Origin of the sequence: Phocaeicola sp. HCN-6420 (genome assembly GCF_037890145.1) — a bacterium.
Taxonomy (GTDB): domain Bacteria; phylum Bacteroidota; class Bacteroidia; order Bacteroidales; family Bacteroidaceae; genus Phocaeicola.
Genome location: NZ_JBBKBJ010000021.1, coordinates 1 through 57,671, shown reverse-complemented (window position 1 = coordinate 57,671; position 57,671 = coordinate 1). Strand labels below are relative to the sequence as shown.

Here is a 57,671-nt window from a genome sequence, read left to right as displayed (position 1 = left end):
GGTAGTTGCAGTGCCTAATCCTTGTTCGTTCGATGCCCAACATTACAAAGAGGTATGGGCAGCATATGATGTACCACGTCATTTGTGGCATTTTACACCATCGGCTATGCAACAATTCGGGGCAAAGTTCGGATTTATCTTAACCGAACGGCATCCGATGCCATTTGATGCGTTTTATGTTTCAATGCTTTCGGAAAAATATCGGGGAAGCCGTATGTCTTTCTTGAAAGGGATGGTTACGGGAACAGAAGCGTGGTTTGCTTCGCTGGTAAAAAAGGAACGAAGCAGTTCCATGATTTATGTATTCAGAAAAAAATAAGGTTATGAGCAGAAAATCAGGGTCTTTCTTTGATATGCAGTTTATAACGTCGAGCATCAGTACGATGCTGGTGCTGCTCCTGCTGGGGATAGTGGTCTTCTTTGTAATGGCTGCCAACAATCTTTCTGTATATGTCCGCGAAAATATTGCATTCTCGGTATTGGTGAGTGACGATATGAAGGAGCCGGATATCTTGCATTTCCAAAAGCAACTGAACAAGGAACCTTATGTGAAACAGACTACTTATATTTCGAAAGCTCAGGCTTTGAAAGAGCAGACGGAGGCTATGGGGACGGATCCCGCGGAGTTCTTAGGACATAATCCGTTTACGGCTTCTATCGAAATCAAATTGAATGCTGATTATGCTAATTCGGACAGTATCGCATGGATAAAGGATGAGATTCAATCGAATAAGCAGGTTATAGAAATCAATTACCCGCAAGACTTGCTGGATGCTGTAAACAGCAATATCCGGAAAATCAGTATCGTACTGCTGGGACTGGCTGCACTGCTGACTTTGATCTCGTTTGCATTGATTAATAATACAATCCGACTGGCAGTTTACTCCAAACGGTTTATCATTCATACCATGAAGCTGGTGGGGGCAAGCTGGTCGTTTATCCGACGGCCGTTCTTAATTCGGAATGTATGGATTGGAATACTGGCTGCAACAATGGCGGATGCAATTCTGATAGGACTGGCTTACATGCTGGTAAAATATGAACCGGATTTACTCGCTGTTGTTACTCCTGAGGTGATGATTACGGTTATGGGATCGGTGTTCGTTTTCGGAGTGATAATTACTTCTGCATGTGCACTTATCTCAATCAACAAGTATCTCCGAATGAAGGTGAGCGAGTTATACTATATATAAAAAGAAATAGATACTAACTAATCAATATTTCATAGTAACATGGACAAAAAGAATTTTGCCTTTGATAAGACGAACTTCATCCTGCTGGCAGCAGGTATGGTGGTGATTATCATCGGTTTCCTGCTGATGTCGGGCCCTGGCTCGACAGAAACAACATTTGAGCCTGATATTTTCAGTGTACGACGTATCAAAGTGGCTCCGGTGGTTTGCTTCCTGGGATTTATTTTTATGATTTATGGTATACTGCGAAAACCAAAGAGTACGCAGGATAATGATAATAATGTAGCGGAATGAGCTGGATAGAAGCATTAATTTTGGGAATTCTGCAGGGACTGACGGAATACTTACCTGTGAGTAGTAGTGGACATCTGGCTATCGGATCGGCACTGTTCGGTATTGAAGGAGAGGAAAATCTGACATTTACAATCGTAGTGCATGTGGCTACGGTGTTGAGTACGTTGGTTATTTTATGGAAAGAAATCGACTGGATATTCCGCGGATTGTTTAAATGGCAGTTGAATGAGGAAACGAAATATGTACTGAACATCATTATTTCAATGATTCCTATAGGTATTGTTGGGGTGTTCTTTAAGGATTATGTAGAGGATATTTTCGGCTCAGGACTGCTGATTGTAGGCTGCATGCTCTTGCTGACAGCTGTACTGCTGGCTTTCTCGTATTACGCAAAACCAAGACAGAAGGAACGCATCAGTATGAAGGATGCGTTTATCATCGGACTGGCTCAGGCTTGTGCTGTAATGCCCGGATTGTCGCGCTCGGGTAGTACGATTGCTACAGGACTGATTTTAGGAAATAAGAAAGAAACGCTGGCACAATTCTCGTTTTTAATGGTGATACCACCTATTTTGGGAGAAGCGTTGCTGGATGGAATGAAGATTATGAAGGATGCTTCGGTCGCTACTGCCAGCATCAGCACAACCTCGCTGGTTGTGGGCTTTCTGGCGGCTTTCATTTCTGGATGCGTCGCTTGTAAATGGATGATTAATATTGTGAAGAAAGGTAAGCTGATCTGGTTTGGCGTATATTGTGCCATCGTGGGTATTATAACCATCATTGCCAGCTTGTAACGATAAAAACAAACGGATGAACTTTAAAGAAGGAGAAGTGTTATACTTTGACAAGCCGCTACGATGGACATCGTTCGCGCTTGTGAATAAGGTGAGATACCATATCAGCCGTAAACTGGGAGTAAAAAAGATTAAGGTGGGACATGCGGGAACCCTTGACCCTTTGGCAACCGGAGTAATGATTGTCTGTACGGGAAAGGCCACCAAACGAATCGAGGAGTTCCAGTATCATACGAAGGAGTATATTGCAACACTGAAGTTAGGGGCGACAACACCGTCGTACGACCTGGAAAAAGAGATTGACGCAACTTATCCTACGGAGCATATCACTCGACAGTTGGTGGAAGACACGCTGAAAAATTTCGTAGGGACAATCGAACAGATACCACCAGCTTTCTCGGCTTGTAAGGTGGACGGAAAAAGAGCTTACGACCTTGCCCGAAAAGGGAATGAGGTGGAACTTAAGCCTAAAACATTAGTGATCGACGAAATTGAGCTGCTGGAATGTGACTTGCCGGTAATAAAAATACGGGTGGTATGCAGCAAGGGAACATATATCCGTGCTCTGGCACGCGACATCGGTGAAGCACTGGGAAGCGGAGCACATCTGATCGGTCTGATACGAACCCGGGTAGGAAAGGTTAAACTGGAAGACTGTATGCAGGTAGAGAACTTTGAAACATGGCTCGACCAACAAGATATAGAAATTACAAACGATTAAGGAAAGGATAATTAAGATGAAACTGTCACAATTTAAATTTAAATTGCCGGAAGAGAAAATTGCATTACATCCTGCAAAGTACAGAGATGAGTCGCGACTGATGGTGGTTCACAAGGCTACCGGACAGATAGAACATGTGATATTCAAGGATATCTTGAATTATTTTGATGACAAGGACGTATTTATCTTTAATGATACAAAGGTATTTCCTGCACGTTTATATGGTAATAAAGAAAAAACCGGAGCACGTATTGAAGTGTTCTTGTTGCGTGAGCTGAACGAGGAACTGCGCCTGTGGGATGTTCTGGTAGATCCGGCTCGTAAAATACGTATCGGAAACAAATTGTACTTCGGAGATGATGATTCGATGGTAGCGGAAGTTATCGATAATACAACTTCACGCGGACGTACACTGCGTTTCTTGTACGACGGACCGCATGACGAATTCAAAAAGGCTCTGTATGCACTCGGTGAACCACCGTTGCCTCCATTTATTCACCGTCCGGCAGAACCGGAAGATGAAGAACGCTTCCAGACAATATTTGCCAAGAATGAAGGAGCAGTAACCGTTCCGGCTGCTGGATTACACTTTAGCCGTGAGCTGATGAAGCGTATGGAAATCAAAGGCATTGAATTCTCTTTCATTACAATGCATTGTGGATTGGGAGGCTTCCGCGATATTGACGTGGAAGATCTGACTAAACATAAAATGGATTCGGAACAGATGTTTGTAGAGTCTGAGGCTTGCCGTATCGTAAACGATGCAAAGGACCGTGGCAACAAGGTATGCGCTGTAGGCACAAGCGTAATGCGTGCCATTGAAACAGCTGTAGGTACCGACGGACGACTGAAAGAGTTTGAGGGATGGACCAATAAGTTTATTTTCCCGCCATATGAATTCTCGCTGGCAGACGCAATGGTCAGCAACTTCCATATGCCATTGTCTACCATGCTGATGCTGGTTTGCTCGTATGGTGGCTACGAGCTGATTATGGATGCATACAACATCGCATTGAAAGAGGGATATCGCTTCGGTACATATGGCGACGCAATGCTGATTTTGGATAAATAAACGTACAATTATGGCTAAGGTTTACTTAGGTCTGGGTACGAATATGGGCGATAAAGAAGCAAATTTACGTATTGCTGTTCAATTGATAAATGAAAGGATAGGGAAGGTGACTTCCCTATCTTCTTTTTATGAAACGGCTCCATGGGGATTTGTTTCGGAAAATAGTTTTCTGAATGCAGCTGCTTGTGTGGAAACACAACGGACGCCTGAGGAGGTACTGCATTTGACTCAGACGATTGAAAAGGAACTGGGCAGAACGCTTAAATCGAAGAATGGTGTATACTGTGATCGTATCATTGATATCGACTTGCTGATGTACGGAGAGGTCACCTTGCAGTCACCGGAACTGACTTTACCGCATCCACTGATGACTGAACGGGAATTTGTTCTGGAACCACTGGCTGAAATTGCTGGAAATGTAGTACATCCGGTATTAAAACAAACCATCGGGGAACTATATACTTTGTATAAAGCTATGTTAAAAGAAGAATAATTTGTAATTATTCCAATTTATATCTGTATTTTTGCACCCGAAAATAAAAGTGGAAAGATTTGAGTAGCTTGCAACCACGGAAAAAAATGCTAAAACACATAGTAAACCCTTCCCTGATACAATTTCTACTCTGTCCGTACACGGATAATATTTAACTAATCCTTTTAATAGTAAAGACATGGGATATTTATTCACATCCGAATCGGTGTCGGAAGGACACCCCGATAAAGTGGCGGATCAGATTTCCGACGCTGTGCTTGACAAACTGTTGGCTTATGACCCCAGTTCAAAAGTAGCTTGCGAAACGCTGGTAACTACCGGACAGGTGGTACTGGCAGGAGAAGTGAAAACGAAAGCATACATCGACCTGCAACGTGTGGCACGTGAGGTTATCAACAAGATTGGCTATACCAAAAGCGAATATATGTTCGAAGGTAATTCGTGTGGCGTATTCTCGGCTATCCACGAACAGAGTCCTGATATCAATCGTGGAGTGGAACGCGAAGACCCGATGAACCAGGGGGCCGGCGACCAGGGTATGATGTTCGGCTATGCTACCAATGAAACTGAAAACTATATGCCGTTGTCACTCGATCTGGCACATAAGTTACTGATGGTACTGGCTGAAATCCGCCGTGAAGGTAAGGTCATGACTTACTTACGTCCGGACTCTAAAAGCCAGGTAACCATAGAATATGATGACAACCGCCGCCCGGTACGTATCGATACGATTGTGGTGTCTACGCAGCATGATGAATTTATCAAACCGACTGACGACTCGAAAGAGGCTCAGTTGAAAGCAGACGAGGAAATGTTGGCAAAAATCCGCAAGGATGTTATCGAAATCTTGATGCCACGCGTTATCTCGGAAATTCATAATCCGGAAGTCCTGAAACTGTTCAACGACCAGATCAAGTATCATGTAAATCCGACCGGCAAATTTGTTATCGGTGGTCCGCACGGTGATACGGGATTGACCGGACGTAAGATTATCGTGGATACATACGGTGGTGCAGGTGCTCATGGTGGTGGTGCGTTCTCTGGCAAAGACCCCAGCAAGGTAGACCGTAGTGCTGCTTATGCGGCCCGTCACATTGCCAAGAACCTGGTAGCTGCCGGTGTTGCCGATGAGGTACTGGTTCAGGTTTCATACGCAATCGGTGTTGCACGACCAATTAACATTTATGTAAATACATACGGACGCAGCAAAGTAGCAATGAGCGACGGAGAAATCGCAAAGAAGGTGGACGAGATTTTCGACATGCGCCCACGTGCTATCGAAGAACGCCTGAAACTGCGTAACCCGATTTATAGTGAAACTGCGGCTTACGGACACATGGGACGTGAACCGAAAGTGGTTACAAAACATTTTGAATCGGCATACGAAGGTAATAAGGATGTAGAGGTAGAACTCTTCACTTGGGAGAAGCTGGATTATGTAGATAAGGTTAAAGCTGCTTTCGGAATAAAATAACAGATTGTTAAGCAGAAACATAAATGGATGAGGAATATTCCGGCAGGTGTATTCCTCATTTTTTTGTCTTTTATTCTTGAATATATACTGATGAACAATATTAAAAATGTATGTGTATATAGTGCCTCGAGCACTAAAATAGACCAGTCGTATTTTGATGCGGCTCATAGACTGGGAGAAATACTCGCCGCACAGCATATTAATCTGATTAACGGAGCAGGATGCCTGGGGCTGATGCGGGCTATCAGTGATGCGGCTTTAGAGGCCGGGGGAACGGTTACTGGAGTTATTCCACATTTCATGGTAGAGCAGGGATGGCATCACAAAGGCTTGACCCGACTGATTGAAACGGAAACCATGCATGAAAGAAAACGTATCATGGCAGATATGTCGGATGGAATCATTGCACTGCCGGGAGGATGCGGCACTCTGGAGGAACTGCTGGAAATTATCACCTGGAAGCAGCTGGGACTGTATCTGAAGCCTATTGTTATCTTAAATATCAACAACTTTTACAACCCATTGTTAGAGATGCTGGAACAGGCTATCGAACAGAATTTCATGCGCCGTGAACATGGAGCAATCTGGCATGTGGCAAATACCCCCGAAGAGGCTGTAAATTTATTATATAATACACCGATATGGAGCAAAGAAATTCGTAAATTTGCCGCGATATGAGCAACGTCTGCCAAATAGGGATAAAGTATATGGCTGAAAAAACGGACGAGCAGCATCAGCAGCTCGACCAGGCCTTGATCGCAAGCATACAGACTGAACAGAAGGCCGGTATGCAGGGACAGCCATTACCCTATCAGTTGCGTTCGGATGCTTCCGTAACGGGAATTATTCTGATTTGTTTTATCCTGTTTTCGTATTCGCTGAAAAACGGAAAGAAGTATGTACTGCAACGGATAAAGGCGCTTTTCCAATATAAAGAACGGTTCAGCTTGTTCGACGAAGCATCTGCTTCGAGCAACCGGTATGCCTTTACACTGACGCTTATTACAACTACCCTTGCAGGACTATATATTTATGAGTATACCTCCGAAACAAATCTGATGCTGATGCGGCTGGTCACGAACGAACTATTGCTGGGAATTTACATCGGAGCGGCTTTGCTTTATATCACTGTCAAGTGGGCAGCATACGAGTTTGTCAATTGGATTTTTTTTGACAAAGAAAGAAATAAATATTGGATTCAGACGTATTTTGACCTTATCAGCGGAGTCAGTTTCCTATTATTTCCGGTCGTTTTACTTATCATCTATTTCAATTTAAGCCTTCAAACGAGTAAGATATTAATCGCGTTTCTACTGCTTTTTGCTAAAATATTGTTATTTTATAAGTCCATTAGAAACTTTTTCAAACATGTTTATGGTTTTATGCATTTTATTCTGTACTTTTGTGCACTCGAAATCATCCCCTTAATACTGTTTTGGAAAGGGATAACCTATATAAACAATATTTTGGTTTTAAAAATTTAAGACATTGAAGATTAAAAAAGTTCTCGTTTCTCAGCCTAAACCTACATCAGAGAAGTCGCCTTATTTCGACATTGCTGAGAAGTACGGCGTGAAAATAGATTTTCGCCCGTTTATAAAAGTTGAGAGTTTATCGGCAAAGGAATTTAGACAACAGAAAGTTTCTATTTTGGATCATACAGCCGTTGTATTTACTTCGCGCCATGCAATTGACCACTTCTTTAGTCTTTGCGCAGAGATGCGAATCACAATACCGGAAACTATGAAATATTTCTGTACGTCGGAAACGATAGCCCTCTATATTCAGAAGTATGTGCAATACCGCAAGCGTAAAGTATTCTTCGGAGCAACCGGTAAATTTGCAGATTTGCTGCCGCTGATTGTAAAACATAACACTGAAAAATACTTTATCCCGATGTCGGATGTACACAACGATGAAATCAAAAACTTACTCGATAAAAACAAGATACAGCATACAGAAGCAATTATGTATCGTACAGTAAGTAATGATTTCACTCCGGAAGAGAAGTTCGACTATGATATGCTGATTTTCTTCAGCCCGGCGGGTATTCAGTCGCTGATAAAGAACTTCCCGAACTTTGAGCAGAAAGATATCGCCATCGGAAGTTTCGGACCGACTACAGCTCAGGCTGTAAAAGATGCTGGTTTGCGTCTGGATTTGGAAGCACCGACAGCAGCAGCTCCTTCAATGACAGCTGCACTGGATATGTTTATCCGTAAGCATAACGCATAAATCTATCATATTCAGGCACGGATTACACGAATGCACGGATATTCTTTTCGCGTATCGGAAGTATTCCGTGCCTAAATTATTTTATTATGGCAGAACAAGAAAAGCATACATTTCATAAAACAGAACGACTGAACAGTGTAATTCTCATTGAAAAGTTGTTTGCGGGCGGAAGTAAATCGCTTCCGGCTTTTCCTCTGCGTATCGTATATATGCCTGTAGAGGGAGATGAGCTTCCTGTACTATCGGTCTTGATCAGTGTTCCTAAGAAACGGTTCAAACGGGCTGTGAAACGCAACCGGGTAAAACGTCAGATACGGGAGGCTTACCGTAAATACAGGGCACTGCTTACAGAACCGCTGAAGGCGGCCAACCGTAAGGCGGCTATAGCTTTTATCTGGCTGGACAATGAACTGCATGAGTCGGCCGAGGTAGAAGAAAAAGTGAAAAAACTGCTTCAGATTACAGCGGAGCGTATGCTATGAAAAAGCTACTGACATATATATTATTGATTCCCATTTATTTTTACCGGAATTGTATTTCTCCTTTTACACCACCTTCCTGCCGATTTACTCCGACATGCTCACAGTATGCCATAGAGGCACTCAAAAAGCATGGACCGTTCAAGGGGCTGTATCTTGCCATACGGCGACTGCTGCGATGTCATCCGTGGGGAGGTTCCGGATATGATCCGGTACCGTAAGACCTAATTTTTTGTCGGAATGTTGCTCGACGTCCATACACATCGATTACCCCAAGACGCAGCTACGGCATTATTGAGCTGTTCGTTAAGGGATGTTCCTGTTCCTCCAAGAGCGAAGTTTTTGTCTGTGGGGATACATCCGTGGTATATCACAAGGGAGGATTACCACCAACAAGTGGAATGGGTACATGAAATGGCAAATGACAAGCGGGTGATTGCATTGGGAGAAGCCGGACTGGACAAACGCTGTACAACACCTTTTGACTTGCAGGTAGAAGCTTTTCGAAATGTTGCCTTACTTGCTGAAGAACGCCAGCTTCCTTTGCTGATACATGCGGTAAAAGCTACCGAAGAACTATTTACTCTCAAGAAACAATTGTGCCCGCACAATGCCTGGATCATTCATGGATTCCGGGGTAAAAAAGAGTTGGCAGAAAGTTTCATCAGGCAAGGATTTTATTTGTCATTCGGTGAAAACTACCAACCGGAAGCACTACGGACAATACCGGAAGACAGGCTGCTGCTGGAAACCGACGAAAGTACTGAACTGATAGAAAACTTGTACAGAAGGGCCGCACAAGAACGTACAGCCGGTCTGGAAGCATTCACTGCAAAGGTACAGGAAACAATTAACTATCTCTTTTTTAAGAAATAAAATTGGTTATTCAGAGAAAGAGTCGTACTTTTGCTTATCAATCAATTTATTATGTTAAACTAAGAATTTCATTCGATGAATTTTGTAGAAGAATTAAGATGGCGCGGAATGGTGCACACCATGATGCCGGGCACAGAAGAATTGCTGGAAAAGGAAATGGTTACAGCCTATCTGGGTATTGACCCGACAGCTGACTCGTTACATATCGGACATCTGTGTGGTGTAATGATGTTGCGACATTTCCAGCGCTGCGGACACAAGCCGCTTGCCCTGGTAGGAGGTGCAACAGGTATGATCGGCGACCCTTCAGGTAAATCACAGGAACGTAACCTGCTGGACGAAGAAACATTGCGCCATAATCAGGAATGTATCAAGAAGCAGTTGGGCAAATTCCTCGACTTCGAATCGGATGCCCCGAACCGTGCAGAACTGGTAAACAACTACGACTGGATGAAAGACTTCTCTTTCCTTGACTTTGCCCGTACGGTAGGTAAACATATTACCGTAAACTATATGATGGCGAAGGAATCGGTTCAGAAACGCTTGAACGGAGAAGCACGCGACGGTCTTTCATTTACAGAATTTACTTATCAGTTGTTGCAAGGATATGACTTCCTGCATCTGTATGAAACAAAGAACTGTAAACTTCAGTTAGGTGGTTCCGACCAGTGGGGAAACATTACAACGGGAGCTGAACTGATTCGCCGTACCAACGGAGGTGAAGTATTTGCTCTGACATGTCCGCTGATTACAAAAGCCGACGGAGGTAAGTTCGGTAAAACAGAATCAGGAAACATCTGGCTCGACCCGCGATATACATCTCCTTATAAGTTCTATCAGTTCTGGCTGAACGTTAGCGATGATGATGCCAAACGTTATATCAAGATTTTCACTTCTTTGCCTAAAGAAGAAATCGAAGCACTGACTGCTGAACATGAACAGGCTCCGCACCTGCGTGTATTGCAGAAACGTCTGGCTAAAGAAGTTACTATCATGGTTCACTCGGAAGCAGACTATGAAGCTGCGGTAGAAGCTTCGGGAATCTTGTTTGGTAACGCTACTTCGGATGCTCTGAAAAAACTGGACGAAGATACATTGTTATCGGTATTCGAAGGTGTACCACAGTTTGAGGTCGCAAAAACTGAAATTGAAGCTGGTATCAAGGCTGTAGACCTGTTTACAGAAAAGGCTGCTGTATTTGCTTCAAAAGGAGAAATGCGTAAACTGGTTCAGGGTGGAGGTGTTTCACTTAATAAGGAAAAACTGACTGCCTTCGACCAGGTAATCACCGCTGCCGACTTACTGGATGAAAAGTATCTGTTGGTTCAGCGTGGCAAAAAGAATTATTATTTGCTGATTGCAAAATAATGATATAAATAAACAGACAAAAGAATATTACGTAATCCCTCGCCCCTATCGGGTGAGGGATTTTTTTGTCCGTACGGATAAAAAAGAAAAGTCTTAACAGAAAAGTAACTTCTTATACATCACTACGTAACAGCAAGCATCTATTTTTAGGTAGTTTTTAAAAAGGGATGCATTATGGATATTATCGCTGGGAAATATGCTATTTCGTATACACCGGAAGGCAATTATTACGCTTACCTGCTGACGCACGAACAGTGCTGTGCTTATGGAGAAAGCGAAGAAGAGGCTCTGGAAAACCTGGAAGTAATGGAAGAAGAGTTTCTGGAAGAGATAAACGAATTGTATCAAGAAGCTATGGCATAAAATCTTTTATCATGAAAAACTTATTATCGGACGACCGGATAAAAGCGTATTTTGTCTTTCTGGTCATGATTTTTATTTCTTCACTGTATCTTTTTTATTTAGGATACAAACTTTATCAATACGGACATTAAACTGACGCATTATGGAATCACGACGTTATTTTCGCACTATCGTACTTTCTGATATTCATTTAGGTACTTCTCACTCAAAGGTGGAACAGGTATGCAACCTGCTGAGTACAACCGACTGCGACCGACTGATACTGAACGGGGATATTATTGACGGATGGAGTTTGCAGAAATTCGGCTCTGGGAAATGGAAGCCTCAGCATACACGCTTTTTCAAAATCATCATGAAGATGATGGAAAATTGTGGTACGGAAGTCATTTATATAAGAGGGAACCACGATGATTTTATTGATAATCTGGCTCCGCTGAAGTTTGCCACACTGAGTATCGTGAAGGAGTATATGCTGGAAAGTAACGGCAAGCATTATTTTGTAACTCACGGAGATGTGTTCGATAAGGTCACTACACAAATGAAATGGCTCGCTAAGTTGGGAGATATCGGATATACACTGTTACTCTGGCTGAACAGTCAGTACAACCGCTGGCGTATCAAGCAGGGAAAGCCCTACTATTCGCTTTCGCAGGAGATTAAGCAGAAAGTTAAATCGGCCGTTTCATACATTTCCGACTTCGAAAAAGTATTGGCCGAATTTGCCCGTAAACGGCAATGTGACGGGGTGATATGTGGGCATATCCATCACCCGGAAAACAAAATGATAGGAGGAATACATTACCTGAATTCAGGAGACTGGGTAGAAACCATGTCGGCACTGACGGAAGATGAGAACGGCAACTGGAATATTCTGTATTATACTCCTGATATGGCAAATGAAAATGAAGATATGGAAGACAACAATATGGTATTAACACTTATCCCTGCTGCATCATGAAAGTTTTATTTATTGTTCAAGGAGAGGGCAGAGGCCATCTGACTCAAGCCATCGCAATGGAAAGACTGCTTACAAATCATGGTTATCATGTAACGGAAGTACTGGTTGGAAAAAACTTGTCGAAGCGACTGCCAGGTTTCTTTACACGCAACATACAGGCACCGATTAAACAATTCTCCAGCCCTAATTTTCTACCTACCCGCTCGAATAAACGTGCCAATATACCTTACAGCCTGTTATATAACTTACTGAAATTACCTGAATACGCTGAAAGCATGCGCTTCATTCATCAACGTATCAAAGAAAGTCAGGCAGATATTGTAATCAACTTCTACGAGCTGCTGACCGGATTTACATATTTTCTGTTCCGCCCGTCTGCACCGCTGGTATGTATCGGACATCAATATCTGTTTCTCCACAAAGATTTCCAGTTGCCGGCTTCCATCAACAAAACGGAACTGTTTCTCCTGAATATGTTCAGCCGACTGACGTCGTTAGGTGCATCGAAACGTCTTGCCCTGTCGTTCCGTTCCATGAATCCGGATAAAAAACAGAATATCTTTGCAGTCCCTCCTTTGTTAAGACAGGATATTTTCTATCAGGAAGTTTCTCAACATAATTACATTCATGGCTATATGGTCAACGCCGGATTTGCAGAAAATGTATATGAATGGCACAAGAAATGTCCGGAAGTACAACTCCGCTTTTTCTGGGACAGATGGGAAGAAGAGCCCGTAAAGAAAATAGACGATACATTATCGTTTTATCAACTGGACGACACACTCTTCTTACGGCAAATGGCTGGATGTAAGGCGTATGCCAGTACAGCAGGATTTGAATCTATTTGTGAAGCAATGTATTTCAGAAAACCAATCTTGATGGTACCGGCACATATCGAACAGGAATGCAACGCATACGATGCCATGCAAAACGGGGCAGGAATAATAGATAACAATTTCAATCTGGAGCGTTTGCTGGAATTCACAAAGACCTATCAGCCGAACGTTAAATTTACCTACTGGGTACAATCGGCCGAAAGTATTATTCTGAATGAACTGGAAAGTCTGGTCCCTACACATTTCGAAGAACAAATGTATATGGTAGAAGAATTTATATAAAATATCAAAAATCTCTTCTTTTGTCATACGCTTGTAACATTTATTTTTTTTCTTTACAAAAAATATGTTTCCTATGGCACAGAAGAAAAAAGAACTTCCTTATTTGGAAAGAGATATCAGTTGGATGTACTTTAACCGCCGTATTTTACAGGAAGCGGCGCGCCCACATGTTCCCTTACTGGAACGTATGACATTCCTGGGAATTTACTCAAACAATCTGGATGAATTTTTCAGAGTCCGTATGGCTACGCAGAACCGTATTGCCGAATGTTCGGACAAATCAACAGTAAAAGAGAGCGAACATGCTAAAAAGCTGATCAAGCAAATCAGCAAACAAAATACGGAATATACCAAGGTGTTTGAACAAGCTATCCATCAAACTACCGAGGATTTGAAAAAAGAAAATATATTTTTGATATCGGACAAGGAAGTTTCTCCCGAACAGCTGGAATTTATCCGCTCATACTACAAAGAGAAACTGAGTGGTTCCATTATCCCTATCTGGTTTTCTGCCATCCGGTATTTCGACTTCGAAAACGATGAGAATATCTATCTGGCTGTAAAAGTCAGCCGGCAGCAGGGTAACAAACAAATTGCCGATTACGCATTCCTTGAATTGCCAGTCAATATTTGCGGACGCTTCATCCGCCTGCCGGACAACGAAGAAAAGAGTTACCTGATTTACCTGGATGACGTCATCCGCTGTTGTCTGCCTTTGGTTTTCGAAGGATTAGGATTTACCGACTTTCAAGCATATGCCTTCAAGTTTACCCGCGACGCTGAAATGGAAATAGACAATGACCTGCGGACAGGTACATTGCAGAAAATATCGAAAGGAGTAAAGAGCCGTCGCCGCGGAGAACCGTTGCGTGTAATTTACGACTCATGTATGCCCAAGGATATGTTAAGACGGGTATTGAAGAAAATGGATCTGGATGCTCTGGATACGGTAATAGCCAGCGGACGCTACCAGAATCACAAGGATTTTATGAAATTTCCCGACTGTGGACGAAGCAACCTGAAGTATCCGCAATGGCCGTCAATCCTGAAGAAAGAACTGGACGGCGAAGACAGTCTGCTGGAAAAAATTCAGAAGAAAGACCGATTTATACACGTACCTTTCCACAATTTTGATTCGTTTATCAGAGTACTTCAAGAAGCTGCTGTAAACAAGCAGGTGCAAAGCATCAAGATCACACTTTACCGACTGGCCAAGGAATCGAAGGTTGTTAAAGCCCTAATGGCCGCAGCACGCAACGGGAAAAAGGTAACTGTGGTGATTGAGCTGCTTGCCCGATTTGATGAGGCTTCCAACATCAACTGGTCCAAAAAGATGCAGGATGCCGGTGTAAACGTAATATTCGGTGTAGAGGGACTGAAGGTACATTCTAAGATTACTCACATCAAAATGAAAAAGGGACCCGACATCGCCTGTATCAGTACCGGCAATTTCCACGAAGGCAATGCACGTATGTATACAGACTGTATGCTGATGACAGCAGCTCCACGTATCGTGAAGGATGTTCATCAGGTATTCGACTTTATCGAACGCCCTTATAGTCCGGTGAAGTTCAAGGAACTGCTTGTTTCGCCCAACGAAATGAGAAACAAGTTTGTAAGCCTGATTAACAACGAAATCAAGAATAAGAAAGCAGGAAAAGAAGCCTATATCAAAATCAAGATTAACCATATAACCGATCCATTGATGGTAAACAAGTTGTATGAGGCATCTCAGGCTGGAGTAGACATCCAACTGGTGGTAAGAGGTAACTGCTCCCTTATAACTGGCATAGAAGGCATAAGCGATAATATTCATATAAATGGTATCATCGACCGGTACCTGGAACATTCACGAATCTTCATATTTGCTTCGGGAGGAGAAGAAAAAGTATTCATCGGATCGGCCGACTGGATGCCACGTAACTTGAATAACCGTATAGAAGTAATCACCCCGGTATACGATCCTGCCATCAAGGAGGAAATGAAACTCATCGTAGAATACGGATTCAAAGATACCTTGCAGGGACGTATTGTTGACGGAAGTGGTAAAAACTTGTTCAGAGAAACGGAAGGAGAAGAACCATTCCGTTCTCAAGAAGCATTATACAATCACTACTTAGCAGAAAACATATAAAATATGAACGAAAGCGAAACTCGAAAAACGAACTATGCTGCTATCGATATAGGATCGAATGCAGTACGTCTACTGATAAAGGAAATTGAGGAAAAGCAAGGCGAAACTCATTTCTCTAAGGTACTGATGCTACGTGTCCCGCTCCGGCTGGGATTCGATGTGTTCAAGATTGGAAAAATCTCGGAAAAGAAAGAAAAGAACATGATTCGCCTGATGAAGTCTTTCCGTTACCTGATGAAAATCTACGATGTAAAGCATTGCCGTGCATGCGCTACATCGGCTATGCGAGATGCAAAGAATGGACTGGAAATCATCAAGCAGATTGAAAAAAAGACAGATGTACATATCGATATAATCGACGGACAGGAAGAAGCAAAAATAATCTACAATAATCACGTAGAACGCATGGAAGATCAAGAGGGAAACTACATGTACGTCGACGTGGGAGGTGGCAGTACGGAAATCAACCTGCTATCACAAGGACAGCTGGTGTGCAGCCGTTCGTATAACATTGGTACAGTACGTATTCTGAACAATGCTGTACAAGACAGTGAATGGGAACGCCTGAAAACAGATTTAGCCGAACTGGCCAAATCGTATCCGGGAACAAATATTATCGGTTCTGGAGGTAATATAAACAAGCTATACCGCCTTGTTGAAAAGAAGAACAAGAAAAAAATGACAATGCAAGTTTCTGTGCTACAGGAATTGCATGCCCGACTGAAAGCACTTTCAGTGGAAGAACGCATGGAACAGTTCGGGTTAAAGCCTGACCGTGCCGACGTAATTGTTCCAGCCGGTGACATTTTTCTCACCATCGCAGAGATTATCGGGGCTACTTACATTCATGTACCGGTAATCGGTTTGTCCGACGGAATCATTGATGAGCTTTATATCCAGAATAAAAATAACTGATCCCAGCAAAGGGCGGTTACAAATAAAAAAGTGGCACCGAAATTGAATCCGGCGCCACTTTTTTATTGCAGAAAAATTAAATTATTTGTTGTCAATCTTTTTCAGCAGTTCGTCCACCGCTGCTTTCAACTGCGTATCTTCACCCTTCACAATGGTTTCGGGAGCATTCAATACATAAACATCTGGATCGAGCTGTGTATTCTCCAGGTAGCTGCCGTCGGGCAGGCGATAACCTACTACAGGAATACCGAATACCAGTGTCGGGTCTTGCATTCTTACCCAGTTCACACTGGTCATGGTTCCCGGTACAGGAGCACCTACCAGCTTGCCCAGGTTACAATGCTTGTATACCCATGGTGTACCGTGTGCATTCGAGTAGTTCGCTTCACACTGCAACATGATGGAAGGCTTGTTCCAACGACGGCTCGGCATGTCGCAAGCCTCACGTCCGCGAACCACCTGCGTAAAGTATTTCTTTCCACTAAACAGTACTTCTATGTCTTCGTGCAAACGGCCACCTCCGTTGAAACGGGTATCGATGACGATACCTTCGCAGTTATTGTATTTACCCAAGATATCAGAATAGATGGTACGGAAACTTTCGTCGTCCATCGATTCGATGTGTACATATCCCAAACGGCCATTCGACCATTTTGCCACATCGGCAGCACGCTGTTTTACCCAGCGCTGGTACAACAAATAACTAAATGTTCCCTGGCTAATCGGACGTACCACTTCATCCCAGCGTTCCTTGGTCTGCGGATCGTACAGCGATACCAGTACTTTCTTGCCTGTCTTGCCGTTCAGCAGCGCAGCATAATCTTCATTGGCCTTGATAGCTTCGCCGTCGATCTTTTCAATAATAGTTCCGACTTTGACACGGGTAGTCTTACGGTCGAACGGACCTTTCTCAACAACTTCGGCAATGCGCAAGCCGTCGCCCGTATAGTCCCAGTCATACAATACTCCTAAATCGGCAGTCGATTCCGTTTTCAAGTCCGGATAAAAGCGTCCACCAGTATGAGATACATTCAGTTCCCCCAGCAGCTCACTCAGCATTTCAGCATAATCGTAGTTATTGTTGATGTGCGGCAAGAACTTACGGTAAGTATCAGTCATAGCATCCCAGTCCACTCCGTGCATGTTCACATTATAGAAACGAGCCTTTTCCTCACGGTACATATTATCGAACATGTATTCACGTTCTTCGGAAGGCAGCAGCTTCATCGTAGCAGTATAGGTAATCGGTTTCAGGCTTTCCGACGAAGCATCCATTTTCTGCATGGTACCTCCGCCCAAAATAAAGAAGTTCTTGCCCTCTTTATCCATTTCCATATTCGCCCATTTTGCATCCATCTTATGCAACAGCTTGGTGTCGTGTTTGCGGAGATCCATCTTCCACAAATCGTATCCACCTTCGAAAGCCGACAGGTAATACAGTTTCTCACCGTCTTTCGAGATAATGGCCGAAGCTAAGTCAGAAGAATTCGGAGTCAGACGGATGATACGGTCTTCGATACCTTCCGTTTCTACCACAATATCCTTCACCTTCTTTTCGTCCTTGGCATCCTTATCGTCCGTTTTTTTGTCTTTCTTAGAAGCCTTATCATCCTCTTGGGCAGCTTTTTCCTGCTCCTTTTCCAGTTCCTTCTGCAATTCGTAATCCTCCTTGCTCAGGCGGAACTTATCGTATGCATCCTGATTGAGGAAAGCAATCATCACATCGTTCAGCGAACCCCATGAAGCATGATTACGCATACCGTAACGCTCGGTAATGAACAAGATGGCATTTCCACCCATCACCCAGCGTGGAGAGCCACTGGTATAACCACTATTCGTCAGGTTAATAATCTGTCCCTTTCCGTCGGCACTGACCAAACCTATATCCGAATACGGATCATGCTTGTTGCCGATAAACTCAAGCGTAAACCATTTGCCGTCGGGCGACCAGGAATAATCGAATCCTCCCGAACGAGTATACCAGGTAGAACCGTCCGTTACCTGACGAATCTTTTTAGTATCCAGATTAACCACCATCAGACGGTTGCGGTCTTCGATGAAAGCCACTTCCTTTCCATCGGGTGAGAACTGCGGATAATCGCGTTCCAACGTTTTAGAGGGTACTAATGGTTCCTCTTCTATCAGAGTAGCATTCGGAAAGTTCAGGTCTTCCTTCCGGCTGATCTTGGCAATATACAAATCACGCTTTCCCCCTCTCTCGCTGGAGTAAACCAACGAACGGTTGTCCGCACCAAATGAAACGCCCCGTTCTGCTTCAGGAGTATGTGTAATCTGCTTGGTTGTTCCATATTCTACAGAAGTCACAAACACTTCTCCACGTACAATAAAGGCCACCTGTTTTCCATCAGGGGAAACAACCGCTTCGGAAGCTCCCCGAGTAAAGGTATAGGAAACTGGTAATTCCTCATCATCGCGTACCAGCGAGATAGCTACTTTCTCCGGCTTACCACCGACCGACTGCGTATAAATCTCGCCATCGTAGGTATAACAGAGCGTACCGTCGGCTCCCATTGAAAGGAATCTCACCGGATTGGTTTTGAACGAAGTAACCGGCTGTATATTCTTCGGATCATCGATCGGGAAAGAATATACATTGAATGAGCCACCGTTACGTTCGCTCAAGAAGTAAACCTGCTTGCCGTCAGGACTCAACACCGGATTACGGTCTTCGCCCGGTCTGGCCGTCAAATTGGTATGTTTACCTGTTTTTACATCGTATCTCCATACATCGCGGGTAATGGACGAGGTATGATGCTTACGCCATTCGCTCTCCACTCCCTTCTGATCCTGATACAAGAAGAAATCACCCGACGGAGCGTAACTGATCATCTCGGCCGGTGTCCCTAATATCTGTTGCGTACGTCCGCCGTCTACCGGTACCTTATAAACCTCGGTCATAGCCGACTTAGGAAAAAGCGCGCTCGAAGCCGGATCCTGAATGGAAGCGGAAAAAACAACATATTTTCCATCGGGAGTAAAGGCTGAAGGAATTTCCGAAGCAGAGTGAGTAGTCAGGCGCTTTGCCGCACCTCCGTCGGCAGGCATTACAAACAAATCGAAATTACCAAAGCGATCGCTGGCAAAAGCAATCTGTTTACCGTCGGGCGACCATACCGGATTCGATTCATACGATTCCTGACTGGTCAAGCGCACAGCTTCTCCCCCCGAAGTTTTCACTTTATAAATATCCCCCTTATAGCAAAAGGCTATTTCCTTGCCATCGGGAGAGATTGTTACATCACGCAACCAAAGCGGAGTCACCGCAAAGGCAGAAAAAGAACTCGCTCCCAAAGCAAGAGTTACTAACAATTTCTTCATGAATTAATATTTTTGGTTTCCGCAAAGATAGCGATTAAAGCATGAAGAGAAAAAAAAGTGAAAAATTATTTGGATTTTTTTGACGAAAACATTTATCTTTGCAACGTTTTCTGAGGAAAACAAATAAAGTTTGGACTATGGTGTAATGGCAGCACAACAGGTTTTGGTTCTGTTTGTCCAAGTTCGAATCTTGGTAGTCCAACGGAAACTCTACAGAAAGGCCCTGAAAGATAATTCTTTCGGGGCTTTTTCTATATAAAAACTCAAAGGGTACACATTCCAATCGGAATATATACCCTTTTCCAAAATGCTTTTACAACTAAATCTCTAAAAATATATTTTCAAACGAGCCTATACTTAATCAAAATAATTCCTGAGGAAGTTTCCCATCCGCGAACTTATATTCCACACCCAACAAATGCATAACATAAGGAGCAATATCTATCTGGCGCATGGTTTGTATCTCTTTTCCTTTATCTGATACACTACATCCATATACCATGAAACAAGTGGGGTCAATCCCTGAGAAATAACCGTGAGAACCACCTTCCTTTACAAGAACATCGGCGCCCGTACGGTTTGTAGAGACACTGATTCCAGCAATCGGCTCTAATGCTAAAGCCACTTTAGGATCTCCCCCCATTGCAGTCAATTCTTTTTGAGATACGACCTTGAACAAGCTGCGCGTTTCAACAGGAAGATTCTGTATGATATTCTCAACCTTTTCAAGAGTCTCTTTATCATTAGAGTCACGAAGGTATAAAAACATCACCGAACCATTTCCATGAAAACAGGCTTTCCAGTCGCCTCCAGGCTTTTCACTCAATAATCCCGCATGAGTAAGCCAGACATTTGGAGCAATTACCCGATTTATATCAGAAAAGCCATGATCGCCACATACGATAATCGTTGTACTATCCATACGATGCGTTTGCTTTAAGTTCTCGACAATTAAACCAATTGCATGGTCCGCACTCGCAACAGCCATTCGAGTACGTTCCGACTGCATACCTGTAGCATGCTGGGCATAGTCTGTCGTTATCAAATGAATCGTCATCAGATTAGGATGATATTTATTCATTATATAATTAGCCATATGTGCTGTACGGGCATCGCGGGTAATGGAACCAGCCCCAAAAGTCAAATGATCTAACCGACCAACAGCATTTTCTTCAAGCTCATCCAATATACCCGACGGAGTACAAACGGGCTTAATAAAATCCAACTGATTGGCTACACGCTTTACAGACCAATATTCCGGAATGTTATAATCAATCCAACGTGATTTAGTCGATACTGGCCAAAACAAGGAAGCTGTAGTAAAACCAGATTCTTTAGCAGCCTGCCAGATAGTTGGAACCTTTATACTATCTGCATACCAATAACTCACCACAGAATCTTTGTTGAAAACAAACGGAGCGTTATAAAAGATACGATGATGAACAGGAAGAGCTCCCGTCACAATACTGGTATGTGACGGATAAGTAGCTGTAGGAGGTACACCTTTTACTTTATCCACAAAAAGACCTTCTCGTTTCATCATCTTTAAATAAGGTGAAGGCATTTCCGGATCAGTTACCATCCCTGCATGCATTCCGTCAATCGTTATCAATATGACATATTTCGAATTATCGGCAACTGCATCCGACAACCATCCCAAACAGAACAGAATGACAGTAAACAATCTATAGTTCAAACTATTAATTAAAGAACGGCACAACATATTCAGATGATTTATTTTCTACAATAACCTTATTCATATTATAACGGATGGTTACCTTTTTAGTCGTTTCATCCATTGTAAAGTCATCCATACCCTGGTTCAATGGAATAAACGAAGGAATAAGAGCCTCCATATACGGCTTAGCCGACGGTGTATTAGCAGCCTCAACCTCACAAACAGGTAATTTAATACCTAAATCGGCCACTCTTCTCCCCTCAGCAAAGAAGATTTCCTGACGCATTAAATATAATAACTCTAAGGTTTCATCTACTCCACTGGTTTCATTTATCATAGCTTCAGAAACAGATGTTCCAGAAATATACGGAACGCTGATTAAATGAGGAGCCTGACGGTCTAAAACCAATCCGCTACGATATTCTTCACCTTCAGAAGCCGCCACTACATATTCCGAACTGTTAGGATAATGTTTGTATCCTCCATTAAATCTTCCTTCCAACTGATCATTCAAATCTGTTTGAACAGGACGAGATTTAACCAAAGTAAGCAATTGCTTCATATAGTCTTTAGCCCCGTCAATATCATTATCGGCCAAGGCCGCTTCTGCCAGAATGAGATAATCTTCTTCTGCCTTTCCTATATTTATAGGACGTTCTTCCGTACTGGTTAGCTTAAAATACTTAGGATCCAGAAAATCCAATCTCGGTAACGGCTGGAACCAGGTTCCCCATGTAGCAGTCTGAATGGAATTCAGAATATTGTTTACTCCATCAAACTGTACTTGTTTTACAAAATCGCCAGAAAAGGACAAGGCTGTCTGAGATTCATTCACAGCATTCGGTTCATCACCCAAGCGATAATAAACACGTGCTTTCAGTGTATGGATAAAAGCTCTATCCTCATCTGTTTCTACATATTCCAAAGCCTTGTCTAAAACCTCAACAGCCGTTTTAAGTTGTACATCCCAAGTTTTGACATCACCTCCATCCTCATCAGGCAAGGCGCGAAAATATTCTCCAGCAAGTATATACGAATAAGCTTTAATATAATACAGATTAAACAAATCGCTTTTCTTTGTCTTTGCATCAACAGGAGCCACTACATTGATTCCATAATCGGCAGACTCACGCATGGTACCTATATATCGCTGAAGATTGGTAACATCAAGGTCTGTATACAGAATTTTCGGTATATCGAACACCTTACTACTTTGAGAATAATTATTAAAATAATTGTCCGACATAATCTCCATCAGCTCACAATAAGAACCTATCGATTCAGCAAAAGAACTATTCGTTCCATTTACCCAAGCCTGCATCGCATTTGCCGAATTTAAAAACGTATTTTCATCGACATTCGGATTGATAATATCATCAGGCTGCAATAACTCACAAGAATTAAGTGTAAAACACGTTGCAACTGACAGAAATATATAATTGATTGCTTTCATATACCTTTTATTATTTAGAAATTAACTTTAACTGATCCTATATATTGACGAGGAGTAGAATAGGAAGAATAGTTCAATCCTCCGGTAGCTACAGCTCCTTGAGAACGAGCACCCGACAACAATGCCTCAGGATCGACAGAAGCAGCCGTAAAAGAGAATGGATTATATACATTGAAACCGAAACAGATTTCCTTCAGATACCTCTTCGGCTTAACCGTATAATAAGCCCCGATGTTTCTAATCTTTAAATAATCAGCTTTTTCAACGAAGAAGTTTGTAAAATTCAACCAAGCCGCACCTTGTGTTGTTCCTTCAAGTGCTTTATCCGGTATGCTGGGATCCTTTAAACCTTTTGCAAAACGGAACTGACGGTCGAAAGAATGTACGTACGACCCAGCCTGATAATCACCGCTTACAAAGAATGAAAGATTTTTATAATCGACATTCAATGAGAAGTTTCCATACAGAGTAGGTATCGTTGTTCCTAAATCTTGCAACTCCAGAACTTCTTTCAGTGAACCGTCTTCATTCAAAACCGCCTTCGAACCACGAATAAAACCGACAGGCTTTCCTTCTTCCACTACGGTCTGTACCGTACGTGAAGAGAATCCACCGATTGCAAAAGGAACTGTTCCACCCGTACTCAAAACAACATTGTGATTTGTATTAGCCGACGCATTCAGACGCACATTCCAATCTTTCGTATTGACCAGTTGCATACCTACCGTCAGCTCAATACCTTTATTTTCAATTTCACCCACATTTGCCAGATAACTTGCAGACTGTCCGGAAGAAGGCAGCGAAGGAACACTAAAGAGTGCATCTTTGGTACGAGCATAATAATAAGTTAACCCGACATTCAAAAAATGGTTAAACAATACAGTATTAAAGCCGACTTCATACGAATGTTTCTTTTCCGGTCCCAAATCCGGATTACCATACTTACCGAACGAAGCAGCCTGCTGACCTAAGAACGAATTCACAGCGATTGTTTTCTGATACTCGAAAGCAGGTGGATAACTACCTGCAATACCATAATTGGCAAATAGTCTGAAGGAATTCAGCATACCACTGTTTACAATGGATTTCATAAACGCTTCGTCCGACAACTGATAAGACAATCCAATTTTAGGATAATATTGCCAACCCACATTATCACCGAATGCAGTGTTATAGTCTGCACGCAAACCTAAGTCCAAATAATATTTATCTTTTATACCAATGTTCTCTTGTACAAATACACCATAATTATATAGATAGCTCAACCATTCATCGGCACTCTGTGTACCAGCTCCAGTCATAATCAGCGCACCATCTCTGACATTCGTTCCATTATACACAGACTGATGGTCATAAGTGCTGAAATACTGAAAACCAGCAGTTGTAACCAGACTCAGAATATCACGGAAATGATAATTATATTGTCCGTTCAATTCAATGGTAAGCCCTAAATAGTTACGGTCAAAGTTATTGATACTACCCGCATCCGAAGTTCCTTCCGGCTTTTGCTGAGTATGAATCAAATACTCGTTTGTCGTAATATTCTTATTCGTATTCAAACGATAATCCAATCCAAAAGTCCCTTTAAAAGTAAGATTCTGAAGAGGTTTAAATGAAAGTGACTGAGATGTCTGAAAACGACGTACAGATTCTTTATTATTCTGCAAAGCTTCAGCTTTATCGACGAAAGCCTTCATCTGGGCAAATTCATAATCACTTGCAGCATCAATATCCGGATTGTAGCCAACGGAATTCCCATTTTCATCTACATAATCAAAATTAGCAGCAGCAGAACCTTCCGTAAACCACAATCCCGTATATCCTCCCTGATTACCATTACGGCTACGGCGGAAATCTTCCACTACCATACCAAATGAGTTCTGATATTCTAATGCTTTATTAATTTTCAGACGAGAACCGAAACGCAAATCGTACTTTTTATCTTCATTCCCGTTATGTATCAAAGTTCCGGTACTATTACTCATGCTCGCTCCTAAACTATAACCATATTTTTCATTTCCGCCATCGAAAGCTACACGATATTTCTGTGAGAAACCAGTCTGATGCAACAATTCTTTCGTACGCTTAAAATGATAAAACTGAGAAGATGCGACATCTGCTCCCAACTCAGCCTCTACAGAAGCATTAAAACGTCCTTCACCTCCTTTTTTAGTGAATATCTGAATCACTCCATTTGCAGCATCCGAACCGTATAATGTAGTAGCAGCACCTCCGGTCACATATTCTATACGTTCTATATTTTCCATCGGAATATCCCCAATAGAACCTGTAGCAGCAGCATTTCCACTCAAAGAGTTATTCAATGTTGCTCCCGTATTCATGTTATCCACACGTACTCCATCAACATAAATAACAGGAGTAGAATTTGAAAAAGCAGAAGAAAGACCACGAGCCTTAATCAAAGACGTCGTACCCGGCTGTCCATTTGACAAGTTTATCTGCACATTCGGAAGTGCATTTTGTAACATCTGATCAATACGCCCTTGTGGCATTTTCACCAAATCTTTTTCACTTACCGTCGAAACATTCGATGACAAACGTCTCTTTTTGATTTCAGCACCTTGTCCGGTCACCACCACTTCATCCAATTTGAAATTGTCTTCATTCATTTCAACAACCACCCCTTGCTTATCTTCCGATAAACTGATTTCCTTTGTCACATACCCTACATAAGTCAGCTCCAATGTTGCTTTCGTTGCATCAACATCCAGAGAAAAATTACCATCTACGTCTGTAATAGTCCCAATACTGGGATTACCTTTTAATGCTACAGACACTCCAATCAAAGCCTCCTTCGTACTTTGGTCTATTACTTTTCCTTTTAATAAATTTGCAGATGCCGAAAAAGGCAATAAGCACATGATTCCTGTTAAAGCTAAATACCTCATAAACAAATCCCATTAAAAACTGGTGCAAAAGTATCCGACCCTAATTACAAGCAAACGACAGAACAATGACGTTATGGCTCTAAAAACATTTCAAAAGCTGTAAACTTTATTAAAAAGATGTTGCATCTATTTCATCCTTGAACCCTCGAAAAAAGATTTTTCCATTTTCTTATATCAAGTATTCACGCTTTTGAAGTATCTTTGCTGTCCCTAAACATAATCTTAAAAAGAAAGGAATAACCGTGGCTAAGGACAATGACGTGGTATTAACCCCCATGATGAAGCAGTATTTCGACTTAAAGGCGAAACATCCCGATGCAATCATGCTCTTCAGGTGTGGCGACTTTTATGAAACGTATTCGGAAGATGCCGTAACAGCTTCCGAAATTCTGGGAATCACGCTGACCAAACGTGCCAACGGACAGGGTAAGACGGTGGAGATGGCGGGATTTCCGCACCACGCACTCGATACGTACCTGCCGAAACTGATTCGGGCAGGACGACGTGTGGCTATCTGCGACCAACTGGAAGACCCGAAAACCACAAAGAAGCTGGTAAAAAGAGGCATCACCGAACTGGTTACGCCGGGTGTTGCCATCAGCGATAATGTATTATCTTATAAGGAAAACAACTTCCTGGCTGCCGTACATTTCGGCAAGACAGCTTGCGGCGTCGCTTTCCTGGATATTTCGACGGGAGAATTTCTTACCGCTGAAGGCCCTTTCGACTATATCGACAAATTACTGAATAATTTTGCCCCGAAAGAAGTCTTGTTCGAACGGGGAAAGAAACCGATGTTCGAAGGTAATTTCGGCAACAAGTTCTTTACCTTCGAGCTGGACGACTGGGTGTTTACCGAAGCGTCTGCCCGCGAAAAGCTGCTGAAACATTTCGAAACCAAGAACCTGAAAGGTTTCGGAGTGGAACATCTGAAGAATGGTATCATTGCTTCCGGAGCCATTCTGCAATATCTGGATATGACGCAGCATTACCAGATCGGGCACATCACTTCGCTGGCACGCATCGAAGAGGATAAATATGTACGCCTCGACAAGTTCACGATACGTAGCCTGGAGCTGATAGGCAGCATGAATGAAGGCGGAACCAGCCTGCTCGATGTCATCGACCATACCATCAGCCCGATGGGAGCCCGTCTGCTGAAGCGGTGGATTGTCTTCCCGCTGAAAGACGTGAAGCCCATCAACGAACGACTGGACGTAGTGGAATATTTCTTCCGAGAACCGGATTTCAAGGACTTTATCGAAGAGAAGCTGCATCTGATAGGCGACCTGGAGCGTATCGTCTCGAAAGCTGCCGTAGGACGTATCTCTCCACGTGAAGTCGTTCAGTTGAAAGTAGCCTTGCAGGCGATAGAGCCTATCAAGAATGCCTGTCTGAATGCCGACAACGAAAGCCTGCGGAAGATAGGTGAGCAGCTGAATCTCTGTGCTTCCATCCGCGACAAGATTGCCAAGGAAATAAACAACGATCCCCCGCTGCTGGTCAACAAGGGAGGAGTGATTGCCGACGGAGTCAATCAGGAGCTGGACGAACTGCGCCACATTGCTTACTCGGGCAAGGATTACCTGCTGCAAGTACAGCAGCGCGAAAGTGAGCTGACGGGCATCCCCAGCCTGAAAATAGCCTACAACAACGTGTTCGGCTATTACATCGAGGTAAGAAATACACATAAAGACAAGGTTCCAGCCGACTGGATACGCAAGCAGACACTGGTCAACGCGGAACGATACATCACGCAGGAACTGAAAGAGTACGAAGAAAAGATTCTGGGAGCGGAAGACAAGATTCTGATTCTGGAAACCCAACTGTACAACGAACTGGTGGCAGAACTTGCCGAGTTTATCCCTGCCATCCAGATCAATGCGACACAGATAGCCCGTCTGGACTGCCTGCTGTCGTTTGCCAACGCAGCCCGGGCCAACAAATATATCCGTCCGGTGGTTGCCGACGACGATATTCTCGACATCAAGCAAGGACGTCATCCGGTCATCGAGAAACAGCTTCCGGCAGGAGAAAAATACATTGCCAACGATGTGTACCTCGATACGGAAACGCAGCAGATCATTATCATCACCGGACCGAACATGGCAGGTAAGTCTGCCTTGCTCCGACAGACAGCACTGATCACCCTCATGGCGCAGATAGGCTGTTTCGTACCTGCCGAAAGTGCGCACATCGGACTGGTGGACAAGATTTTTACCCGTGTGGGAGCCAGCGACAATATCTCGGTGGGCGAATCAACCTTCATGGTAGAAATGAACGAAGCGGCAGATATTCTGAACAACCTTTCGCCCCGCAGCCTGGTATTGTTCGACGAACTGGGACGTGGTACCTCTACTTACGATGGTATTTCCATCGCCTGGGCCATCGTGGAACATATACACGAGCACAAGCGAGCCCGTGCCCGTACGCTCTTCGCCACACACTATCACGAGCTGAACGATATGGAAGAAAGCTTCCCGCGTATCAAGAATTACAACGTTTCGGTGAAGGAAGTCGACAACAAGGTCATCTTCCTGCGTAAGCTGGAACGGGGAGGAAGCGAACACTCGTTCGGTATTCATGTGGCAAAGATGGCAGGTATGCCCAAGACCATCGTTAAGCGTGCCGACGAGATTCTGCATCAGTTGGAAAAGGAAAACCGTCAGGAAGGTATCTCTTCACACCATAAGGTAGAGCCTAAGACCGTGCATCAGGACGGAGTGCAGCTGAGTTTCTTCCAGCTCGACGACCCTGTGCTGTGCCAGATACGTGACGAAATACTGAATCTGGACGTGAATAACCTGACTCCGCTGGAGGCGCTGAACAAGCTGAACGAAATAAAGAAGATAGTAAGGGGGAAATAATACCCTCTACCCGCATATTATGATTCCCTGTACTGCCGGAAAATGATACTCCGGCAACACAGGGAATGCCTATTGAAAGGGTAATAAAGAGATACTATCAACGGGAATACAGATGATATAATACATCGTTAACCAACGTGATTGTTACCAATGCGCATACAACTCCCAACGAGAAATATCCATCTACTGCAAAAAATAAAATCCACCATACACACATGGCTCCGGCATCCAAATAAAGATACTTCCCTTTATCGGGACAAGCTGCCTTCTTCTTATATAGTACCAACAAATCGAAAAGAATAGAAATTATAAATAGTCCCATAAGAAGAGCAAGCCACAAAGCATTTTTTCCAATACTTTCCACAAGTCCATAAACAACAGCCAGACCTAATAATAAGGAACATACCATCCTGATTTTGAAATACGTGTTACTGCTTTGCATAATGACTAATTTTAATAGGGTAAACAAGTTAATAAAAATCGAATTCAAAATATCTGTATTCGATTATGGTAAGTAAAAACATTTGTATAAAACCATATCTATCTTACTTTTCATCACTACGAAGATAGAATAAAATCAGGCATCATACAAGGAAAAGAGGGTGACACAAAGTAGACATCTATAGAATATCAGCACGCTGATTATCAAAGAAATAAGAAAATATTTAAAAGAGAAAGGTAGACAAGAGGAAAAGAACAAGGAGACATGTCACTTTTTGAGCTATATTTGTAATAGCTTTACAAATGTTTATTATGAAAAATATCATCCTCGTCATCATAATTATCATAGCAGCAGCTGCTTCACTTTCACTTATCATTTATCTGAAAAAAACACATGAAATAAATACTCCATTGCTACAGATAGAACAACTGAAGCATGAAAGTTCTGACAGTACATTGAATATACAACCTGTACAAAACGATGAAATACAGCAAACGGTACACCAAACTACCAGACACATCCCATCCATACGGTTAGAATCTAAAGTAGCAGACCTCCAACTTAAATACGCCTCGATTCAAGATGAAAACACTTTACTGAAAATAAAACAACAACGTCTTTATATCTCATTATTCGGAATTTGTATAGCAGTACTTATTGCTACTATCATACTTTCTTATATATATAGGGAAGAAAAACGCAAACTGGCAGAACAGATGCGATCAAAAGACGACCTGATGAAGGAAATGAGGCTGCAACTGCAAGAAAAGACTATCGACCTGCATGCTGCACAGGAAAAAATCATCGAAAAGGAAATGGCTCTGGACAAAGAACTTTCACAGAGGGAAAAGATGAGGAGCGAATACTCTTCAAAGGAGGCTGCCATGAGAAAGGAAATCCTGCGCCACAGCGAGATCATCAGAAAAATGGAACAGCTCAATAAAATGAGCCAGCAGGATAAAATACAAAGCCGGTCGGTAGTGCTCTCCGACGAGGAACAGGACAATCTGGCGGAAGTTATAAACATCTGCTACAACAACTTTACAGACCGGCTTTGGAAAAAGTTCCCGACGCTGACAAAGGCGGACATCTCGCTTTGCTGCCTTATCAAGATCGGCATCTCAAACAGCAATATGCTTTACCTGCTCGACACCAGCAAGGTCGCCTTGAAGAAACGGAAAAACCGCCTCAAACACGACAAGATGGGTATGGACGAAAACGATTCGCTGGATGAGTTTATCATGGGATTCTGACGAGCATTATGCTCACTCTTTCACCCATACATGTTCTATCTCTACGACATACATTTTATGGAATCCGCCATGTCCTTCGCCGTACCAGCGGCTTACCAGTGAAGCATCGATAAACTGCTCGGGCTTTATCATATCGGCATACAGTTTTCTGCATTCCAGTACCATACGTGCCTGCTCGTAGGCAATGTTTCCTTCGGGAGTGGCAAAAGGTTTCAGTCCGGTAGCCGCTACCTTGTCGATGTCGCGTCCCGACTTGGAACCGCAGATTTTATGTATATCTTTATGCTCTTCGCCTAAGAAAGACAGGGTAAGCGTTTCTCCCTCTTCAATAAACTGGTAGGTATAACGCTCGGGACGGATGAAAATAAAGGCTACGGGCTTTGCCCACAAAACACCGGTTCCGCCCCAGCTTGCCGTCATCATGTTAAACTTTTCCTGTGTTCCGGCCGTTACCAGCATCCATTCCTTACTGATAGCGTCGAACATGTTATCTTTCAGTTCCGATACATTTATTTCTTTCATACATGCATATATTTAATGGTTCATCAGGGCAAAACTACTAAAATTATCGGTTCTCTGAGAAAAACGCTTTCAGAAGTCGCTGAAAATTTGTACAAACATTTTTATTTTTTGTACAAAAAATAAAAAAACATCAGCACGAATCAGACAGGCTCCCTGCATCTTCCTGCCCGAACCTCCTCTTTCCCCTGTTTTTTTTGATATTTCACGAAAGTCCTGAACGAAAGGAGTATACAAAAACCATTTCTTAAATAGCAAAACTGTATTAAAATTCAGAAAAAATAAACTATCTTTGCCACCGATTGGTTCCGGAAGGTTGTTTCGACCCGACGGATTAAAAGGGAATCGGGTGAAAGTCCCGAACAGTCCCGCTGCTGTGAAGCTCATCAAACACGTTGACAATTACTCATTGCCACTGGATAAAACCGGGAAGGTGTCAAAGCGTGTGAGTCAGTCAGAAGACCTGCCATCGTTTTTATTAATTAACCGAACTCGTGGGATAGGACGGTTGAACGTTTTACATAATGCTTAATAAACTTTACTATGCGGTAATGTTTACCCTACTGGTGTGGGGTATAAACATTTGTGTACCGGTACATGCACAAAACAAGTTGGACAGCCTTCAACATCTGAACGAGGTTGTTGTGACGGCGCGTGCCGTACAGAAAGAGATTTTTCCGGTACAGGAATTATCGGGCAAGCAGCTCCATCAGCTCAGCTCGCACAACGTGGCCGATGCCTTGCGCTATTTTTCCGGCATACAGATCAAGGACTACGGAGGAGTAGGGGGACTGAAAACGGTGAATATCCGGAGTATGGGAACCAACCATGTAGGTGTATTCTACGACGGCATCGAGCTGGGAAACGCACAAAACGGTACGGTCGATTTGGGAAGATTCTCGCTCGACAACATGGAGTCTGTCACGCTGTACAACGGACAGAAGAGTGCCATTTTCCAGCCGGCAAAGGATTTCGGCTCGTCGGGCTCCATCTATTTGCAGACACGGACGCCTCAGTTCGAGGAAGGAAAGAAGTATAACGTAAGGGCTTCGTTCAAGACGGGCTCGTTTGGTGTGGTAAATCCATCCATACTGTGGGAACAAAAGCTCGGACAACGAATCAGCAGTTCGTTCAGTGCCGAGTATCTTCACTCGTCGGGAAAATACAAGTTTACTTACCGCATGCAGGAGGGATATGATACGACGGCGGTGCGGCAGAACGGCGACCTGAATGCCTTGCGTGTGGAAGGAGGGCTGTTCGGACAGCTCAAGCAGGGATACTGGAAGGCGAAGGCTTACCTGTACAACTCGGAACGTGGATATCCGGGGGCAATCGTCCGCAACAAGTTCTCGCACGAGGATCGCCAGTGGGATACGAATTTCTTTACTCAGGGTACATTCAAGAAGGACTTTACACAGTGGTACAGCCTGCTTGCCAATGCGAAATATGCATACGACTACCTGCATTACCTGGCCGATCCTAACAAAGACGAGTCGCTGATGTATGTCAACAACCATTATTACCAGCAGGAAGTATACACATCGGTAGCCAACCGATTTAATCTGTTTTCGTGGTGGGAGGCAAGCTTTTCGGCAGATTATCAGTTTAACCTGCTGAATGCCGACTTGCGCGACTTTGTTTATCCGCGCCGGCATACGCTGCTGGCATCCATCGCTACGGCCATGCGCTTCAAGCAGGTGGAACTTCAGGCAAGTCTGCTCGAAACGTTTGTACACGATACGAGCTCGGGCACGCCTGCTCCCGACAAGCAGAAGCTTACTCCTTCGTTTTTCGTGTCGTGGAGGCCTTTTCCGCAAAGTGGCCTTAACCTGAGAGGTTTCTATAAACGGATCTTCCGGATGCCTACGCTGAACGACCTGTATTATACGTTTGTAGGGAATATCAACCTGGAACCTGAGTTCACTACGCAGTACGACTTAGGATTTACGTACAACCGTACCTTCAATAGTACGTGGCTGCGCTCGCTGGAAGTACAAACGGATGTGTACTACAACGAGGTGGAGAATAAAATCGTGGCCACTCCTACGTCGAATTTCTTCCGCTGGACGATGGTCAATCTGGGAAATGTGGAAATCAGAGGGGTAGATGTTGCGCTTCAGACCGGCTGGAAGATCGGACGTGACCTGACGGTAAGCAACCGAATCAATTATACGTACCAGCGGGCACAAGACTTTACCGACCCCAAAAGTGAGTTTTACGGAGGACAGATTCCGTACATCCCCTGGCACAGCGGTTCGGCCGTGGTGAACCTGCAATGGCGCTCGTGGGAGGCAAATTACAGCTTTATCTATACCGGAGAGCGTTATTCTTCGCAGGCCAATATCCCTTATAATTACCAGTTGCCGTGGTATACCAGCGACTTTTCGGTTTCCAAAGGACTGAAAGTGTGGAAGGGGGACCTGAAGCTGACGCTGGAAGTAAACAATTTATTGAACCAGCAGTACGAGGTGGTAGCCTGCTATCCGATGCCCGGCACCAACTTCAAGCTGATTGCTCAATATAACTTTTAATCATTCGGACCATGAACAGATATTATTTTTACCTGACAGCCTGCCTGATTTTGTGCTTCCTGAGCGGATGCCGTCAGGAACTTCCGATGATTCGTTCGGAAGTGGAATATGTCACCCTGCCTTCGGACCCGCAGTCTGTCGAGGGATTCTTTCTCGTCAATGAGGGGAATATGGGAAGCAACAAGTGTACGATCGATCATTTTGACGCACGTACAGGAAGCTATTTCCGCAACATTTATCCGGAACGGAACCCCAATGTAGTGAAGGAGCTTGGAGATGTGGGCAACGACATCGGCATTTACGGCAACCGGTTGTATGTGGTAGTAAACTGTTCCAACTTTGTGGAGGTGATGAATGTGCACACGGCAGAGCATATCGGCAGCGTGAGTATTCCCAACTGCCGCTACATTGTTTTCAACAGCGACAAGGCGTATGTCAGTTCGTACGCCGGTCCGGTACAGATTGACCCGAACGCGCGTCCGGGAAAGGTAGTGGAAATCAACCTTGAAACGCTCCAGATCACGCGGGAGGTGGTAGTAGGTTATCAACCGGAGGAAATGGTTATCAACAACGGACGACTGTATGTGGCCAATTCCGGCGGGTATCGTTTTCCCAATTACGACCGTACCGTTTCGGTAGTCGACCTCCAGTCGTTTCAGGTAGTCAATACGATTGATGTGGCCATCAACCTGCACCGTATGGAAATGGATAAGCAGGGACGCATTTATGTCAGTTCGCGCGGAGACTATTACGGTATCGGCTCCGACATTTATGTCGTCGACTCCCACACGGAAAAAGTAACCGGCAGACTGGGTATTGCCGCCAGTGAAATGTGCATGGACGAGAATCTGCTGTATACCATCAGTACCGAATGGAACTACAATACGGGAAAGAATCAGGTTTCGTACGCCGTTTACGATACGGAGAAGCAGGAAATTATTTCACACAACTTCATAACCGACGGAACGGAAAAGGAAATCACATTACCTTACGGAATTGCCGTTAATCCGGAAACCAAGGAAATATATGTATGCGACGCCACAAACTATGTCACTCCGGGGTATTTATACTGTTTTTCACCGGCAGGCAAGCTCCAGTGGAAAGTTCGTACCGGCGATATTCCCGCGCATATTGCCTTTTCGACAGAAAGATTTTATTAACCAATACTTAAACCGTTTCAAAAAATGAAAAAGTTCACATTACATCAGGTTCAGCTGACGGGCGCCTTGCTTGTCGCACTGACTGCCGGTGGCTTCACATCGTGCAGCAGTGACAAAAACGAACCGGAAATGCCTGTTACCACAGGCGAAAAAACGCCTTACGTGACGCGTGTCCTCGACTACCGTCCGGCTGTAGGGCAGTTTACCAATCAGCTCCCCGAATATAAGGAAGGAGATACGCAGGAAGATATGAACCGTAAGGCACTGGAAGCTATCGGAAATAATAAAATGGGAATGGTTTCGCTGGGAGGTTTCGGCGGATACATTGTGGTGGGCTTCGACCATACTATCGAAAACAAGGCCGGACTGTGTGACTTCCGTGTACTGGGTAATGCGTTTTATGCCAACGGAGCATCGGAATACGGAAGCTGTGAGCCCGGTGTCATTCAGGTATGCTACGACGAAAACCGCAACGGGCTGCCTGACGACGGATGGTACGAAATAGCCGGAAGCTCTTATCCCGACGGAAAGGAATCGTGGCTTGACCTGTCGGCTCAGGCTGGCAACGATACGAAAACCGTACTGAACTATGAAATAACCTATTACCGTCCCTCAAAGGAACCGGGAGCGCCTACCGAACAGTATATCCGCTGGGAAGACAATCAGGGAGGAAGCGGCTACAAGGCGATGAATGCTACTCACTTGCAATCTTATTTTCCACAATGGGTGAAAGAGGATAAAATAACATTTACGGGGACACGCCTTCCTCAGAACGGAATAGACCAGAGTGGAAAGGGTACGTATTTCGCTCTTTACCGCTTTGCCTACGGCTATGCAGACAATGAACTGAACGATAAGGATGCATCGGCTGTCGATATTGACTGGGCTGTCGACTCCCAAGGTAAGGCAGCCAATCTGCCCGGAATAGATTTCGTCCGTATCCATACAGGAGTAAATCAGGAAAACGGATGGCTGGGCGAATGCTCTACAGAAGTCATGGGAGTGGTCGACTTGCATCTGACCAATGTTACCATAGAAAGCAAAAACATCAAAAACAAATAATCAACCTACTAAAAACTTTTAAGAAATGAAAAAGACCGAATTTATGAAGGCACACTTCCTCTGGGGGCTACTTCTGCTCACTATCAGTCTGTTTGCAGGCAGCTGTAGCAATGATAATAAAGAAACCGTTGCACCGGCTCCGGAATTTGAACTGGTAACTGAAATAGATGCAACGAATCCTGTTTTTATCTCGCCCGACAAAAATTTCAAAATCGAATATAATGCGAAAAACATCAAGTCGGTTGCAACGAACATGCTGCCGGAAGGATGGACTGCCGAAATAGACGAAAGCGGATCATGTATCAACGTAAAAGCAGCGGCCAGCGCTACTTCGAAGGTAAAGCTGACGATTACTGCCACAGGAGAAGATACGCAGAAGGTTTCGAAAGAAGTAACTCTTTGCTGTCTGAACTTCTTCGACGACGTGAACGGTACTTTCGTATTGAATGAAGGAAACATGACAACCGAAAACGGTTCGCTTACGTATATCACTGCCGACGGCTATGTATTTGACGATGCTTACAAGACTGTCAATGGTTCGGAACTGGGAAATGTGGCGCAGGATATGGCTTTCTGCGGCGATAAAATTTACATCATCTCTCAAAATGGAGATGAAAACGCGGTAGGAACCAAATTCGAAAACGACGGTATGCTTATCGTTGTCAATGCAAAGACACTTCAAAAGGAAATGGCTTTCACCAAAAGCGAACTTTCCACACTCGACTGGCCGACACATGTTGCCGCGATCGATGATGAACATGTCTACATTCGCGATAATAAAGGTATTTACCGCCTTAACACAAAGACTAAGGAACTTACTTTCATAAACGGTACAGACAAGGCTCCCAAAAGCCAGTTTGTGACGATGAATGGAAAGGTGTATACGTATAAAAGCGGACTCATCGGAGGTATTATCGAAATATCTCCCGATAGTGATACGGCAAAAACTACGGAATTTCCTTATAGAGCCGAGGTAAGCATTAATGAGGTTTTCGGCATCCAGCCTGCCGATGACGGGGATATCTGGGTTATGACTTTCGGATTTGGCAAGTCGGCTATAGGAAAGTTCAATCTTGAAAGCAAAAAGATTATCCAGCGTCAGGTCAGTGTCAAACCTTCCGTTGGAAGTGCCGGGGTAGCGTTCGTTGCCAATGGTTCGGATATTTATTATACTAACGGCACAACAATCTACCGCCTTAAGTTCAATGCCGACGAATCGCTTAAAGCAGAATCGGGACTGGAAGCTGAAGAAAACCTGACTGACATCTCTACGCTGGACGATAACGCCGGACTGCTTTATAACGGACTGGGAGTGCATCCGGTTACCAAAAACGTATATATCAATACAATTAAGTCGTTCGCCTTGTATACACAAAACACCATCTGGTCTTTCGACTTCAACAACAGTGCAGAAACACCTGTGGCCAAATACGAGAACTATACAAACTTCCCGGCTGGATTTTTCTTTGCTCCCCAAAAATAAAAAATAACTTTTAAACATAGAACAATGAAACATTTGAATCACTTGATAATTCCGGCGTTATGCGGACTCCTGTTTTTTTCCGGATGTTCCAGCAAATCGGACGACCCGGGTACACAACCTCCTTCAACAAATCCTAATCCTCCCGCAGAACTGGGAGGATATGCCAATCCCGACGGAGTATTTATCTTGAACCAGGGAGCACGTACCGAAAACAGTTCACTGACATACATTAATCCCGACGGAAATGTGGAAGAAAAGGTTTATCAGACTGTCAACGGTTCGGCTTTCGGACATCAGGCTCAGGATATGTATATGTACAACGGAAAGCTTTACATTATCAGCAACAATAATGACGACTATAACGGATCGGTAGGCGACGGAACTTTGGTTATCGCCGATGCTGTAACATTGAAACGGGAAAAAGCATTCCAGTTCAGTGATTTGACATACCATAAACCTGAAGGTTCGCTGGACGAAAACGAATATCTTCCGCTGATCACTCCTTTAAGAAACATTGTCGTTGTCGATGAAAAGAATATATTCTTCTCCGACCAGAAAACCCTTCTCCGTTTCGACAGTACTACCGGTGAGCTGAATATCGTAGAAGATTCTTATCATTTCGGTAATCAAGGAAATACAATTGAAACACTTGCCTCTACCCGTGGCATGGTAGTTATAGGCGATTGTGTTTATTCTGGAGGGGGAGGCTTCTGGGCAAGCACACGATTGCTGGAGTTCAAAAAAGGAGAAAACAAGGCAACCCGCATTTTGGAAAACCTGAAAGGAGAGTTTATCAGCGGTATATGCCGTACCGGAGAACGGGAACTTCTTCTGGCTACATGTGGACGTGCTGGAACTACAAAAAGTTACTTTATATTTATAAATCTCGATACATGGGAAATTGTCAAGGAAAAACAGATTGCTGCCGATATCTCGGCTGAGTTTTCAAACAACTCCGGCATTTCAATGGCTGGCGATTATGTCTACTTCAGCGCAGGAAAGACAAGCATCAGCCGCGTTTCACTGAAGACATGGAAAGTAGAAGAAAACGTGATAGATGTAACAAAGGATGCGCCTAATGCAAAGTATCTTAACTGTAATGTGGTGGCCGACCCTAAAAAACAATATATTTATGTAGCTGTTTCGGATGAATATTACGAAACAACTATTTCGAACGGCAACTTGCTGGTATACGATTGCAGTGGAGAAACTCCCAAACTTGTTAATAACATAGTGAACAAGACCAGTTATCCTATCGGAATTTATCCGATGTCGGAATTTTATAAATAAAAAAGAAAACAAGTCGTAACCGGACTTGCTTGCCTAAAAATCGCTACTGATTACCAGAATAGAACAGAAGTTATCTCTGTTTTCTGACTCAATCAGTGGCGATTTTTTTGTTTTCACCGAATGTTTAGAACCAGTCCTTGAAGGCCGGTACACGGGCTTTGCTGATAATGACCTTTTCTCCGGTAGGAGGGGTAAGTTGCAAAACCATACGTCCGCCAAACCATAAACTTACTCCTGTGACTGCCTTATGGGCAATAATATACTGACGATTGGCCCTAAAAAACAGACGAGGATTAAGCAACTCAGCCAGTTCATCAAGAGTTTGCTGGAAATCGAATATCTCAGCAGACTGTGTTACGGCCTTGACTGCCCCTTCATCAATATAAAAATAGGAAATCTGATCGACACACACAGGGACAAAACGATCGCCTTTCACAGGTATCAGAAAATGTGTCTTGTAGCTTTCTTCCCGTTTTAAAGCGTGCATGACAGCCTGAAAATCAATATTTGGCTGAACAGCACTTCCAAACATTTTTAATTTATCGACAGCTTTTTGTAAATCGGAACTACTGATAGGTTTCAGCAAGTAGGCAATGCTATTTACTCGAAATGCTTGCAAAGCATACTCATCGTAAGCAGTTGTAAAGATGATGGGGCAGGTTATATCAATCTGTTCGAAAATGCCAAAAGCAGAACCATCGGCCAGATGAATATCCATGAAGACCAATTCAGGCATGGAATGAGAAGCGAACCATTCCAATGTTCCGGTTACACTGTCTGTTTCACCGACAATTTCAAATTCAGCCTCTACTTCTTTCATGGCTGCTTTCAGGTTACGGAGAGCAGCCTTTTCATCTTCTATAATTAAGGTTTTCATATCAGCGGCAAGGTTACTTTAAAGTTTTTATTGTTTTCCTCAATCGTGATATCCCGACCGAGGAGTAGTTGATAACGCTTGGACAGATTTGCCAACCCGATGCAAGTACTGCTGCTGTCCGACAGCTTAGGTTGAATACGATTACTGACACAAAGTGAATTTCCTTCTGTACAGATATATACCGTAAGCGGATTACGGTTGCTGATTTCGTTGTGCTTCACCGCATTCTCCACCAGCATTTGCACTGCCATCGGAGGTACTTGCCGTTGCAATAACTCTTGCGGAATATGAATATCAAACTTCAAATTGTCTTCGTAGCGCATCTGCAACAGATAAATATACGAACGTACAAAACTCATTTCTTCATTCAAGGCTACGGTAGGCGACAGATTGTCGTGCAGCGTATAACGCATCACCCGTGATAATTCCTGAAGATAGTTCTGCGCCTTATCGGGCGACTCCCGTATAAGTGAATATAAGGTATTAAGAGAATTAAAAAGCATGTGCGGATTAAGCTGGCTTTTCAAGGTTTCGTACTGATTGACGAGATTTTCCGTACGTAATTGTTCATTCTCAAGTAACATTCGACGACTACGCTGATTCTGGTAGTCTAAATAACAAGTACCGGTCACGATACAGGCTATCAGAATATCTCTTAAAGGATGAAGATAGTGATGTAACATGGCAGTAATAGCAGGAACATCGAAATGTTGGTGGATATAAACGAATCCTTTTCCCAACAAATTACATACAACCAATGTAATGATAAACGTTACAACAATTCTTTTCCAACTTAACTCGGCAGCCGGATGACTGGGTATCATCAGCTTGATGTTCAGAAAAAAGAGTAACAGAATAGAAATATAAGTAAACAATATTTCGGAACTGACATTAACCCAATAAATATCCGGAAACAGACGGCCGTCTGCCACAGGATCGGAAAGTGCAATCAGTTCGGGCAGATGCATAAGGAACGCCACCAAAATAGAGATGGCGTTCAGCATCAGAAAAAATCTCTTATGGATGTGAAACAACTTCATGCAACAAAGTTAGTGTTTTTTATCCGTAATCTTGGCAGCTACATACATGCCCGGCCGAAAATTCGGATAGGCTTGCAGAATACGTGCATAGACTTTAATGGAACGATTTGCATTGTCTACCATTTGATCGACAGAAATCAGTTCGGCTGTAAACGTTGTATCAGGCATACCGTTGACTTTAAATGTAAAATGTGTATTAGGCTGTAGCTTATCCAGGTCTTTTTCATAAGCAGTCAACTGCAACATAGGCTTGCTTTTATCAATCACATCACAAACCGGATCGCCCGCTGCAAAATATTTCCCGGCATTAACATCCATATTGGTTACATAACCGTTGCGTGGAGCCCGTATATCCAGATAAGTACGAATACCATTCCGGTTCAAAGCCGTAGTATCAGTTCCAAGCAGAGTAAGTTGTGCCGCAGCAGCCTCCATCCGGCTTTTCATGGAAAGATAGTCGGCTTTACTTTGCTGCATGCGCTTCAACGAGGCCGATTCCCCGGAAACCAGTTTCCGCTGACGGTCATATTCTTTTTTCAGATATTCAGTCTGGGCAGCAGCATCAAGATAAGACTGCTGAAGTTCGATAAAAGCCGGATTGGCTAACGTAAGAATAATTTCTCCTTTACGAACATATTCACCCGGCAAGACACGTATATCTCGTACAGAGCCTCCCATGCCTAATGTTACTGTAACATGGTTTTGTGGAGGCATCACGATGACGCCGTTGAACGATGGCGGATTGGACACGTTAGTAGCTCCACTCACTCCGTCCACTTCGGGCATTTGTGTACTGTCTTCATTGGCTTGTACTGCCTCCGATGTACCGGCCGACTCAGTCTGCTCGCCCGAGCGGCTTGAACATGATACTGTCAGTAAGACAAACATCAAGTAAATCATTCGTTGTTTCATCAGGTTCATTTTATTCATTTTTCTTTGAGTTTTTGAGATTGTTAGTAAGGGATAGTTCACTCGGTATAGAGTTCCAGTTCGAGTACGGTAATGTTATAAGCATAAACCGTTTCGATATATCCTCGTTTAATTTCACGGACAGCATTCAGGCTCTGGATAAATTCACTGATATCTGTTTCATTTTCCTGGAATTTCTTCAGTGCACTATTCTGCAAAGCTTCTGCTTCCTTGATAGCAGCCTGCTGGTAATAAGTCAGCCGTTCACGCTGGCGGACAAGTTGACTCTGCAACTCACTTACCTTATTGGATAACTGACGGCGGTTATCCTCTGCTTCCCATGTGGCTATCCGCAAGTTGATACGTGCCTGTTTGGCACGGCTTCGCTGGGGAAAGAACAGTACAGGGAAAGAAACTCCCACCATCCATGAGTTCAATCCGGTAAGTGGCGCAATCTTTTGCCGTACATACCCCACAGACAACTCCGGAAAGAAACGGCTACGTTCTATTTTCAACAGATTTTTTTTCTCCTGTACCTGAGCATCAAAATAGTTCAAGTGACGGGAAGACAACGACAAGCCGTCTGTCTGTATCGGCATGACTGCCAGCGACGTATCGGCAGGCAACAGAGGCTGATTGCTGTAGCAAGACCAAGTAAACCGGCGTCCAGCCAGTGTCAGCTCCTCGGAAGACTCCAACCAGCGTGTATATAAATCGGCAGCCAATGCTGTAATCATATTCCGTTCAGCCAGATCAATATCCCCCTGAAGATAACGTTGTTCACCACTTTTCTTCAACTGTTCTGCTAATTCCCTCTGTCCGCGATACATGGCATTGATATGAAAAGCATATTGATAATAAGCCCATGCTCGTTTCACCTCTGCCGTTACTTCTTTCTTCACCATATCACGATAACTTTCTCCTTTACTTATTTGAGTATTAGCCAAGGCATTTTTATAAAAAGGAGTAAGTAAAGACCCAAGTGACTGTTCTACAGACAATTCATTATCATTCCGGTCGGCACCATTCAACTGTCCCCAAGAATAACTGAAAGAAGTATTTCCTCCATCCCACGCTTCTCCTTTCGAAGCTCGTGCCCGCTCAATCTCGGATTCTGCCATTTTCAGACGCGGATGATTGGTCATAGCTGTTTCGACAGCTTGCTTCAGAGTCACACTTTGCTGCGCTTGAATAGCTGCAGGAGTGAAAGCAGCAAGTAAAACAATCAGCAAAGATGCTTTACGGACCGAAAAGCGATTTTTTCTTCGCATCTGTCTGACAGCTATACTGTTCACCAGACGATAGAAAACAGGAATGATAATCAATGTCAGTATAGTAGATACAATCAGTCCACCTATCACTACGGTAGCCAGCGGACGTTGTACCTCAGCACCGGCCGAAGTAGCAATAGCCATCGGAACAAAGCCCAGTGAAGCAACCAGTCCGGTCAGGAAAACAGGACGAAGCAAATGCGGACAACCCTCGGAAATAATACGATCGGTACACAAATGATACTGACTTCTTTTGCGTATGTCGTTAAAATGATTGATCATCAAAATACCGTTCAGCACGGCCACACCGAAGAGCGCGATGAAACCCACGCCAGCCGAAATACTAAACGGCAAGCCACGCAGCCACAAAGCGACGATACCACCGATAAGAGAAAGAGGCACGGTAGAGAATACAACCAGTGAATAAATTACACTCCGGAATGCAAAGAACAGCAACAACAGAATCAGCATCAAAGCAATGGGGATAACTACCGTCAGTGTACTGATAGCATTCTGCAAGTTCTCGAACTGTCCACCGTATTCAAAGTAATACCCCGGCTTAAGTTTTACGTTCTTGTCGAGTGATTCACTGATTTGACTTACTACTTGCTGGATGTCAGCATCGCGTACGTTCACACCAATAACGACACGACGCTTGGTAGCGTCACGGTTAATCTGAAGCGGACCGTTTACCAGTTCGATGCTGGCTACTTCACTCACTGGAAGCTGAATATTGTCTTTTGTACGGACAAACAGCTTGTCAATATTCAAATCACTGACCTTTTCCTTATCCAGACGCACTACAAGATCAAAACGTCGTTCATTCTCGAAGACTACTCCTGCCGTTTCGCCTGCATAGGCAGTACGGATCACAGTATTCAGTTCTTCTATGTCGATGCCGTAACGGGCAATCTTGGCACGGTCGAAGCGGACAAGAAGCTGCGGCAATCCCATAGCCTGTTCCACCAAAACATCGGCTGCTCCCGGCACTTGTTCTACATAACGAGCTGCCTCACGAGCCTTATTATATAATTCAGTCATATCTTCTCCGTAAAGTTTGATTGCAATATCAGCCTTGGCACCAGTCATCAATTCATTGAAACGAAGCTGGATAGGCTGACTAAAATTAAATTCCGCGCCTTTGATGGAATCCAGACATGCTTTCATTTTCTCCACCATCTCTGCACGGCTCGAAGCAGATGTCCATTCATTGAAAGGTTTCATCACAATCATCACATCGGCATCTTCTACTGCCATCGGATCGGTCGGTACTTCCGCCGTACCAATCTTGGCTACAACATGCTTGATTTCCGGAAAGCGCTCTTTCAGTTTCTTTTCCGCTTCGAGTGAAACCTCGATACTTTTGCTCAGCGAACTGCCTGCCGGAAGAGTCATCTGCATAGCAAAGTCACCTTCGTCCAAGGTCGGAATAAACTCGGCTCCCAGCTTCGTAAACAGCAACAGCGAAAGCAACAAGGCTACGAAAGACACAGAAATAGTTCCCCATACATGAGCCAGACTGAAACGAAGCACCCGCTGATAAACTTTATTCAAGGAGTTGAAGAAGCGGTCGGCCAGTGTAGGTTTCACTGTTACGGTACGTTTCAGGAAAAGAGAAGCCATCATTGGTACATAAGTAATAGATAGAAGAAGTGCTCCAATGATACAGAACACCAGTGTCTTGGCCATCGGCGTAAAGTATTTTCCTTCAATGCCGGTCAGCGTCAGGATAGGGAAGAATACAATCAAAATGATAAGTACGGCAAATGTAGCACTTCTCACTACATGTCCGGCACCTTTTTCCACTTCACGATCCATTTCCTCACGATTCAAGGTACGTCCTCTCAATCCCCGTCCGTACAGGTGAGCCAGAATACCTTCCAGAATAACGATGGAGCCATCCACCACAATACCGAAGTCGATGGCACCCAGACTCATCAGATTGGCCGACACATTAAAGATACGCATCAAGATAAAAGCAAAAAGCATAGCCAGCGGAATGACTGAAGCCACAATCAGACCGGCACGTACGTTACCCAGGAAAACAATCAGTACCAGAAATACAATAATAGCTCCTTCCACCAGGTTACGTACAACCGTCGAGATATTTCTATTCACCAGTTCCGAACGATTCAGATAAGGCTCTACTGATATTCCTTCGGGCAACATCTGCTGCACTTTGGCAACCCGCTTTTCCAGCTCTTTAGTCACCACATTGGCATTGGCACCTTTCAACATCATGGCGATGCCGCCCACACATTCTCCCTCGCCGTCCTTGGTCATAGCTCCAAAACGCTTGGGAGCACCAAACTGTACACGTCCGATATCTCCAATGTGCACCGGTATACCACCACGGTTAGTTACGACAATCTGTTCCACATCGTGCAGATCGTTAATCATACCTTCCGAACGGATGTAATAGGCACGATTCACCTTTTCTATATAACTGCCGCCTGTATTCTGATTATTACGGCTCAAGGCTTCGAACACTTCACCGATAGTAATATTCAGCGAATACAGTGCATCGGGATCGACAGCCACTTCGTATTGCTTCAGATAACCGCCAAAACTGTTGATTTCGACAATACCGGGAATACCCGAAAGCTGTCTTTTTACAATCCAGTCCTGTATCGTACGCAGTTCCATGGCATCGTAACGATCTTCATATCCCGGAGCTACTTTCAGTACATACTGGTAAATTTCACCCAAACCGGTAGTAATAGGCATCAGTTCAGGAGTACCCAGCTCCGGCGGAATTTCACCTGAAACCATCTGTATCTGTTCGTTCACCAACTGACGGGCATCCAAGGTAGGAACATTCTCTTTAAAAACAACAGTCACAAGCGACAGGCCAAAGCGTGATACTGAGCGTATTTCTTCGACATTCATTACGTTGCTCATGGCTATTTCAATAGGAAAAGTAATAAGCTGTTCCACTTCTTGCGGAGCCAGCGTGGGCGACACGGTAACAATCTGCACCTGGTTGTTGGTAATGTCGGGTACGGCATCAATAGGCAGTGTCAGCATGGAATATATGCCGCCAGCCAGAAGCAACAGGGTGGTCAGGACCACAAATAGCTTCTTTCGGATTGAAAAATGTACGATTTTTGCAAACATAAGTGGTAAATACTAAATTTATAATTATTACAAAGTTAATATCTATACAGCATTATTACCACCTTTTGCCGATGAAACGCCCAAAATGACAGTTGAAATACACGATAGGCGAGGTGACTTTATTTTAGCAACAATACAGATTTACCGAAAAAGGCAACAACAGCAAGGAAAAATGTTTTTTGAACCTGATTTTCTCAGACAGAAATGCTTATTAACAAAAAAACTTTTATCCTGTTGAAAAAGTTACTTGTTATGTGTAAACAGCCAATCCAACGCTATACTTATTATGCCATGCAGAAGGTATGTGCTATCGGAAGAACAGAAGAATATATAAATAAAAAAGCTCTAATTCATAAAAGAATCAGAGCTTTCTAAATGTTGCTTTCTAAAAGAGCGGTGCGTACGGGACTCGAACCCGTGACCCCATGCGTGACAGGCATGTATTCTAACCAACTGAACTAACGCACCATTAAGTTTTTGTTTTGTTGCTTTCTCTCTCGATTGCGGTTGCAAAGGTACGACTTTTTTTGAAACCTCCAAATATTCTGCCTAACTTTTTCTCTTTTTTCTTCATTTTTCTACAAAAACTCCCTTAAAAAGCCTTTTATCCCCCTCTAAAATGTCCCTTTCTTTTCTTTTTCCGCCCTGATATCTCCATTAAAGCCTACTGACGTCTTAAATAAATTTTGTACAAAAACTTTTTGAATTTGTACAAATCTCAAAATAATTTGTACAAAAACACGAGAAAACAACTGCACCTTCTTTAAAAAGACGAAGGCTGCTGCCCGAAGACAACAGCCTCTCTGTTCAGAAATTCAAATACGACTAACTTTTATTTGTTGATACGCTTATATCCATATACAGCCAGATCACCCAACTCTTCCTCTATACGCAACAATTGGTTGTACTTAGCCATACGGTCCGAACGGCTCAAGGAACCGGTCTTGATCTGCCCACTATTTGTAGCAACAGCAATATCGGCAATGGTTGCATCCTCCGTTTCTCCCGAACGGTGAGAGGTTACCGTAGTATATCCGTGTCGGTGAGCCATTTCAATGGCATCAAGTGTTTCGCTCAATGAACCAATCTGATTTACCTTGATAAGGATAGAGTTGGCGCATCCCAGTTCGATACCTTTCGAAAGGAAATCTACGTTTGTAACGAACAGGTCATCACCTACCAGTTGACAGCGTCCTCCGATACGTTCGGTCAGTTTTTTCCAGCCTTCCCAGTCGTTTTCGCTCATACCGTCTTCGATGGAGTCGATAGGGTACTTGCTGATAAGTTCTTCCAGATAAGCTACCTGTTCATCGGATGTACGCTTCTTTCCTTTTTCGCCCTCGAAGATTGTATAGTCGTATACACCATCCTTATAAAATTCGGACGAAGCACAGTCCATACCGATCATCACATCTTTGCCCGGTTCATAGCCAGCCAGCTTGATAGCTGCCAGAATAGCTTCCAGCGCATCCTCAGTTCCATTCAGCGCAGGGGCAAATCCTCCTTCATCCCCCACGGCAGTGCTCAGCCCTCTGTCGTGCAATACTTTCTTCAGGGCATGGAAAACTTCTGCTCCCATACGGAGTCCTTCACGGAAAGAAGGTGCTCCTACCGGACGAATCATAAACTCCTGAAAAGCAATAGGAGCATCGCTGTGCGAACCTCCATTGATGATATTCATCATCGGAACAGGCATTACAAATGTATTTACTCCTCCAATATAACGATACAAGGGCACATTCAGGTAATTGGCAGCAGCTTTTGCTACTGCAAGCGAAACGCCCAGTATGGCATTTGCTCCCAGATTCGATTTTGTTTTTGTTCCGTCCAGCTCAATCATTTTCTTGTCGATGGCACGCTGTTCCAGAACAGACCAGCCTTCCAGCGCCGGAGCAATAATCTTATTCACGTTTTCAACAGCTTTCAACACACCTTTTCCACCGTAACGATGGGGGTCTTTATCGCGAAGTTCCAACGCTTCATGCTCACCAGTAGAAGCTCCCGAAGGTACGGAAGCACGTCCTATTACACCTGATTCCAGCTTTACTTCAACCTCTACGGTAGGATTTCCACGTGAATCGAGTATTTCACGTCCTATGATTGCTTTAATTTTCATATTCTTTTTCCGTTTAAAGATTAATGATTTCTCTGATTACAAAAATCAGTATTTCTGAAGAGCAATACAATACCTTAAAATAGGTATTTCTATATAGATAAAAAAAGCGCAGAACTTACAACGAAGAAGTCCTGCGCCACATATAATATACCTAAATATTAATAATTGTTCTTCTTTACTTCAAAATAGGCTTGCGGATGCAAACATGCAGGACAAATTTCAGGAGCTTCAGTACCTACATATAAGTAGCCACAGTTACGGCACTGCCATACTACTTCTGTATCTTTCTTAAATACCTTACCTTCTTCTACATTCTTTGCAAGAGCAAGATATCTTTCTTCGTGTCCTTTTTCGGCAACAGCAATCTCACGATACATTTTGGCAATAGCAGGGAAACCTTCCTCGTCGGCGATGTCTGCAAACTTCGGATAATCCAGCGACCATTCTTCGTTTTCGCCTGCTGCCGCAGCTTTCAGATTTTCCAATGTTGTACCGATAACTCCAGAAGGATAGCTTGCTGTAATTTCTACCATGCCGCCTTCCAGCCACTTGAACATACGCTTAGCGTGCTCTTTTTCCTGATCGGCTGTTTCTGCAAAAATAGCAGCAATCTGTTCATAGCCCTCTTTCTTGGCTGTACTTGCAAAATATGTATAGCGCATTCTTGCCTGTGATTCACCAGCAAATGAAATGCCTAAATTCTTCTCAGTTCTTGTTCCTTTGATACTTTTTCCCATAATTGTTAGTTATTTAATTGGTTAAACATGTATATTCCTGATTTGATATTGCAAAGATAACACTTTTATTCAAATTTGTAATCATTACAATTTTTAAATTAAGCATTATTAATAAAAATCATCTGCTAATATAAATAATAACCTTATTATCAGGGAAAATGTTCAAATAAATATATACTTTTGCACTTCTTTTTATAATTTATAACAAAACGAATATATGGTAAAATTAGATTTTCAACCAAAGTTGTTTTCTACGTTGAAAAACTATACGAAAACAGACTTTACTACCGACCTGATGGCAGGTATTATCGTAGGTATAGTAGCATTGCCTCTTGCCATTGCGTTCGGTATTGCTTCAGGAGTAAGTCCTGAGAAGGGTATCATTACAGCGATTGTAGCAGGATTCATTATTTCTCTTCTTGGGGGAAGCAAGGTACAGATAGGGGGACCGACCGGAGCTTTCATCGTAATCATTTACGGCATCATCCAGCAATACGGTATCGAAGGACTGATGGTTGCCACCATGATGGCTGGCGTACTCCTTATATTATTAGGTATATTCAAGTTAGGTACAATCATCAAGTTTATACCTTATCCTATCATTGTCGGATTCACCAGTGGTATCGCTGTTACCATCTTCACAACTCAGATAGCAGATATCTTCGGACTTCAGTTTGGAGGTGAAAAGGTTCCGGGTGATTTTATCGGAAAATGGATATTATATTTTCATCATTTCGATACCGTAAACTGGTGGAATGTGGTAGTAAGTGTGATAAGTATTTTCATTATTGCCATCACTCCCAAGTTTTCAAAAAAAATTCCCGGCTCACTCATTGCCATCATATTGGTCACTGTAGGAGTATATCTGCTGAAAATGTATGGAGGAATCACCTGTATCGATACAATCGGCGACCGCTTCAGTATCAAGGCACAACTTCCTGAAGCAGCTGTACCGGCATTGGACTGGGAAGCTATCAAGAACCTCTTCCCTGTAGCTATTACTATCGCCGTACTGGGAGCGATAGAATCTTTGCTTTCGGCTACGGTGGCCGATGGTGTAATAGGCGACCGTCATGACTCGAATACTGAACTTATCGCACAAGGTATAGCCAATTTCGTTTCGCCTATCTTCGGAGGTATTCCAGCTACAGGAGCTATTGCCCGAACCATGACCAACATCAACAACGGAGGTAAATCGCCGGTTGCAGGTATCGTTCATGCGGTGGTATTGTTACTGATTCTACTATTCCTGATGCCGCTTGCCCAATATATTCCGATGGCCTGTCTGGCTGGTGTTCTCGTTATCGTATCGTATAATATGAGCGGCTGGCGTGTTTTCAAGGGATTGTTGAAAAACCCAAAATCGGATGTTACAGTCTTGTTGATAACCTTCTTCCTTACCGTTATCTTCGACCTGACGGTAGCTATCGAAGTCGGCTTGATTATTGCCTGCGTACTGTTTATGAAACGTGTAATGGAAACCACACAGATTTCTGTTATCACCGATGAAATAGACCCGAACAAAGAATCAGATCTGGAGGTACACGAAGAACATCTTATCATCCCCAGCGGCGTAGAAGTATACGAAATAAACGGTCCGTATTTCTTTGGTATCGCTACCAAGTTTGAAGAAATCATGGCACGCCTGGGCGATCGTCCGAAAATCCGTATCATCCGTATGCGTAAAGTTCCGTTCATCGACTCTACAGGTATCCATAACCTGACAACACTGTGTGAAATGTCGCAAAAGGAAAATATACACATTATTCTTTCGGGAGTAAATGAACACGTACACGCCGTACTTGAAAAATCCGGATTCTATGAATTATTGGGTAAAGAAAATATCTGTAGCAACATTAACGAAGCACTGGAAGTCGCTACAAGAGAAATAACAGAACTCACTAAGGCTAAAAAGTAAAGCGTATAATGTTAAAACCTTTTAGCAGACAAGCGGAACTTATTAAAACATGTTATAAAGCATAGATTTTTATAAGTTTCGCTTGTTTGTTTGCAGGAAGTCCGTATCTTTGCACTGTGTTTTTCATAGTATTAGATTTAAGGTTAACAAAGGTTGGAGTACAGCGGTACTCCTTTTTTTATGTCCATACGTGAAGGAACCGTTCATTATACCAAAAAAGCTACCCCAAATATTTCTTGAGATAGCTTTCTTCGAATACAATCATATTTTCTTTTCAATAAGATGCCGTAGCATTCAATCCTGCTTTTTTCAGTAATGCTACAATACGGTCCAGCTCTTCGTGTGTAGCTTTTTGCAGGAAATGGTCGGGAGTTTCACGATCTATTGTATAAATCATGACTTGACGGGGAGCAATCTGCTTTACAGTTTCGAGCCATGGCAGTACAAAACGGTCGGAAGTATTGTCTATATCCAAACCTTCGTCGGTCCTACCTTTCATAAACATGGTCTGAATAATCAAATTACCCTTAAAGGCTTTCATTCCTTCGATTATCTTGTTTACATCGTAAGTTCCCGTAGGACGATCTACCCGTTGAATATACTCCGCATCCACCGTATCGAGCTTTAATATGTTATTATCGATCTTATTCAATGCTTCGAAAACCTTTTCCTTGTGAATAAACGTAGAATTACTCAACACACTGACTTTTGCATTCGGGAAATACTTATCACGCAATGCCAAAGTATCTTCTATAATTTCCGGGAAATGAGGGTGAGCAGTAGGTTCTCCATTACCTGCGAACGTCAGAACATCAGGAACAGGACCATTGGCTTGCATATCAATCAAACGCTTTTCCAAGGCTTCACGTACTTCTTCACGAGTCGGAAGTTTCTGTTTCGGCCGATGATCTTTATTATATCCGCATTCACAATAAATACAATCGAATGTGCAAAACTTACCATCGGCAGGAAGTAAGTTTATTCCCAGCGAAACGCCTAAACGCCGGCTATGCACGGGACCAAATATAGGAGAAGGATAAATAACTGTTGACATAAGTCGTATTAGTTTTAGTTTACGGACAAAAGTACACATTATATTCTTATTACCACTTTACTTTCAGTTGTAATTGTATATCCGACTTACGGTTTCCTTGTATTTCCTCTGTTCCCGAACTGATCCGGTCACGGTCTTTATAGTAAGTCAATCCCCATTTTCCCTGAATTATTAACCGGTTCTTATAATTATACTTTAAATTGACTGCCCAACGGCTGCCCCTTCCATAAAAAGAAAACATAGAAAAGGCATACAGCAAGCCCGGTTCATACATATAAACACGTGAATCATAACTTTGTGTTCGAAACCAAGCTCCACTACATAAAATCTGTACTGGTACAAAAGATAGGCTTGTACCCAGCGTCCCGTTAATAAAACCTCCGTTCGAAGATAATCCGGATTTATAAGCTGTATGCACGTACTCAGTTGCAGTTTTCAACCAGAATTTTTCACAGGGTTTATACGATAGTTGATAATGCAGACGCTGGCGAATATAAGGCAATACATACTTTTTCTCATCGGCTGAAGTATAGTTCTTCGCTTTATTCTTATAGCTATACTTTATCAACATAGTCAGTGAATTAATAGGTGAATAACTCAACTGACACAAACCATCAAAACCGGATGTATGATCTTTATCAACCTGATATCTTCGATAAAAGAAATGGAAGAAGTCACCATAACATGCAATCTTCAATTTACTGAAAAAGCTGGATTCCAGTCCTATATAAATACCCGTCTCATTCTGTAGTTTAGAATTTTCTCCAAAAGCATCTGCATAAATAGCCTGATAACGTTTATCATAGTATCGGTTAATAAGTAAGAAACTTGTATGAACAGCCGGTGAATAACTTAGCATATTCAGTGTAGCAACTCTACCAGATTTATCGAAGGCCGTTTCCCCTGATAAAATAAACTTATGGAAAAAGAACTTATAACTTCCTCCTACATTGAAAAAATATTTTCCACGAGGATAATATAAATTGTAGGGACGAAAATCAGGATTCAACACTTTGTTGAAAACAGTATAAACACCTGTTAAACCAAATTCAAATTGTTTTCCATTATATATTAAATTACTACCAACCAAATGATTATTTATAGTATTCTTCTTTTCAATATCTTTTTTCAACCGATGATATCCATCCGTTTTCAACGACTTTATAAACATATCTTCTATACGTGCATCCCGCTTACAAAATGAATAAAAAGCAGACAATGTCCAACGTTTCTTTAGATTATATGTAGCAGCTATCCCCTGTAAATAATTGCTTTCATCTGTCGAAGTATATTTGGTTATTCCTCTTCCCATACGGTTCATACTTCCTAATGAGCCCGACTTTCCCAAATTAAATCCTCCCGTATTGATAACCAGTCCATATCCGAAACTTACCCGATAATTACCTATTGCAAATGCTTTCAACTTCTTTATATTTTGTAGAAAGAAATAAGCAGAATAAAAATCGTACCCTTTTTTATTGTATCTGCAGAAAAAGGGCTCTCCGGCATCTTTCTCGGCTGTAAATCCCATATACAACTGATTTCGAAACTGAAACCGATAACGTAGATTATGGTAGAGCGGATCTCCATAATACTTGCGGTTGGGATATTTTTCCAAAAGCTTTTCATTATAATCTGCATACCCCGATTTCATATACAAAGGAATATCCACACGTGTTAACAACTCCTGTTTATTATATTTCAAGACATCTTTCCACCAGAACTTATCTTTCTCTTTTTCAGCCTCTCCAATATAAATAAAATCTTCCAGAAATTTCCTGGTCTGCCAGTCCATACCTTCTATTCCCAACAACTCCTTCTTACTTACCATCGGACCATATTTATATATATAATACAAGATATTTTCTATCATCTGATCCGACAGAAAGGGTAACTGCTCCAGTTGTTCTTTGGTAACCGTATTGATATTAAAAGGATGCTCTGCCAGTTCACTGAGAAACTCATATTGCTCTTGCCAGTTGCTTATATCCTCAGTTTCGGAAATATCCTCCTTCCACTCAACCCAATTCGATTGAGCTTGTAAGTCAGTAACTATATAACTAACTAATACACAAACAATAAACGTTCTTATTAACATTCTATTCACAGCTTTTCAACGCCTTGTATAAGTTAAAAATTCGTATTATCAGACACAGCTTCATTATTATGCGTATTTTTGCGAGCATGAAAAATAGTGTATACATATTACTATTTCTGCTGATAGCTTTTGCACTGAAAGCCAACGCACAAAAACATTCTCCATCGGACACTAAGGGATATATGGTTCCTGTTTGTGTATATGAAGGAGATACTATACCTTGTATAACGCTAAAAAATATATATGTATACCCTCGATTGAGGTTTAAAAACAAAAAACAAGAAAGATATTACTATAAACTGGTAAGAGATGTAAAAAAGACACTTCCACTGGCGAAGGAAATAAACAGGGCAGTTATCGAAACATATGAATATCTACAGACTCTTCCTAATGAGAAAGCACGCACACGCCATATAAAGATGGTAGAAAAAGGTCTGAAGGAACAATATACGCCTCGAATGAAAAAACTTACTTTCTCACAAGGGAAATTACTGATTAAGCTAGTAAACAGGGAATGTAACCAGTCGTCTTACCAACTGGTAAAAGCATTCATGGGTCCGTTTAAGGCAGGATTTTATCAGACATTCGCAGCTCTGTTTGGAGCAAGCTTGAAAAAAGAATATCATCCTGATGATGAAGATAAGATGATAGAAAGAGTTGTTACCCTTGTAGAAAACGGACAGTTATAACAATAGTGATAATCAATAAATTAACAAGTTATCAATAAGGTTATCAACAAAGAATAATACCTTATTCCTCCGGTATCAGGAACAAGGTATTACTTATACTTATTTCATCATTTTATTGGCAAATTCCCACAGAACAATACCTGCAGTTACCGAAACATTCAACGAATGTTTGGTACCATATTGAGGGATTTCAATGCAACCGTCACACATATTCACAACTTCCTGCTGTACTCCTTTTACTTCGTTTCCCATCACAATAGCATATTTTTTATCTGCTTCCAAAACTAATTTATCAAGCATTGTACTGCCTTCGCACTGTTCAATAGCCAGTACAATATATCCATTTTCATGAAGTTCATCTACAGCATCTTGTGTACGCTTGCAATATTTCCAGTCGACAGTATACTCAGCTCCCAGAGCAGTCTTATGCATTTCTGGATGAGGAGGTGTAGCTGTAATGCCACATAAATAAATACAATTAACTAGAAAAGCATCCGAAGTACGAAAAACCGCCCCTATATTATGCAGACTACGTACTTCATCCAACACTACAACCAGTGGAAGTTTTCTTGCTTCCTTAAATTCTTCCACCGACAGACGGTGCATTTCGGTTATTTTCAGTTTTCTTAATTCAGACATAATTCAATCTTTATTCCGTTCACAAAGATAGGAAACTATATTTATAACCTTGTTGAAAACGGTGGAAAAGGTGTAAAAAACCAAATCAAAGAAAATGAAAAATAAATCTTGCATTATCCGATAAAAACGTTATGGCTTCCAGAAAACCAACAATCCAAGAAACTTAACAGAAAGTTTCATCAGTAGTTTAAACATATTTTTTAGCTAAAAATCGGAAGTGAATAAAGGGAAAGTTTTTAACTTTGCGACATATCAACAATTAGTTAATAGAAGCAGTAAAACATATAATATCAATACATAAGCTTGTTAATGGCTAACTAATATCTCCACTTCGGATATTTATAACCTAAAAAACAAGAAATCCGGTATTCTTTTTACCAACACTATTAACGGCCTATTATAACTATCATATATTCTTTCAAAAAAGAAGAAAAAATATAATCTAATAATGAATAAAGAAGAATGGTTGAAAAGGGGTTATGTAACTGAACCCGTAGATAAGGCTCTCGATTTGAAAGCTGAAATAGACAAGTTGCGCAAGGAAAAAAACGCAGTTATCCTCGGGCATTACTACCAGGCTGACGAAATACAGGAAATTGCAGATTTTATCGGTGACAGTCTTGCACTGGCACAATGGGCAGCAAAGACCGATGCTGATATCATTGTAATGTGTGGAGTACACTTCATGGGAGAAACGGCAAAAATATTGTGTCCTGACAAAAAGGTACTGATTCCTGACTTGAATGCCGGGTGCTCACTTGCCGATAGTTGCCCTGCTGATGAATTTTCTCAGTTTGTCAAAGAGCATCCAGACCATACGGTCATTTCGTATGTCAACACCAGTGCGGCAGTAAAAGCGGTAACTGATGTCGTAGTGACTTCTACAAATGCCAAGCAGATAGTAGAAAGTTTCCCAAAGGAACAAAAAATTATTTTTGGTCCGGATAAAAATTTGGGTAATTATATTAACTCTATTACTAACCGGAGTATGTTACTTTGGGATGGAGCTTGTCATGTACACGAAAAATTTTCCGTCGAAAAGATTATAGAGTTAAAGAAACAATATCCGGATGCGGATGTATTGGTACATCCAGAATGTAAAGGTGCAGTTGCAAAGCTGGCTGATAAAGTAGGATCGACGGCTGGATTGTTAAAATATGCTATGGCAAGCGACAGGAAAAACTTTATAGTGGCTACAGAGAGTGGTATCCTTTATGAAATGAGAAAGAAATGTCCGGATAAGAATTTTATTCCGGCTCCTCCGGAAGATAGTACATGTGCTTGCAATGAATGTAACTTCATGCGCTTGAATACTCTCGAGAAATTGTATAATACCTTGAAGTACGAGTGGCCTGAAGTAAAAGTTGATAATGAAATCGCTGAAAAGGCAGTTCGACCTATCAAGAAAATGCTGGAAATTTCAGCAAAGCTCGGATTATAGGCTAAAGTGTTAAAAAAGGAGTGATATAAATATGCTTTTTCTTAAAACGTGTTATAAAGCATATTTTTATCACTCTTTTTTTTGCTTGTTTGCAGGAAGTCCGTATCTTTGCACTGTGTTTTTCATAGTATTAGATTTAAGGTTAACAAAGGTTGGAGTACAGCGGTACTCCTTTTTTTATGTCTGTACGTTTCTACTAAGCGTTTTATTCTTTATAGAAGTAATATTGTTGAGAGTTTGAGGACTACTTTTTATTCAAGAACAAAGTAGTTAAATAAAAAAATATAGTTTTCAGCCCTTCATAGTGACTTTTTGCTGTTGCATATTTATCTAGTTAATATGTAAACTTACTGAGCCAGCCAAAACTCTCAGAAATAAGCTTATTCCTTCAGAGAGCATTGTCAACTTTACAACATTTCCTGATAAGAGAAATTTTTTATAAAGTAAATGATTAGTCATGCAAAAGTATTATGAACTATAAAATGGCGATTATCTATGTACTAATGACGGATGTGAAGGGTAAAAAAGGTATTTTTTCTTTAAAATGTATCTGAAATGCTAAAACAGTTCTTCGCAATCTTGTGGAGGTTTCTGTTTTTATTCCTTTGCTCGAGTTTCCTGATTGTTTTCAACTGGGGAGTTCTTTTCTCTTTTTTATTAAGAAAGAAAGTCCGGGTTTCGTTAGGGTATCTGTTCTGTATATGGAGTATGTCCGGAGCTTGTGCCTGTTTTTCCGCTCTATCGTGTATCTATATTTTTCTTTCCTGCATAATTTTTCATTATATCTTTTATTTTCGTACCGTACTATTATGTATATTTTGAAAAATTTTCTTCCGGATGTTGTCCGGTTTCTGCTGTTTTTGTTTCATGCTTTTGTACAAAGTCCGTAAGACTTTTGGGTATGTTTTTCTTGGATATTGCTGCCGTTTTCCCCGAACATTGCTGTCGTTTTTCTCGGCTTCTGCCGTTTTTGTTTTATGCTTTTGTACAAAAACTTTTAGGAATTTGTACAAAACAGAATATTTTTTGTACAAAAAGCGGAGAGAATTTCAGCATGTTTTTTCAGTTTTTTCCGGATATATTTTATCCGGACCTCGAACTTTTTTGCTTTTTCCCTTGAGTATTGCCAATAGAAAGAGCTGTTTCTGGAGATCTGATTGTCCTCAAATGGCAGGATTTATCCTTGTGCGGCCGTATGTTCTTCATGCCTTTTGGGGATAGGCTTGATAGATTTTTTGGTTTCTTCCTGCTTCTTTTCCTGCATTTTTCTGTTGTCTGCCGGCAAAAAAAGC

45 protein-coding genes, 2 tRNA genes and 1 riboswitch (1 of these 48 running past the window's edge) are annotated in these 57,671 nt (G+C 42.5%); of the genes, 31 read left to right on the top strand and 16 right to left on the bottom strand.

Annotated features, from left to right (window positions below):
* The 20 genes from WKT12_RS11995 to WKT12_RS11900 form a co-directional block, all read left to right on the top strand.
* Window positions 1-319: the 3' end of a class I SAM-dependent methyltransferase gene (locus WKT12_RS11995; RefSeq protein ID WP_340319831.1), read on the top strand. The gene continues 578 nt to the left of window position 1, outside the view; the window shows 319 of its 897 coding nt (coding positions 579-897); its start codon lies off the left edge, out of view; the stop codon is at window positions 317-319.
* Window positions 320-323: 4 nt separating this feature from the next.
* A complete protein-coding gene (locus tag WKT12_RS11990) occupies window positions 324-1,193 on the top strand; it encodes a cell division protein FtsX (protein ID WP_340319830.1) in 870 nt (289 codons plus the stop codon).
* A gap of 39 nt (window positions 1,194-1,232) precedes the next feature.
* Window positions 1,233-1,487: a DUF3098 domain-containing protein gene (locus tag WKT12_RS11985; protein WP_021970275.1), complete on the top strand. Its 255-nt coding sequence runs from the start codon at window positions 1,233-1,235 to the stop codon at window positions 1,485-1,487.
* Window positions 1,484-2,281, top strand: coding sequence for an undecaprenyl-diphosphate phosphatase (locus WKT12_RS11980; RefSeq protein WP_340319829.1), 798 nt, complete (start codon window positions 1,484-1,486; stop codon window positions 2,279-2,281). Before WKT12_RS11985 ends, WKT12_RS11980 begins: the two co-directional genes overlap by 4 nt.
* A 16-nt stretch (window positions 2,282-2,297) precedes the next feature.
* A complete protein-coding gene (truB, locus tag WKT12_RS11975; RefSeq protein WP_340319828.1) occupies window positions 2,298-3,002 on the top strand; it encodes a tRNA pseudouridine(55) synthase TruB in 705 nt (234 codons plus the stop codon).
* Window positions 3,003-3,018: 16 nt separating this feature from the next.
* A complete protein-coding gene (queA, locus tag WKT12_RS11970) occupies window positions 3,019-4,074 on the top strand; it encodes a tRNA preQ1(34) S-adenosylmethionine ribosyltransferase-isomerase QueA (protein WP_340319827.1) in 1,056 nt (351 codons plus the stop codon).
* Window positions 4,075-4,084: 10 nt separating this feature from the next.
* On the top strand, window positions 4,085-4,567 hold the full coding sequence (gene folK, locus WKT12_RS11965) for a 2-amino-4-hydroxy-6-hydroxymethyldihydropteridine diphosphokinase (protein WP_340319826.1): 483 nt from the start codon (window positions 4,085-4,087) through the stop codon (window positions 4,565-4,567).
* Window positions 4,568-4,745: 178 nt separating this feature from the next.
* Window positions 4,746-6,041, top strand: coding sequence for a methionine adenosyltransferase (gene metK, locus WKT12_RS11960; protein ID WP_021970644.1), 1,296 nt, complete (start codon window positions 4,746-4,748; stop codon window positions 6,039-6,041).
* Between the two features lie 90 nt (window positions 6,042-6,131).
* Window positions 6,132-6,719: an LOG family protein gene (locus WKT12_RS11955; protein WP_340319825.1), complete on the top strand. Its 588-nt coding sequence runs from the start codon at window positions 6,132-6,134 to the stop codon at window positions 6,717-6,719.
* A gap of 29 nt (window positions 6,720-6,748) precedes the next feature.
* Complete coding sequence (locus WKT12_RS11950; RefSeq protein WP_340319824.1) at window positions 6,749-7,525, top strand: DUF4271 domain-containing protein; 777 nt, start codon at window positions 6,749-6,751, stop codon at window positions 7,523-7,525.
* Between the two features lie 4 nt (window positions 7,526-7,529).
* Window positions 7,530-8,276, top strand: a complete 747-nt coding sequence (locus WKT12_RS11945) for a uroporphyrinogen-III synthase (RefSeq protein WP_021970641.1) — start codon at window positions 7,530-7,532, stop codon at window positions 8,274-8,276.
* 86 nt (window positions 8,277-8,362) lie between these two features.
* Window positions 8,363-8,758: a ribonuclease P protein component gene (rnpA, locus tag WKT12_RS11940; RefSeq protein WP_021970640.1), complete on the top strand. Its 396-nt coding sequence runs from the start codon at window positions 8,363-8,365 to the stop codon at window positions 8,756-8,758.
* Window positions 8,755-8,976 carry a membrane protein insertion efficiency factor YidD gene (yidD, locus tag WKT12_RS11935; RefSeq protein WP_021970639.1) on the top strand — a complete coding sequence of 74 codons (222 nt, stop codon included), beginning with the start codon at window positions 8,755-8,757 and terminating at the stop codon, window positions 8,974-8,976. The genes rnpA and yidD overlap by 4 nt, the downstream gene beginning before the upstream one ends.
* Window positions 8,977-8,995: 19 nt before the next feature.
* Entirely contained in the window at window positions 8,996-9,631 is a 636-nt protein-coding gene (locus WKT12_RS11930; RefSeq protein ID WP_340319823.1) for a TatD family hydrolase, read from the top strand.
* Between the two features lie 75 nt (window positions 9,632-9,706).
* Window positions 9,707-10,999 (top strand): tyrosine--tRNA ligase, encoded by a 1,293-nt coding sequence (gene tyrS, locus WKT12_RS11925; RefSeq protein WP_340319822.1) that lies wholly within the window; start codon window positions 9,707-9,709, stop codon window positions 10,997-10,999.
* 174 nt (window positions 11,000-11,173) lie between these two features.
* Window positions 11,174-11,362, top strand: coding sequence for a hypothetical protein (locus WKT12_RS11920; protein WP_021970876.1), 189 nt, complete (start codon window positions 11,174-11,176; stop codon window positions 11,360-11,362).
* A 142-nt stretch (window positions 11,363-11,504) separates the two neighbouring features.
* The gene (locus tag WKT12_RS11915; protein WP_340319821.1) at window positions 11,505-12,320 is read left to right on the top strand and encodes a UDP-2,3-diacylglucosamine diphosphatase; all 816 of its coding nucleotides are present in this window, start codon (window positions 11,505-11,507) and stop codon (window positions 12,318-12,320) included.
* Window positions 12,317-13,438 carry a glycosyltransferase family protein gene (locus WKT12_RS11910; protein ID WP_340319820.1) on the top strand — a complete coding sequence of 374 codons (1,122 nt, stop codon included), beginning with the start codon at window positions 12,317-12,319 and terminating at the stop codon, window positions 13,436-13,438. The genes WKT12_RS11915 and WKT12_RS11910 overlap by 4 nt, the downstream gene beginning before the upstream one ends.
* A 73-nt stretch (window positions 13,439-13,511) precedes the next feature.
* The gene (locus tag WKT12_RS11905) at window positions 13,512-15,572 is read left to right on the top strand and encodes an RNA degradosome polyphosphate kinase (RefSeq protein WP_021970872.1); all 2,061 of its coding nucleotides are present in this window, start codon (window positions 13,512-13,514) and stop codon (window positions 15,570-15,572) included.
* Between the two features lie 3 nt (window positions 15,573-15,575).
* Window positions 15,576-16,487: a Ppx/GppA phosphatase family protein gene (locus WKT12_RS11900; protein ID WP_340319819.1), complete on the top strand. Its 912-nt coding sequence runs from the start codon at window positions 15,576-15,578 to the stop codon at window positions 16,485-16,487.
* 81 nt (window positions 16,488-16,568) lie between these two features.
* On the opposite strand, the gene WKT12_RS11895 is transcribed toward WKT12_RS11900, so the two are convergent.
* Window positions 16,569-19,826 (bottom strand): S41 family peptidase, encoded by a 3,258-nt coding sequence (locus WKT12_RS11895; RefSeq protein WP_340319817.1) that lies wholly within the window; start codon window positions 19,824-19,826, stop codon window positions 16,569-16,571.
* 131 nt (window positions 19,827-19,957) lie between these two features.
* Here WKT12_RS11895 and WKT12_RS11890 point away from each other — a divergent pair.
* Window positions 19,958-20,028 (top strand) — tRNA-Gln (locus WKT12_RS11890).
* A gap of 159 nt (window positions 20,029-20,187) precedes the next feature.
* On the opposite strand, the gene WKT12_RS11885 is transcribed toward WKT12_RS11890, so the two are convergent.
* The 3 genes from WKT12_RS11885 to WKT12_RS11875 are packed head-to-tail and all read right to left on the bottom strand — an operon-like array spanning window position 20,188 to window position 25,839.
* On the bottom strand, window positions 20,188-21,522 hold the full coding sequence (locus WKT12_RS11885) for an alkaline phosphatase family protein (RefSeq protein WP_340319816.1): 1,335 nt from the start codon (window positions 21,520-21,522) through the stop codon (window positions 20,188-20,190).
* Window positions 21,523-21,526: 4 nt separating this feature from the next.
* On the bottom strand, window positions 21,527-22,957 hold the full coding sequence (locus tag WKT12_RS11880; RefSeq protein ID WP_021970868.1) for a hypothetical protein: 1,431 nt from the start codon (window positions 22,955-22,957) through the stop codon (window positions 21,527-21,529).
* Window positions 22,958-22,971: 14 nt separating this feature from the next.
* A complete protein-coding gene (locus tag WKT12_RS11875) occupies window positions 22,972-25,839 on the bottom strand; it encodes a TonB-dependent receptor domain-containing protein (protein ID WP_418586953.1) in 2,868 nt (955 codons plus the stop codon).
* A gap of 302 nt (window positions 25,840-26,141) precedes the next feature.
* Between WKT12_RS11875 and mutS the strand changes: the two genes are divergently transcribed.
* A complete protein-coding gene (mutS, locus tag WKT12_RS11870; protein ID WP_340319834.1) occupies window positions 26,142-28,733 on the top strand; it encodes a DNA mismatch repair protein MutS in 2,592 nt (863 codons plus the stop codon).
* A 97-nt stretch (window positions 28,734-28,830) separates the two neighbouring features.
* Here the strand turns inward: mutS and WKT12_RS11865 are convergent, their stop codons facing one another.
* Entirely contained in the window at window positions 28,831-29,175 is a 345-nt protein-coding gene (locus WKT12_RS11865; RefSeq protein ID WP_340319814.1) for a hypothetical protein, read from the bottom strand.
* 311 nt (window positions 29,176-29,486) lie between these two features.
* On the opposite strand from WKT12_RS11865, the gene WKT12_RS11860 reads away from it, so the two are divergent.
* Entirely contained in the window at window positions 29,487-30,428 is a 942-nt protein-coding gene (locus WKT12_RS11860) for a hypothetical protein (protein ID WP_340319813.1), read from the top strand.
* A 12-nt stretch (window positions 30,429-30,440) separates the two neighbouring features.
* Here WKT12_RS11860 and WKT12_RS11855 read toward each other — a convergent pair whose 3' ends face one another.
* On the bottom strand, window positions 30,441-30,950 hold the full coding sequence (locus tag WKT12_RS11855) for a flavin reductase family protein (protein ID WP_007570732.1): 510 nt from the start codon (window positions 30,948-30,950) through the stop codon (window positions 30,441-30,443).
* A 282-nt stretch (window positions 30,951-31,232) separates the two neighbouring features.
* Window positions 31,233-31,432, top strand: a riboswitch (cobalamin riboswitch).
* Window positions 31,433-31,498: 66 nt separating this feature from the next.
* On the opposite strand from WKT12_RS11855, the gene WKT12_RS11850 reads away from it, so the two are divergent.
* Genes WKT12_RS11850 through WKT12_RS11830 form a run of 5 tightly spaced genes read left to right on the top strand, consistent with a single transcriptional unit; the run spans window position 31,499 to window position 38,473 of the window.
* Entirely contained in the window at window positions 31,499-33,478 is a 1,980-nt protein-coding gene (locus tag WKT12_RS11850) for a TonB-dependent receptor (RefSeq protein WP_445323144.1), read from the top strand.
* A gap of 11 nt (window positions 33,479-33,489) precedes the next feature.
* On the top strand, window positions 33,490-34,638 hold the full coding sequence (locus WKT12_RS11845) for a YncE family protein (protein WP_340319811.1): 1,149 nt from the start codon (window positions 33,490-33,492) through the stop codon (window positions 34,636-34,638).
* A gap of 24 nt (window positions 34,639-34,662) precedes the next feature.
* Complete coding sequence (locus WKT12_RS11840; RefSeq protein WP_340319810.1) at window positions 34,663-35,700, top strand: PKD domain-containing protein; 1,038 nt, start codon at window positions 34,663-34,665, stop codon at window positions 35,698-35,700.
* A 25-nt stretch (window positions 35,701-35,725) separates the two neighbouring features.
* Window positions 35,726-37,183, top strand: coding sequence for a DUF5074 domain-containing protein (locus WKT12_RS11835; RefSeq protein ID WP_340319808.1), 1,458 nt, complete (start codon window positions 35,726-35,728; stop codon window positions 37,181-37,183).
* A 24-nt stretch (window positions 37,184-37,207) separates the two neighbouring features.
* Complete coding sequence (locus tag WKT12_RS11830) at window positions 37,208-38,473, top strand: DUF5074 domain-containing protein (protein ID WP_021970163.1); 1,266 nt, start codon at window positions 37,208-37,210, stop codon at window positions 38,471-38,473.
* A 124-nt stretch (window positions 38,474-38,597) separates the two neighbouring features.
* On the opposite strand, the gene WKT12_RS11825 is transcribed toward WKT12_RS11830, so the two are convergent.
* The 7 genes from WKT12_RS11825 to rbr all read right to left on the bottom strand — a co-directional run bounded on the left by WKT12_RS11825 (window position 38,598) and on the right by rbr (window position 48,540).
* The gene (locus tag WKT12_RS11825) at window positions 38,598-39,350 is read right to left on the bottom strand and encodes a LytR/AlgR family response regulator transcription factor (protein ID WP_021970162.1); all 753 of its coding nucleotides are present in this window, start codon (window positions 39,348-39,350) and stop codon (window positions 38,598-38,600) included.
* Window positions 39,347-40,390 carry a sensor histidine kinase gene (locus WKT12_RS11820; protein ID WP_340319807.1) on the bottom strand — a complete coding sequence of 348 codons (1,044 nt, stop codon included), beginning with the start codon at window positions 40,388-40,390 and terminating at the stop codon, window positions 39,347-39,349. Before WKT12_RS11820 ends, WKT12_RS11825 begins: the two co-directional genes overlap by 4 nt.
* 9 nt (window positions 40,391-40,399) lie before the next feature.
* Window positions 40,400-41,320 (bottom strand): efflux RND transporter periplasmic adaptor subunit, encoded by a 921-nt coding sequence (locus WKT12_RS11815; RefSeq protein WP_340319806.1) that lies wholly within the window; start codon window positions 41,318-41,320, stop codon window positions 40,400-40,402.
* Window positions 41,321-41,358: 38 nt separating this feature from the next.
* On the bottom strand, window positions 41,359-45,687 hold the full coding sequence (locus WKT12_RS11810; protein ID WP_340319805.1) for a CusA/CzcA family heavy metal efflux RND transporter: 4,329 nt from the start codon (window positions 45,685-45,687) through the stop codon (window positions 41,359-41,361).
* A gap of 394 nt (window positions 45,688-46,081) precedes the next feature.
* Window positions 46,082-46,155 (bottom strand) — tRNA-Asp (locus tag WKT12_RS11805).
* Between the two features lie 364 nt (window positions 46,156-46,519).
* Window positions 46,520-47,803 (bottom strand): phosphopyruvate hydratase, encoded by a 1,284-nt coding sequence (eno, locus tag WKT12_RS11800; protein WP_340319804.1) that lies wholly within the window; start codon window positions 47,801-47,803, stop codon window positions 46,520-46,522.
* 158 nt (window positions 47,804-47,961) lie between these two features.
* A complete protein-coding gene (gene rbr / locus WKT12_RS11795; RefSeq protein WP_021970155.1) occupies window positions 47,962-48,540 on the bottom strand; it encodes a rubrerythrin in 579 nt (192 codons plus the stop codon).
* Between the two features lie 217 nt (window positions 48,541-48,757).
* On the opposite strand from rbr, the gene WKT12_RS11790 reads away from it, so the two are divergent.
* Window positions 48,758-50,458, top strand: coding sequence for a SulP family inorganic anion transporter (locus tag WKT12_RS11790; RefSeq protein ID WP_340319803.1), 1,701 nt, complete (start codon window positions 48,758-48,760; stop codon window positions 50,456-50,458).
* A 274-nt stretch (window positions 50,459-50,732) separates the two neighbouring features.
* Here the strand turns inward: WKT12_RS11790 and WKT12_RS11785 are convergent, their stop codons facing one another.
* Window positions 50,733-51,512 carry a radical SAM protein gene (locus WKT12_RS11785; RefSeq protein WP_021970354.1) on the bottom strand — a complete coding sequence of 260 codons (780 nt, stop codon included), beginning with the start codon at window positions 51,510-51,512 and terminating at the stop codon, window positions 50,733-50,735.
* A gap of 49 nt (window positions 51,513-51,561) precedes the next feature.
* Complete coding sequence (locus WKT12_RS11780) at window positions 51,562-53,610, bottom strand: helix-hairpin-helix domain-containing protein (protein ID WP_340319802.1); 2,049 nt, start codon at window positions 53,608-53,610, stop codon at window positions 51,562-51,564.
* Between the two features lie 86 nt (window positions 53,611-53,696).
* Between WKT12_RS11780 and WKT12_RS11775 the strand changes: the two genes are divergently transcribed.
* Window positions 53,697-54,299: a DUF4294 domain-containing protein gene (locus WKT12_RS11775; protein ID WP_340319801.1), complete on the top strand. Its 603-nt coding sequence runs from the start codon at window positions 53,697-53,699 to the stop codon at window positions 54,297-54,299.
* A gap of 99 nt (window positions 54,300-54,398) precedes the next feature.
* On the opposite strand, the gene WKT12_RS11770 is transcribed toward WKT12_RS11775, so the two are convergent.
* Window positions 54,399-54,938, bottom strand: coding sequence for an RNA methyltransferase (locus WKT12_RS11770; RefSeq protein ID WP_340319800.1), 540 nt, complete (start codon window positions 54,936-54,938; stop codon window positions 54,399-54,401).
* Between the two features lie 448 nt (window positions 54,939-55,386).
* Between WKT12_RS11770 and nadA the strand changes: the two genes are divergently transcribed.
* Window positions 55,387-56,379: a quinolinate synthase NadA gene (gene nadA / locus WKT12_RS11765; protein WP_340319799.1), complete on the top strand. Its 993-nt coding sequence runs from the start codon at window positions 55,387-55,389 to the stop codon at window positions 56,377-56,379.
* The last annotated feature ends 1,292 nt before the right edge of the window (window positions 56,380-57,671 follow it).

Bases quoted from the DNA above. Each gene is read 5' to 3' on its own strand.
- WKT12_RS11990 (WP_340319830.1), top strand. From the start codon at position 324: ATGAGCAGAAAATCAGGGTCTTTCTTTGATATGCAGTTTATAACGTCG.
- WKT12_RS11985 (WP_021970275.1), top strand. From the start codon at position 1,233: ATGGACAAAAAGAATTTTGCCTTTGATAAGACGAACTTCATCCTGCTG.
- WKT12_RS11980 (WP_340319829.1), top strand. From the start codon at position 1,484: ATGAGCTGGATAGAAGCATTAATTTTGGGAATTCTGCAGGGACTGACG.
- truB (WP_340319828.1), top strand. From the start codon at position 2,298: ATGAACTTTAAAGAAGGAGAAGTGTTATACTTTGACAAGCCGCTACGA.
- queA (WP_340319827.1), top strand. From the start codon at position 3,019: ATGAAACTGTCACAATTTAAATTTAAATTGCCGGAAGAGAAAATTGCA.
- folK (WP_340319826.1), top strand. From the start codon at position 4,085: ATGGCTAAGGTTTACTTAGGTCTGGGTACGAATATGGGCGATAAAGAA.
- metK (WP_021970644.1), top strand. From the start codon at position 4,746: ATGGGATATTTATTCACATCCGAATCGGTGTCGGAAGGACACCCCGAT.
- WKT12_RS11955 (WP_340319825.1), top strand. From the start codon at position 6,132: ATGAACAATATTAAAAATGTATGTGTATATAGTGCCTCGAGCACTAAA.
- WKT12_RS11950 (WP_340319824.1), top strand. From the start codon at position 6,749: ATGGCTGAAAAAACGGACGAGCAGCATCAGCAGCTCGACCAGGCCTTG.
- rnpA (WP_021970640.1), top strand. From the start codon at position 8,363: ATGGCAGAACAAGAAAAGCATACATTTCATAAAACAGAACGACTGAAC.
- yidD (WP_021970639.1), top strand. From the start codon at position 8,755: ATGAAAAAGCTACTGACATATATATTATTGATTCCCATTTATTTTTAC.
- WKT12_RS11930 (WP_340319823.1), top strand. From the start codon at position 8,996: ATGTTGCTCGACGTCCATACACATCGATTACCCCAAGACGCAGCTACG.
- tyrS (WP_340319822.1), top strand. From the start codon at position 9,707: ATGAATTTTGTAGAAGAATTAAGATGGCGCGGAATGGTGCACACCATG.
- WKT12_RS11920 (WP_021970876.1), top strand. From the start codon at position 11,174: ATGGATATTATCGCTGGGAAATATGCTATTTCGTATACACCGGAAGGC.
- WKT12_RS11915 (WP_340319821.1), top strand. From the start codon at position 11,505: ATGGAATCACGACGTTATTTTCGCACTATCGTACTTTCTGATATTCAT.
- WKT12_RS11910 (WP_340319820.1), top strand. From the start codon at position 12,317: ATGAAAGTTTTATTTATTGTTCAAGGAGAGGGCAGAGGCCATCTGACT.
- WKT12_RS11905 (WP_021970872.1), top strand. From the start codon at position 13,512: ATGGCACAGAAGAAAAAAGAACTTCCTTATTTGGAAAGAGATATCAGT.
- WKT12_RS11900 (WP_340319819.1), top strand. From the start codon at position 15,576: ATGAACGAAAGCGAAACTCGAAAAACGAACTATGCTGCTATCGATATA.
- WKT12_RS11895 (WP_340319817.1), bottom strand. From the start codon at position 19,826: ATGAAGAAATTGTTAGTAACTCTTGCTTTGGGAGCGAGTTCTTTTTCT.
- WKT12_RS11880 (WP_021970868.1), bottom strand. From the start codon at position 22,957: ATGAAAGCAATCAATTATATATTTCTGTCAGTTGCAACGTGTTTTACA.
- WKT12_RS11875 (WP_418586953.1), bottom strand. From the start codon at position 25,839: ATGTGCTTATTGCCTTTTTCGGCATCTGCAAATTTATTAAAAGGAAAA.
- mutS (WP_340319834.1), top strand. From the start codon at position 26,142: ATGATGAAGCAGTATTTCGACTTAAAGGCGAAACATCCCGATGCAATC.
- WKT12_RS11865 (WP_340319814.1), bottom strand. From the start codon at position 29,175: ATGCAAAGCAGTAACACGTATTTCAAAATCAGGATGGTATGTTCCTTA.
- WKT12_RS11860 (WP_340319813.1), top strand. From the start codon at position 29,487: ATGAAAAATATCATCCTCGTCATCATAATTATCATAGCAGCAGCTGCT.
- WKT12_RS11855 (WP_007570732.1), bottom strand. From the start codon at position 30,950: ATGAAAGAAATAAATGTATCGGAACTGAAAGATAACATGTTCGACGCT.
- WKT12_RS11850 (WP_445323144.1), top strand. From the start codon at position 31,499: ATGTTTACCCTACTGGTGTGGGGTATAAACATTTGTGTACCGGTACAT.
- WKT12_RS11845 (WP_340319811.1), top strand. From the start codon at position 33,490: ATGAACAGATATTATTTTTACCTGACAGCCTGCCTGATTTTGTGCTTC.
- WKT12_RS11840 (WP_340319810.1), top strand. From the start codon at position 34,663: ATGAAAAAGTTCACATTACATCAGGTTCAGCTGACGGGCGCCTTGCTT.
- WKT12_RS11835 (WP_340319808.1), top strand. From the start codon at position 35,726: ATGAAAAAGACCGAATTTATGAAGGCACACTTCCTCTGGGGGCTACTT.
- WKT12_RS11830 (WP_021970163.1), top strand. From the start codon at position 37,208: ATGAAACATTTGAATCACTTGATAATTCCGGCGTTATGCGGACTCCTG.
- WKT12_RS11825 (WP_021970162.1), bottom strand. From the start codon at position 39,350: ATGAAAACCTTAATTATAGAAGATGAAAAGGCTGCTCTCCGTAACCTG.
- WKT12_RS11820 (WP_340319807.1), bottom strand. From the start codon at position 40,390: ATGAAGTTGTTTCACATCCATAAGAGATTTTTTCTGATGCTGAACGCC.
- WKT12_RS11815 (WP_340319806.1), bottom strand. From the start codon at position 41,320: ATGAATAAAATGAACCTGATGAAACAACGAATGATTTACTTGATGTTT.
- WKT12_RS11810 (WP_340319805.1), bottom strand. From the start codon at position 45,687: ATGTTTGCAAAAATCGTACATTTTTCAATCCGAAAGAAGCTATTTGTG.
- eno (WP_340319804.1), bottom strand. From the start codon at position 47,803: ATGAAAATTAAAGCAATCATAGGACGTGAAATACTCGATTCACGTGGA.
- rbr (WP_021970155.1), bottom strand. From the start codon at position 48,540: ATGGGAAAAAGTATCAAAGGAACAAGAACTGAGAAGAATTTAGGCATT.
- WKT12_RS11790 (WP_340319803.1), top strand. From the start codon at position 48,758: ATGGTAAAATTAGATTTTCAACCAAAGTTGTTTTCTACGTTGAAAAAC.
- WKT12_RS11785 (WP_021970354.1), bottom strand. From the start codon at position 51,512: ATGTCAACAGTTATTTATCCTTCTCCTATATTTGGTCCCGTGCATAGC.
- WKT12_RS11780 (WP_340319802.1), bottom strand. From the start codon at position 53,610: ATGTTAATAAGAACGTTTATTGTTTGTGTATTAGTTAGTTATATAGTT.
- WKT12_RS11775 (WP_340319801.1), top strand. From the start codon at position 53,697: ATGAAAAATAGTGTATACATATTACTATTTCTGCTGATAGCTTTTGCA.
- WKT12_RS11770 (WP_340319800.1), bottom strand. From the start codon at position 54,938: ATGTCTGAATTAAGAAAACTGAAAATAACCGAAATGCACCGTCTGTCG.
- nadA (WP_340319799.1), top strand. From the start codon at position 55,387: ATGAATAAAGAAGAATGGTTGAAAAGGGGTTATGTAACTGAACCCGTA.